The following is a 57,671-nucleotide window of genomic DNA, read 5'->3' on the forward strand; positions in this document are numbered from 1 at the left end:
AATAACAAGTGTGCCGCTTTTATCTTTGAACCTTTAGTGCAAGGCGCAGCTGGAATGGTAATGTATGAGCCGGAAACACTAGATGTTTTGTTGCAAATTTGTAATGAAAGCCAGGTTTTGACCATTGCTGATGAAGTCATGACTGGTTTTGGAAAAACAGGTAAAAACTTCGCGATGGATTATGTGGTAACAAAACCAGATATCATGTGCTTATCTAAGGCGCTGACTGGAGGTACTATTCCAATGGCAATAACAACTTTTACGCAAGATATCTTCGAAGCTTTTTATGATGATGATATTAATAAGGCATTGTTTCACGGACACACCTTTACAGCAAATCCTACGGGTTGTGCGGCTGCTCTAGCCAGTTTAGAGTTGTTGAATACTCCCGAGATGCAAGCTAATTTGGTTCGGGTGAATCAAAATCATTTGGATTTTCAAAGTAAAATCATGAGACACTCTAAGGTAACAACTACGCGAGTCTTGGGAACTATATTTGCTTTAGAAATCAAAACAGAGGGTGAAGCTAGTTACTACGGGTCACTGCGAAACAAACTCTATGATTTTTTTATCGAAAATGGTGTGATTTTAAGACCTGTTGGGAACATTGTTTATATTTTGCCTCCTTACATCATCAGTGATGAACAGTTGCAAAAAATTTATCAAGTAGTCCAAGAGGTCCTAGAAATAGTATAAGTTTTTGAATAATTTTTTTCGTAATTACAAATGAAGTCACAAAGCGTTGCGAAATTGTTATTTAGGCCAAAACCGTATCGAAGTTTGTATAAAACTTTGCGACCTTTGCAATCAAATCAATAGTACCTTGTTAAAAATTATATCCATTACAGCGCTGTCGTCCGTTTCCCCGTTAGGGAATAATCTTGAAATAGTATGGGAGAATTATCTAAAGGAGCAACATTGTTTTGTAAATAAAGTAATTGATAAAACACCAGCGTTTGTAGCGCCTTTGGATAGTGTTTCGGCTGCTAAGGTAGAACAATTGAAACAGTCTGATCCAAAATATAAATTCCTTGATAATTCAGTTTTATATGCCATTGAAGCTTCCCGAGCCGCAATACAGCAAGCGGGCTGGGGTGAAAATGATGTCTTCGGAATCAATATTGGTTCATCACGTGGTGCTACTGATTTATTTGAAAAACACCATCAAGAATACTTAGAAACAGGAAAAGCGCAAACACTAGCATCACCAACCACTACTTTGGGTAATATTTCTTCGTGGGTAGCACATGATTTACAAAGTTCAGGACCTGAAATTTCCCACTCCATAACTTGCTCTACGGCTTTGCACGCTGTTTTAAATGGTGTAGCATGGCTGAGATCAGGAATGGTTGATAAATTTTTGGTTGGAGGTAGTGAAGCACCATTGACTGATTTTACAATTGCCCAAATGAAAGCATTGAAGATTTATTCCAGATCTAATGACTTATACCCAAACCGTGCTTTAGATTTAGATAAAACACAAAACACCATGATTCTAGGCGAAGGTGCAGGAGTTTGTTGTCTGGAAATGGGTAAAAAAGAAAACGCATTAGCATACATTGAGGGTATTGGCTATGCTACTGAAATTTTAGAGCATAATATTTCCATTTCTGCTGAAGCTGTTTGCTTTCAAAAATCGATGGCTATGGCTTTAAAAGATACTGTATTATCAGATGTTGATGTAATTGTCATGCATGCACCAGGAACCATAAAAGGTGATTTGACAGAGTATAAAGCGATCCAAAAAGTCTTTGGCGAAAGCTTGCCATTAGTAACTACTAATAAATGGAAAATCGGTCACACGTTTGGTGCATCAGGAATTTTAAGCATGGAGTTTGCCATATTAATGATGCAGCACAATACGTTTGTTGGAGTTCCTTTTGCGAAAGCGCAGCAACAAAAAAGGCCCATACTAAAAGTTTTAGTGAATGCAGTAGGTTTTGGAGGTAATGCAGTAAGTGTTTTATTGAGCCTCTAATTCTTTTGCTTTTTCATAAATCAAGTTGCTTTCAAATCCTTTTCTGAGTAAATAATCACAGAATTTCTTTCTCTTTTTTTGAAGATTGGTTTCTTTGATGCTGTCCCAGTTTCGTGTGGCTATTTTTTCAAAAGTGTCTAAATATTCCTCATTTGATATTTCTTTTAGCGCGAGATTGATGTTGTACTGACCAATGTTCCGGAATTTGAGCTCATTTACAATTCTGTTTTTACCCCAAAATTTTATGCGGTGTTTTCCTCTAGCAAAACTGCAGGCAAACCGACTTTCGTTCAAGAAATTATCTTGAATGAGTTTTACTATAATGGTGTCTATTTCATCAGTATTCATTTTCATTGTTCGCAGTTTTTGAACTACTTCGTCGTGGCATCGTTCCTGATAAGCGCAATAATGCTCTATTTTTTTAATAGCTTCTTTTATAGAGAATACTTCTTTCATGATTGAGGTTAATTTGTAAACAAAAATGCAACAATAGTATCTAATAACCTAGTGTAACAGTTTTTGTAAAAAGTAACTTTATGGATAACCTTACAAATAAAACGATGTAATTAGAGTGTAAATTGTTTATTAACAAATTTTAATACAGTCATTTGAACCTAAATCCGATTGGTAAAATTATTCGTAAATAAGATTAAGTGTGAAACAATTTTCAAATCATCTTAAGGGTTGTTTAGTAGCATTTTTTTTGTTTCAAATTTTAAATATATTATTTAGATAACCTTAATTAAATGGCGGCTTTGATAAGGTATTACTAATGTTGAATTTAGAGCACTTCATCGTTAAAACAAGTAGTATGTCGATTAATTTGTTTGTAATTTAAAACGTGATTGTATATTTCGAAAATTTATATTTTATTAAATTTTAACCCCTAATATTAAACAAGATTAACCTCACATATCAATTCCACATGAATAAAAAAATACTTTTTTTAATAACCGGTTTAATATGTTTTTTGTCGAGTTATTCGCAATGTGCGTATACAGGATCACCGCTTACATCTGTAGGGACCTATACGTTTTGTATAGACAATGGTAACACGATAACAACTGCAACTGTAAAATCAGGTCAATATGCGTTAGTAAACGTAGTTCAAGGTTTTAGATATAGTTTTGCTGTAGGAAATGTTTTTACTGGAAATGAAAACTTAACAATATTGAATGCAGCTAATGACTTAAATGTAGGAGCTGCAGGTTTCGCTACTGGTGCTACTGGTGCAACAATAGCAAACTGGACGTCTACCCTATCTGGTCAAATAAAGGTACTTTTGTCAAGAGATACCTGCATAAATGATAATAGCACAGTTAGTGGTACTATTACAATGAATTTAATAGCGGTAGGTAATTCTTTAGATAGTCAGACTGCTTTTGGTATTAATCAATGGGTTGGACATGTTTACAATCATACAGATGGTCCGCCTCCTGGAGGTACAATTTCACCTACGTCACCTTCAACAACTACATCACCTTTTTTAGGTACTAATTATGTTGGATACTATAATTTTACTACAGAAACTATTAATGAAGTTTTTAATGGTAACACTGCATGTATTCCGGTATTATCTAACGGAGCTGTTAGAACTAATATTTATACAGAATTATTTAGTGTAAGATACCGAATGAGATCAACCAGAGCAGCTGGCTGTTACATTTTGAATGTAAATGGTGATGACGGTGTCCGAGTTTATGTAGACGGTGTTTTGGTTTTTAACAAATGGTTTCAACAAGGAAATACATCTTATTGTAATAACTTAATAACCTTAAATGGAAATAGCGATATTGTATTAGATTACTACGAGCATCAAGGAGGGAATGTTGTTGGTTTTAGTTTGACTCCTTTTGATGGATCAACGAATACAATATCGAGTTCAACAGATGTAAGAGTTTGCTCTAATACGGCATCAACTATAACAGCATCAGACCTAGGTTCTTGTTCGGGCGGAACAAACGGAGGGACAAGTTCTGTTTATCAATGGCAATCTGCATCACCTACCAATCCTACTTTCGTTGACATTTCAGGAGCAACAGGTGTAAATTATACTGTACCTGCAGTAACTGTTGGAGTAGCAGCTGCAAATAATGTTCGTTATTTTAGACGCTCGTTTAGACCAGCAGTAAGTAATGGTGCTGGGTGTGTATTTAATTCAAGTGTGGTTACTGTAACCACAAGTGGTGTGACTCCAGCAACCCCAGTGGCAGTAACAGGAAGTCAAAACCAATGTAGAACTTCATCAGGGACATTTAGCGTTACGCCAGTTACTAGTGCTGTAAGTTATAACTGGAGTACAACTGCAACAGGTTGGATAATAACCCCATCTGGTAACGGTTCTTCTGCTACGGTATCATTTAATGCTACAGCAACATCTGGAGATTTGAGGGTTTCTGCTACTAACGGTTGTGGAACGAGCACTAATTTTCTTTATAATATTCAGGTGCGAGATTTACCTACAAGTGCTACAATATCTGGAGCTACAACAGTATGCGTTGGAGCACCAGCTCCAGTTGTAACCATTTCAAACCCACAGGCATATAATGTGAATGTTACATACAATATCAATGGAGGGACTAATGTGGTTGTTCCAGTAGGGGCAAATGGATCACACAACATACCGATTTCAACTTCTGCAACAGGAAATTTTGTTTATAACCTTGTTAATGTGTCAAATCCAAGTTCTGCAAATTGCTCAACAAACTTAACGGGTAGTGCAACTGTTACAGTAGGGGCAGTGACTGGTGATCAGGTATCGTTTGGTAATAATTCCTGGATAGGGTATGTTTATCCAGGTGCAAACCCACAAAACAGTAATTTTAGTACAAACTTTGTAGGTAGCATTACTCAAACAGAAACATTCGACTTAAATCTTGATAATGCACCTCTTTCGGGTACAGGGATGTGTGGCTCATTTGCTGATAATTATGCTGTCCGTTTTAAAATGAATAGAAATTTACCTGCAGGATGTTATACTTTTACAGTGGGTGCTGATGATGGTTATCGTTTAAGTTTAGATGGGGGTGCTACATATGTTATAAATGACTGGACTACTCATGCATATCAAGAACAATCGTTTTCAATTTATCTTAGTGGGAATACTAATTTTGTTTTAGAGTATTTTGAAGCCGCGGGTCAAGCAAGAGTACGATTTTCGTCATCTTTTATACCTCTTGAAAGACCTACAGTAGCATCAAGAGTACAGCCAAACTGTATTACGCCTACAGGAAGCGTACGATTAACTGGTTTGCCTTCTGGATCATGGACATTAATAAGAACTGGTATGTCAGGTCTATCAATTAATGGTTCAGGTTCAGAAACAACAATATCCGGTTTAGCACCAGGAACCTATCAATTTGCGGTTACAAGTGGGAGCTGTACCACTACACCTACTGGAGATGTGGTAATTGATAACGTAATTACTACTACTTATACAGGATCTACATGGACAGTACCGCCTACTATTGATATGCGCGGTGTTATTAATTCAAATACTCCTATTAGTACTAATGTAGAACTTTGTAGTTGTATTGTAAACGCAACAAACGCCATAATTACATTGGGGACAACACTTAAATTAAGGGATCAACTGGTTGTAAATGGTAGTCTTACTTTTGAGAACAATGCTAGTTTGGTTCAAATTAATGATGTTGTAAATACGGGAAATATAAAATATCAAAGAGAAACAACCCCAATAAAAAGATTTGATTATACGTATTGGTCATCACCAGTTTCGAATCAAAAGTTATTTGATTTGTCTCCGTTAACTAATCCTGGAAAGTATTATTCTTTTAATTCCGTAACTGGAGCGTATTCACAAGAAAATCCTCAAAACTTTATGGGTAAAGGAGTAGGTTACATTATTAGAGCTCCTGAAAATACAGCAACTCCACCTTCACCACTAAGTCCTTATTTAGGAGTTTTTGAGGGAGTCCCACATAATGGCGCAGTAACTTTAAGTCCATTAGTGGCTTTTAAAGCGTATTTAATAGGAAATCCGTATCCATCTGCGCTAGATGCTGATGCGTTTATAGCTGCAAATGCTAATGTGCTTTATGGGACATTGTACTTTTGGACACACAATACGGCTCGTGGAGTAGGGGTGAACAATCCTGGAACAGGCTATTATGCCTATTCTGGAGATGATTATGCTACTTATAATACTACTGGAGGAGTTGCTGTGGCAGCCAGTGATCCTGATAAGTCCATTACAAATCCATACAGACCAACAGGTAAAATTGCAGCTGGACAAGCATTCTTTGCAAGTACTCTTGAGAACATGACTGGAACATCAATTGTTTTTAACAATGCCATGCGTATGGGTGCTGGTAACACCGTTTTAGATAATAGTCAGTTTTTCAAAACTACCGCAAGTAAATCTAAAACTGCTTCTACTATTGAAAAACACCGTGTATGGTTAAATCTAACGAATACGCAAGGTGCTTTTAAACAGATGTTAGTGGGTTATATTTCGGGAGCTACTAATAATTATGATAGCACTTATGATGGAGTTAGTTTTAACGGAAATGAATTTGTAGATTTCTATAGTGTTAATGATAATAAAACATTAACCATACAGGGTAGAGCGCTCCCATTTGAAGAGAATGATGAAATTCCGTTAGGATATAGGACTACTATCCAAGGCAGTTTCTCAATAAGTATAGATCAGGTAGATGGATTGTTGTCTTCTAGAAAAATCTACATAGAGGACAAAATTAAAAATACAACACATGATTTAAAACAAGGGCCTTATACTTTTGAAACAGTTAAAGGTGTGTTTAACGAAAGATTTGTATTGCGTTATACTGATAAAACGCTAGGAGTTGATGATATTGATGCCAAGTCAAATCAAGTAGTTGTTTCAGTAAATAATAAGGTAATCAGAGTAGATTCGGGAATTGAGTCTATTGATAAGATTTATGTGTTCACTATATCAGGAACTGCTATCTATGAAAAACAAAAAGTAGATGCCTTTACATTTTCTATATCAAGTTTGCCTGCAGCGCAACAAGTGTTGATTGTAAAAACAGTTCTAAAAAACGGTAATGTAGTCACTAATAAAATTATCTACTAAAAAATTACAATCACAATTGTTTATAAAAAAAACTCCATTTCTTTAAAAATGGAGTTTTTTTTATGGGTAAAAATAATATGTAATCTGTTATTTTTCTTTGCCAGAAGCTTCAAGATTTCTCTCAATTGTATGGCTTGGTCTTGACCATTTAGGTTTTTCTCCAAGAGGTACATATTGAGAATCTTCGGCCTCTACTGTTTGAGGTTGTGAAACTTTTGTAAAAGGTTTTTGGGGATTTAAGCCCAGCATTTCAAACATTTTCATATCCTCATTTACATCAGGATTAGGTGTTGTTAATAATTTGTCACCCGCAAAAATAGAATTGGCGCCCGCAAAAAAGCACATGGCTTGACCTTCACGGCTCATGTTCATTCTTCCTGCTGATAGTCTTACTTGAGTCTCAGGCATTATGATTCTGGTAGTCGCTACCATCCTAATCATTTCCCAAATTTCAACTGGTTTTTCTTCTTCCATCGGAGTTCCTTCAACGGCAACTAGTGCATTTATAGGTACTGATTCTGGTTGAGGATTCAATGTAGAAAGCGCTACAAGCATACCAGCTCTGTCTTCAATACTCTCGCCCATACCTATAATTCCACCGCTGCACACAGTAACGTTAGTTTTACGAACGTTTTCAATGGTTTGTATGCGGTCCTCAAATCCACGCGTTGATATTACTTCTTTATAGTATTCTTCACTAGTGTCAAGATTGTGATTGTATGCGTATAAACCGGCTTCGGCAAGACGTTGTGCTTGGTTTTCTGTGATCATTCCAAGTGTGCAACAAACCTCCATGTCAAGTTTATTGATGGTACGTACCATTTCAAGAACTTGGTCAAATTCCTGTCCGTCTTTTACATTTCTCCAAGCAGCACCCATACAAACTCTTGATGATCCACTTGATTTTGCACGTAATGCTTGTGCTTTTACTTGGCTTACAGACATTAAGTCATTACCTTCAATCTCAGTGTGGTAGCGGGCTGCTTGAGGGCAATAGCCACAATCCTCTGGGCAACCACCAGTTTTTATAGATAACAGTGTGGATACTTGAACTACATTTGGGTCATGTTGTTCTCTGTGAATTGTGGCAGCTTCATAAAGCAAATCCATTAAGGGCTTGTTATATATTGCGATTATTTCGTCTTTTGTCCAATTGTGTCTTTTAATTCTCATCGATACAGATTTTTGATGCATCAAAAGTAGTTAAATAGTTCTAAAGTAACAATGCTAACTACTCGAAAAGAGAAATGCAATTCCTTAACTAAAAATGTGTTTAAAGTTACATTCAATAAACTTAAAATACACTAATTTACCTTTCTAATCATTACTTTGCAGTATTAAAAAAAGGTAAATTATTACTAATGTTGTTTTAGTAAAGAAAGTTTTTAAGATTTAGCTCCATGTTTATCGCTAGAGTAGCGGGTGTCCCAATATAGTAACAGCATAAATGTTACTATTACAGCTGAACTGATCCCTTCAAATAAAAGTGAAATGGAGTAAGTCATAACCGTAGGTTCTCCACCAAATAGAAATGTTTTTGAAAGTGACCCAATGTATGTTTCACCGCCTTTTGCGTAGCTGTAGCCTATTAATGCGGCTATGCTAAGAATAACCCCTGTTAGTGCTGTTAAAAAGGCTGACGCAGCATTAGACACCAAAACTGTATTTCCTTCAGCGTAATTTTCTTTTAAAGTTTTATTGGTACCATAAAAAATAAAAAGTACATTAAAAACTCTCAATACAGGGCTGTCTGCAAAGCCTAGTAGTTCCATTGCTAAAAAATAAAGGCCAATTCCTAAAATAATAATCAATCCGTTTAATAATTCTTTTGGAAGTTTCATATTGCAAATTTTAGATTAATATATCAAGTTGAAAAACAAAGAGTAACACTCAAATTTAATTAAAAAATAGCTATAAATATGTTAATGAATTATTTATTAAAAAATTTTTTTGCAACTATTTTATCTTTTTGCAATTGTTCTTGTAGAAATTGTATGGAACTAAATTTTTCTTCGTCTCGAATGCGATGTAAAATTGAAATTTTTAGTTCTTGATCGTACAAATCATCTTTAAATTCTAAAAAATGAATTTCTATTGATTGTTCTTGCCCTCCTACTGTAGGGTTTGTACCTATGTTCATCATGCCATTGACAATTTGAGAATTGATGCTTGTTTGTACAAGATATACTCCGTTTTGTGGTATGAGCTTGTAGTTCTCTTCTATCTTTATATTTGCAGTTGGGAATCCTATGGTGCGCCCCAGTTTCTTTCCTTTTACGACAGTTCCCGTAATAAAATAAGAATAACCAAGATAGTCGTTAGCTAGTTGTATGTTCCCATTAAGAATTGCGTTGCGAATTTTTGTAGAACTAACTGATATTTCATTGAGTTCTTGAACTGATATTTGAGATACCTCAAAACCATATTCTTTTCCAAAATCTATCAAATTGTCAATATTAGCAGTTCTATTCCTTCCAAAACGATGATCATGCCCAATGATGATTTTTTGTATGTGAAATTTTTCTACTAGTACCGTTTTTACAAATTCTTCTGCGGTTAATTGTGAAAATGCTTCGTCAAAAGGGTGAATGACTAGGTTTTCTATTCCAATTTCTTCTAGTAATTCTTGTTTCTCCTTTATAGTATTTAGTAGTTTAATGTTGGAGTCTTCTTGTAAAACCATCCTCGGATGCGGGAAAAAAGTAAGAACTACGCTTTCATACTCTTCATTAGGCGTATTTTGTGTGAGCTTCTGCAAAATTTTTTTATGGCCTATATGTACACCGTCAAACGTACCAAGGGTTAAAATTGTTTTTTTTGTAATCAGGAAGTCGTTTATAGAATGAAAAATCTTCAAAGCAAGTGTTTTATGATGCTGCAAATTTACGGTATCCAATTGATATAATTAAAAAAGGATTGAAAACTTCAATCCTTTTTTAATTCTTGAAAACTCTTAAATCATTTTTTAAGAAACGAAATTGTCTTAGTTTCAATTTGATTTTTGGTGAGTTTTAAAAAGTACATTCCCTCTGGTAAACTTGCCACATTTATTTGAAGATTATCCTGTGTAGCTATTTTTTTTGATTTTAAAACTTGACCAAGTGTATTTATTATTGTGTAGCTATCTGGTCTATCGGTATCATTCTCTACAAAAAGATTTAAAAAATCAGCTGTAGGGTTTGGATAAAGTTTTATTCCATCAAAAGAAGCAATTTCAGGAGTTGACAATGATGTGAACCTGAAACTTTTTGAATCTGTATCAGGAAATTGACCACCTGAAATTACTGTTGTTCCTGTAGGTGTTTCTATTTTATAGGAACCTGCTCCATAGTCACAGCATATGCCATCCCCTTCTGAATCATCAATAGTGAAAGTGTAGCAATCATTGTTGGTAAGATTAAAGGTTGTTTGTATTGGAGTAGGTAGTCCAGAAGTTTTTGGTGTGTTATTGTAAGGGCCTCCAGCGTACAATATGGTTCCGTTTGAATTCGTTAGTTTCCAAGTAGTTTCTTTTCCAAAATAATCACATTGAAGTGTGAATGTCAATGCAGTCGGAGCAAAATTGTTTACAATGTCAAAATTATTACTATCACTATCGTTTACGGTATTTTCATCTGTTTTACTATTAGAGCTTATTATTGTTGAACTAAAGATGTGATTGCCTCCCGTGGTTGTCAAAGCATTCAAGGTAACGTCTTGTGATTGATTGGTAGCTAAGTTACCGGTCCAATTTAAAATTTGATTGGAGGTATTGTCAATTCCGTATCGTATTGACACAGCTGTCAAATTGTCAATTCCTTTATTCACAATATTTATAACTGGAGTAAATGTATTACCACAAGAAACTGTGTTTAAACTTAAGATACTTATGCCTGCATCAGTAGTGAATTTAGGATTTAAAGCATCAGATGTTTTTAAGGATTTTCTTCTAACAGAATTATTCATTACTGTTATCATTCTGGCTTTTTGATCGTTTGTAAATATGTTCATACATGCGTCATTGGTATAGTCCATGTAATTTTCGACCATGTCTACTCCTGGTGAGTCAGGGCAAGAATCAACGTTTGATGGACATCCTTGATTTTCACTGGCAGCATTTGGTGTGTCTGCACAATAATCGTCTACAGTACAACCATCTGTTCCTGTTCCTGCGTCACCCCAAATATGGCGTAACCCTAGCCAGTGTCCTACTTCATGAGTTGTAGTACGACCTTTGTCGTATCCAGCTCGATAGGTTCCATTTGCAAAATAGGTTGAAGAGCCAAAATATTTGTATCCAATAACAACTCCGTCTGTACTACTGCCTCCTTCATTGCTGCTTAATCCAGATAGGCTTGATGCGCTAGGTAGTTGAGCGTAACCTAATAAATTAGTGCGGGTTAAATTGACTACCCAAATATTGAAATACTTGTCTGGATTCCACTGTGTTTGTGGTTTTACTATAGCATCTATGTCTTCAGTAGACCAGCTTGCTGCACCTAGATTTACACGGGTAATGCCGTTTGTTGCGATTCCATTGGGATCTTTATTAGCTAATTCAAACTCAATTTCAACATCAGCACCTACAGGATTAGTATTGAAGCCTGGTGTGCCTGATTTTTTTCTAAAGTCTTCATTTAACACTCTTATTTGTGAAATCACTTGTTGGTCAAAAATATTTTCATTAACGCCCACGGCATCTCCATCATTAATAACATGTACAACAACAGGTATTGTGATTACTGCATTTGTTTTGAAGTTTTTTAAGGTCTTGTTTTTTGTGTTTTGTTCTAATTTTGGAAGAATCCATTGCTCAAATTCATCGGTTGATAATCTTTTAGGATCTTTTAATTTGAGATATTCTTCATATTCAGTAGTAGCACAACGTATTATGGTTCCTGGTTTTGAGGGTTTGTTTTTGCCAAAAATGGTGTTTTCTTCTTGGCTTTTAACTTGAGCAAAAGTCCAGCTAAAAGTGCAAAAAGTAGTTAATAGTATAAAAGTAATTTTTTTCATGGTTTTGGTTTTTGGGGCATAGGTTACGCTTTGATTTATATACTGGCGTATCATATAAAAAGTTTTCAGTATAATTTAATTTTATAAAAAGGTATATTTTCAATACAATGCGACCTTATAAAATTATAAAAAAATCCTTTTCGTTTTACATTAATCTTAGTTATTTCCCGTTAAAGGAAGTCATGGTGTTTTCTAATCCTGCAGTCCCAAAAGATTTTATAATCTCTGATCCTATTTCCAGTCGTTCCGGAAGCGCTGTTTTTTCAGTATCGTCCCAGTCGCCAAGGACATAATCAACTTGTTTACCTTTTTTGAATTCATCGCTTATGCCAAAACGGAATCTTGCGTAGTTTTGCGTGTTTAGCACTAAGTTAATATTCTTAAGTCCATTGTGTCCACCGTCACTTCCTTTTTGTCTAATGCGAATGGCTCCAAACGGCAGATTTAAATCATCTGTAATGACTAGAATATTTTCAAGCGGAATATTCTCCTTTTCCATCCAATATTGAACCGCTTTCCCGCTTAAATTCATATAAGTGTTGGGTTTCAAAAGTAAAAAGGTTCTTCCTTTAAATTTGTATTCAGCTAGTGCGCCAAGTTTTACGGTTTCGAAAGAAACTCCTTCTTTGTGGGCAAGAAAATCTACGATTTTAAACCCGATGTTATGTCTTGTGTTTACGTACTCAGCGCCAATGTTGCCAAGTCCTATTATTAAAAATTTTTTCATGCTGCTGCTATTGTGCTCTGGTTGTGAGGTTGCGAATAGATTTGAAACCCATTTAATCATATTGCAAAAGTAAGCTTAATTCAATAAAGTATCTATCCTCTAACCTATATTTTAAGGGTCTTTATGGGGATTATGGCTGAGATGCAAAATTAGTGTTTATTAGCCCCGATTAAAGTGAAAATCCTTTTTGCGCGCTTTTTTTGCGTCCAAAAAGATTGCAACGGAAAGCGGGACAAAATAGGTGTAGAAGTATTTTAGCTGCTTCTTAAAAATTTAAAAAAAACAAAGGCAAAAAAAAGCGCCAGTTGTGTAACTGACGCTTTCTTGAATTTTGATTGAAAAAAATTATTTTTTCTTTCCTTTTGCAGGAGCTTTTGCTGCTTTTGCTGCTTCTTGAGCTGCTTTCATAGCTGCACGAGAAATCTTCACTTGACAAATAACAGTGTTGTCTGGGTGCATTATTTTAAAGTTAGGCGTAGGAACTTTAGTAACATATAATTTGTTACCCATATCAAGTGGAGTAATGTCAGCTTCAACAAAATCTGGAAGATCTTTAGGAAGCGCTCTTACTTTTAATTTACGGTTGTTCATACGTAAATCACCACCTGCCATAACACCTTTTGATTTTCCAACAACTTTTACCGGAACTTCAATAGTAATTTCTTTGTCTTCAAAGATTTGAAAGAAGTCAATGTGTAAAATTTTGTCAGATACTGGGTGTACTTGAATGTCTTGAAGTACAGCGTTGTATGATTTTCCGTTTCCAAGATCGATCTCAACTGTGTGAGCGTTTGGAGTGTAAATCAAGTTTTTGAAAGCCATAACTTCTGCTGAGAAATGAACTGCTTGATTTCCTCCGTATAATACGCAAGGAACCAATCCAGCATTACGTAAGGCTTTAGTAGCTACTTTGCCCACGCTTTCTCTTTCTGATCCTTTAATTGTAATCGATTTCATTGTAAAAAAAATATAGTTATTAAATAATATTATTATTTATTTGGCGTCAAGCTTTTGGCTTTCAGCACTCGTCATAATATATGCCATTTGACTCAGCGTCTAGTACATTACATTATAAACTTCCCGCTAATGGAGTTGTTATGGTGTACCATGTGCATTACCTCAGCAAATAAAGGGGCACAACTCAATACGCGTATTTTATTTGACTCTTTCTTTAACGGAATAGAATCGGTAACTATTAATTCGCTCAACTTAGAGTTTTCAATTTTCTCGTAAGCATCGCCAGATAAAATGGCGTGTGTACATATAGCACGTACGCTCAAAGCACCTTTTTCAATCATTAAATCTGCGGCTTTTGCCAATGTTCCTCCGGTGTCAATCATGTCATCTACCAAAATCACATTGCGACCTTTAACTTCTCCTATTAATTCCATAGTGTCAATTACGTTAGCCGCTTTTCTTTGTTTGTAGCAAATTACTACATCTGACTCTAAAAACTTAGAGTAAGCATAAGCTCTTTTTGACCCCCCCATATCTGGTGAAGCAATAGTCAAGTTTTCTAATCCTAAGCTTTTTACATATGGTAAAAAGATAGTTGAGGCAAACAAGTGGTCTACTGGTTTTTCAAAAAATCCTTGAATTTGATCAGCGTGCAAATCCATGGTCATTACTCTTGTTGCACCTGCAGCATCTAGTAAGTTTGCTACAAGTTTAGCTCCTATCGGAACTCTTGGCTTGTCTTTTCTATCTTGTCTTGCCCATCCAAAATAAGGAATCACAGCTGTTATATGTCTAGCTGATGCACGCTTTGCAGCGTCAATCATTAACAGTAATTCCATCAAGTTATCAGCAGTAGGAAATGTTGAGCATACTATGAATACGCGCAATCCTCTTATAGATTCCTCATAAGAAGGCTGAAATTCCCCGTCACTATATTTTGACATAGTGATTTTACCTAGTGGTATTCCGTATTCTTTTGCAATTTTTTCAGCAAGATAAACACTTTGTGAACAAGCAAAAATTTTAGCTTCTGGCTCTAGGTTTGACATTATTGTGTGTTGTTTTTTATCCTTGGTAACTAGATAGTCTAATTTTAAGCTGTTGCTTTAAGTCTGTTAATTCTATTTGCCTAAGATGTAGTTAGTTGTGTGTTTCGTTTTTTAACGAGGTGCAAATTTATAAAATATATTTAACACTGAAAGGAAAAAATTAAGTATTTTTAGTTGAACATTTAATTAATTTTTTTACATTTGCACCGTGTTAAAGGAAAAGATAGTTAGATACCACTAAATATCTCTTTATTGCGTGAAGCGACTGTTGTCGTTTCTGTCTGCTAAGCCCGGATGGCGGAATTGGTAGACGCGCTGGTCTCAAACACCTGTGGGAAACCGTGCCGGTTCGACTCCGGCTCCGGGTACTTAAAAACCTCGTAATCGATTGATTACGAGGTTTTTTTTATTTTTATTTGGGACGAATAAAATGAGAATACGTTTTTTGTAATCTGATTTTAAATGTTTAATTCTAATCTTTCTTTTTTCAGAAAAAAATTATCGTTTTTTATTCAGCCTTTTTGGTTTTGCTGATTTAATGTTTACCGTTTGAAACAAATCTAATTGTATACTTTCAGACAAAACCCCATGAATCCAAGTGTCATACAATCTAACATATGCTCTTTTGTTTATTTTAAATGAACGATATGAACCCCTTCTTTAATAATGTCTAAAGAATTAAAATTATATTTTTAAAATAAACGTTGTCAAGTTTGTAATTATAAAATTATCATTTTTTTTGAGGCGTTAAAAAAACTTTCGGGGGGCTCTTCTAGATTCATTTGAATTTACCAATTTCTAAAAGGCACTATATATACTATGAATCCATAGTTTAATTGCCAATAAGAATACCTTTCAAAACAAAATCATGTATCGGTTTTGCTTAAATATGCTTACAGATTATTCGGCATAAACATTTTCTATAAACTTATCTGCTTCATTTAATAGAAAATTTTTTACGTTTTATGACTAAAGTTGAATTTGGTTTTTTTACAGAGTAAGCTAATTTATAAAAGGTAATTCTAATATAATTCTTGAAAATATTAATAATCAATGGATAAAAGGCATTTTAAGTGTGCAATTTTTTAAATTGCTATTGACAAAATATTCGAAAAAACTAAGACAGAAATATAATAATGGATAAATTTGTATAAGACATAACAACAAAAAATGATTAGTAAGACATGGCAACAATTTATCACGAAGCAGAAGAGCAGTTTAAAATTGAAAATGAAAGCAATAAACTTATAATAGAAGTTGAAACAGGTAATGGTCAAGGTGGCGGTATAATTGTTTTTTTTGATAATAATTTACTAAAGGAAGTCAATAATAAATTTGCGATTGTAAATGAAATTAAGGAAGATAAATGGATAACTGTTGTAGTAGTTATTAAGGATAAATTGACTCAAACGAATTGGACAAATGTATCAGTTAATGTTAAAGAAGAAGGTTTACAAAATCAAATTTATAAGTATTCACGAGAAGTGCCTAATCATCTTGACACAATTATCTATACAGTCAAAATAAAAATTCAAAAAAGCAACTAAAATATACCATTATGTTTATCCACTATAATTTTCATGAGTTTTTTATAAAAAGGCTTCAAATTGTTTCATTAGTAATTTTAGGACTTTTTACAAATGCTTTTTATGCACAAGATTTACAAGTGCCTCAAACACCAGCTTTTAGTATACTTGAATATGAGCCTAGTTCTGTTATGCGCCCTACTTCGGTTAAAAAATTATCGTCAGATATTTTAAACTCTTTTGACCCTGAAGGAAATCTCATTATGAACCTTGGTGTAGAGGTTAGCCCGTATTGGTTAAAAAGCAGACCAGAATTGAGTAGAGAAGCGTTTTTAAATCCTAAACCTATGCAAAATCTATGGCAAACATTTTCTATTTCGGCAGCTACAGTAAAAGATACACTTACAGGGAAAAATAACCTTGGACTCGGATTTCGAACTCAAATTGTGAGAGGGAAATTAAGTCCCGAATTTGAAAAATACGAGTTGAAATTAAAAAAATTGGAAGAGTCAATAGCTATTATTGCAGTTTCAAAATCATTTGTAGGAAGTACAATAAATTCTAGAGATGCGATAATTTCTTTTCTTGAAACTAATTTAAACGAGTCAAATAGCACTGAGGAATTCAAAAAAATGATTCTTAATAAGTCCAATATTTTAAGAGATAAGTTCACTGATGAAACACCATCATTACGCTTATATTGTGAATCTATAATTCATGAATTAGAAGAAAAAACAAATCAATTAGCAAATAAAGTAATTGATTTAGAAACTAAACGATATGGTTTTAGTTTAGAAGTTGCGGGTGCATCAAAATTTGTAAGTACAAATCAATCTGGACAATCTTTTAATAAACTAGGATTTTGGGTTAATGTTAATAATTTCTTCACACTTACAGATGCTTGGACCATAACGGCAAGGCACTTAAAACAAATAAACGAAAATAATAAAGCAAATAATACCGATATAGGTTTTGGCTATCTTAAAATGGGAGATAATTTTAATGCTTCGGTGGAAGGAATGCTACGATCGTATCGACAAGAAATTCCTGATGTAAGTCAAAATGGAGAAAACATTACCCGACTTGAAAAGGATTTTACCTATCGTATTGCTGGTCAAATATCGTATCAACTTTTTGAAAATATTAGTGCTAATTTTAGTTTTGGAAAAGATTTTGATGAACCAAAAGTTAACAGTAAAACTTTCTTTTCCATCTTTGGTCTACACTATTCCCTTTTTAACAAAAGAGAAGAATTGTATAAAATCGAAAACTAATTTTTGTGTAAATAAATTTTGAAGCATCATTTTTAATTTTAAAAATGATGCTTTTTTATATCGTGTAATAAGGGTGGTAATTTCATTATACGCCTTTTTTATTTTACTTGTTAAATTTGTGTTAATCATTAAATTTGGTTACTCCGCAATTCATTTTCTTTCAATAGTTTTGATAACCGCATAAAGTAATTGTCCAAACATTATTTGTCGGTTTTGTAATATGTTTATTTTAAATAATAATAGAAACTATATGGCTAATAATGCTTGTTTTTTTATCGAAGCAGGAACCTATGCTCAAACTGAGGTATTTGGACCTATTTCAGAAACACAGTTTAAATTAAAATCTAATGATTCTAATTTTTAATAATAAATGAAACATTTACTAAGTATAATATTCATTTTACTTTTTTCATTTGTTAGTGCTCAAAATATACCTGCTATAAAAGTATACCTTGAAGATGCAGAAACGGGTAAAAATGTTTCTGATGCAAAAGTAACTCTTGAAGGATTTGAAATACCACCGATTATAGGGAAATATAATAAGAAGGAAAGATATTATTATTTTAAAGAGGTTACTAAAGGATACACTACAATAATGAGTTATCATAAGAAGTATAATGAGAAAGGATTTCAAAATATAAATGGTTTGCCAGAAATATTAAGTTTTAAACTGTTTAATAAGTCATTCGTTGCTTATGATTTCTTGGAAACTCAATATAGTCAACGGGGAAATAATGGAGAAGAAGTTATAAAAAAATATCTGGATTACTATATAGAAGATCCATATAAGATTGAAATTAAGATTAATAATGGTATTGGCTATACTGAAAAAAAATTATTGCTTCAGGATATTGTCAATGAATTTGGGAATAAAATTGAATTAGTTAACCCGTTTTATGAGCGAGCACTTATAAATAAGGATGAATTTATGAGTCAAGAAGGAAAAGGTTATCCTGATTTAGATTCACAGAGAGAATTGATTTTATATGATAAAAAAAATAGGTACTATTATTTTCCTTTAAATTCAGGTTTATGTAGTATTGATTTAATTTTTAATGATAAATACTCTAAGAAAATAAGTGATATTGTATTTATTTTTAGAAAGACAGACGGAACAAAATTTAAAAGATTTAATGACCCTATTATTTCTAAATTAAAATCAAAAGGGTTGATGGTTTCTTCTATAATAATACCAAAAAACGGAGAGAATACGGGGAGTAGAGTATTATCTAAGAAGAAATATGCTTTAAGGGATAAATCAAACGCTTATTACAACAAAAAAAATAAAATTGACTCTTCGAAAATATTTTTCTTTACCAGTGATATTATTTCCAAAAAAATAAAATTGAAAAATTCATATCCTTTTACTAATGATGATTTGAATGATGCATCTCCAATTAAAAAATTTATTCTTATGGATAATAATAGAATTGAAATCCCTAGAATTTTATCTTTCGAGAAAAATTCTGATTTATCTGAGATTCTAACCATACCTAAACAGGATCAATCAATCGGATTAGGTATTTTGGATATGTATGAATACTATTATATAGAAAAAAAAGCTAAATAAATATTATGAGAAATTGGCATCATAAAGTAATAAAAATTGACCAGGCTAGGGCTTTAAATCAATTTGTAAATAATAGAGGTAATTCTGATATTTATATTGGAGTTATTGAAGGACAAATTGAATTTGAAAAAATAAATAATGTTCCATTTCCTTTAACTGTAAATGACTACGGATCACCTCACCCAAGTTTCGCTGATATTCAGAACGGGAAAAAGGTTTTTTGGAGAAGTAAAATTGATAGAACCAATACCTTTGACCAAAATATCAGGGGTCAATTTAAACCAAGTATGCATACTACCTGTGTTGCAGGGATTATATCTGGAAATAGTGACGATATAAATAATATTGAAGGAATTTGTCCAAATATAAGAATAATTAATGGAGATAATTTTGATGATGCACTATTCTTGTCTTTAGTTAATAGTTATTCTAATCAAAATATTAGAGCTCCCTTTTTTCAAACAGCATACGATTCAAATTTCATAAGTAATAGTATTGTAAATCCTATAGATATCTATGTTAATAGATTTGCAAGTATTATTAGTTGTAGTTTTAATATTAAGGATATTGCCAATACACATCCAATTAGGTCTTTTACATCCACGCATGTTGATTTTATATTCAAAGAATTATTTGCTTACGGAAGAAATGGAAGAGGTGTTTTGGTAATTGTAAGTGCAGGTAATAATAGTGTTAACATTAATGATAATACCAATTCATTAGGATTTAGAAGTACTGTTTACAGTAAAAAAACATTAATTGTTGCGGCATCAAAAGTACAATTAGATGCATTTAATTTGAATACTTATAATAACGTACCCCCTGTTTTTAAGGAAGGAAAATCAAACTACTCAAATTATGGCAAAAGAATCGATTTGTGTGCACCTAGTGGTCCAGATGCTTCTGCATCAAAAGATGATATAAATATTTATTCACCTACAATTACAAATGGTGGAGATATTGGTACGGTTGATCAAGTTTTTGATGTAAACATAATAGAATCAAACAACTCAGATAAATTAGTATTGGCAAATGTTAAAGGAGTTTTTAAAGGACAATCTATCGAACTTGGTTTGCGAAATACATTTACTCATGAATTAAGATACATAAAAAATGTTGAGGAAATACCCAATACAACAAATGTTAAGATTACTTTAGATACTTCCTTAAAATATACAAAGAATAATACATTAACAAGCAACTATAATCTTATAAATACAACTGCTAAGCTTTTAGTTTTAAAAAAAATAGCTACTCGATATTTTGATGCTTATGGAGTTTTATCAAATAACAGACTAAACTTAAATAATTTAAAAGGCATTAAAGCATCCAGCACAACTCCTCAAAAAGTTTATATTTATGAAATAAATTCTCCGAATAACGGAATTTACACTGAAATAAAAACTATTTTAAATTATAATACTGGAGCTATAGAATTGACAAATAGTTTGAATAATTTCAACCAAAATGACGTTCTCAGATTAATACCAGATCAAATTAAAGCATCTATTGTCTGTACAGCTACATCACCACCAGGTACAATCTATAGAGCCTCAAATAATCATGAACTAGATGGTTTTTTCGATGGTCAAGAAGTTTTGCTTAAAAGTTCAAATGAAAGTAGGATAACCTTCATAACTGGTTTACAAAATTTTAATGTAGAATTCACACATGCTCCTGGACAAAACGGAGATATTTATACAATTGAGTCTCTAGCCTATGGTGATTTCACTTCTAGATTTACTGGTACATCAGCCGCCACCCCAATAGTCTCTGGACTAGCTGGGTTAGTATTATCTGCAAATCAGAATTTGAATGCTGCTGAGATTAAACATATCTTAAAATCAACAACTGACCAAATAGGAAGTGTAACTTATAGTCCAGTATCTAATCAAAATGATTATAATTATGGTTATGAAATCGATAGTTATTTTGGAACAGGTCGAGTAAACGCTGAAAATGCCGTAAAATTAGCTTTAAACTGGCATTGTCCAGATTTAGGTCAACAATTAATTTATCCCGAAATTCCAGTAGAGAAACCCAACCTACAAATAGCGGATAAATTAAATGGTACAGCCATTGCTACTCTTCTTGATAATGAACCAGTGGACAGCCCTGATATTTGGGTAAAACCTTTAGTTAATCCAGGGCCTAATCCTTTAAATACGCTTAATACATCAGATGCTCAAAAAATTTATATAAAAGTTAGAAACACGGGAAGCAGACAGAGCTTTAAAGAGTGCGATTTACGAGTATTTATAGCTTTTACCGATGAAGCTACTCCTGCTTTTCCTTTTCCTACAAGTTGGTACGATCAACCTACTGTCAAATTATTAGCAGTCAAAGAAATTCCTGTTATTCCAGCCAGAAGTGAAGCAACAGTTGAAATTGAATGGAAAAATATTGCAACGTTTTGGGATATTAACAACCCACTTCCTAGAGACCCAAGTGGAAATTTACTACCTAATGGCTTAAGAAAAAGAGCATATATTTTAGCACATATTGCTCCTTTTGATGGCTTACCAAATGATGTGAGAACAGATAATATAAGACAGAACAAACAGCTAACCTGTAAAGAAATTATTGTTACACATAACGGTGTAAATGACCGTACAGCTTATATTCCAACTAATAATTTAAATATTACAGTAGGTTCCGAAATTGTCATAAAAAGTTTTGATCTCACTATGGAAAATGTTTTAGCTTCGGATTTAAATGGACTTAAAATCCAAGCAACCAAAAAGAATATAAATAATCAAACTACTGAGACAGTAATTTACAAAAAGTCAGGTTCTAGTTGGGCACTAGAAAGCGGAGCTCCCGAATGGATAGAATTTCAAACACCTAGTGAAATAGCTTCAAATTATTACAATCGAAGTAATATGATCTTTCCTCATACACTAAAAGTAAACGAACAAATAGAAGAAGTAAAACTAGAAATAATCGCATAACTATGTCAACAATATTCGATTTTACCTATAAAATAAATAGTGAAACTGTTCAAAATCAAATTTTGAGTAATGTCCTTGCTGCTTCTGCAAAAAAGGAATACCAGCCTATATCTCATTTTTTTGTTGACGAAACCAAGTTGGCAGCTATACTTCCAGCTAATTATACTTCAGATGCGTTTGGCCCAGTAACAGGTAGTGAAACAACAAAATACAGAACGACTTCAAAGGTTAAGGCTATTGATGCTAATCCTGTTAAAGTTTTTGCTATTTGTGATGGACAGTTATTATTACAACCACATTATGACTCAATTGGTACATTAGATACTACTAAAATTAATATTATAATAAAACCATCTTCCTCATACAATCCTTTAAAAATAAAATATTTTATTTATCGAGGAGTCAGAAAAGAAGATTTGATTGATAATGACAACAATTTAAAAGTTGAAAGCACCGATGTAAATCAGCCATGGTTATTGCAAAAATTATGGTTTCAATTTCAAAGTTTTTATACTGATGCAGATAACACAGCTCCAACAGTTTTTCCGGCTTCATTAATAGGATATGATGCTACTGTTTCAGATACAACATTAATTGAACATGTTTTTTCAAAAAAAGGAATTGATAATTCTATTTATCAATTACCTACCTGTGCTATGGGAGATCATATTGCTAATTTTTCAACAGATATTGGACTTGATATTGTTCTCGATTATGGTGATTATCAATTACAAAATCAGGAAGAGCTATTTAAATTTGATTTAAAATTCGCTCGCGCAAAAGAAAATGTTTTTAATACTGCATCGCAAACTAATGCGATTAAAATAAAACGTTTAAAAGAACACATTCTTCAATTTGTAGATGCCGCAGCTTTTTGGGGCTCTCATATTGAATGTGGCACGATTAAAACGGTTGAAACCCCAGCAGGTATAAAAAGTAATAATGATAATTTTACTAAAATTCTTAGTAAGTATCAAACCCAAAACAAAATATACATTTACATTCAAGGTGAAAATGTAAGAAGTTACAATTATTATGATGCTGCAAGAAAAGTATATGGGTTTGCTACTGCTGGTAAACTAAATGATACATCAGGTTGGCCAATAACCATTGAAGAAATAGCTTTAAGTACTGCTACAACAACCAATAAGGAAGGAAAAAGTATTCAGTTAGAATACAATGTTGCTTCTGCAATACCAGAAATTGAAAGACATGTAGCTATAGATATTATTGTGCCTAATAATAGTACATCTAATTATCCTTTAGTAATCAAACCCAAAAATCCTACTGGTACACCCCCAGTAGTTTTAATTGATAAAACACCAGCGACAACGATTAAATTTCCCGTCAACGGAACAAAATCGTGTGCTACGTTTTTATTTTTATATGGAAATTTGAAGCAAGAGACACCTTTAAAAAAATATTATAACGATCTATTTCCTGTAAATCTCAATACAAATTTTCAACTTCCCACAACAGGAGTAGAAAATAGAAGTTACTGGACTACGTATGATAAAAGTAGATTGGTGAATTTAGACGATGTCATTGATGCAGGAGCTGTCATACAAAATAAAGTAGTTTTTGATAATGGTAAAGGACAAGCGGTTTCTGGAGTAGTACCCAGAAAATCACGCAGGTTGTATATGGCGATTTTAAAAAGAAACTCGATTCATAATCAAGAGTATGACAATTTAAATATTGATACCGTTACGGCTGGTATAGCTAAAGAAACAAAAACACATGAAGATTATGTTTTAAATCACTATAAAGATAAGGATTTTTCAGTTTATAAAGGGACTTTTACTAATGGTACAACTATAAATGCTTTAACACTTTTCCATCAAAAAAGTCTGACTAGAAAAAACAGCTTTTTTCATTTAGGTATTACAGAGGAGGAATATAACAAGTTGGTTTATGGACAAGCTACAGTTCCTGTAGTAACACCACCTGCACCTGTACCACAAATTTTACCTCTTGATGCTGATAATGTGTTTTTTCACTTAGAAGAAGATACTGTCTTTTTAAATCAAAATGTTACAAGGTATAAACTTGGTTTTAGATTTGAAGACAATACTGGAAACTTAGTGACACTTTTTCCATCTTTACCTGCCAATGAAGTTTTAGTTTATACTATTGATGGTGCTTACTTTTTCTCAAAAGAGTATTCACAATTCCAAGAATTTTATGATGAATTTGCAAAGGCTAAAGTTGAATTTAGAACTGTACCTATAGCAATTCCTGCTAGTGGAACAATTCCTGCTGTACCAGTTTATAATGGAGAATTTGGTTTTGATTGGTTAAGGATTGGGGATAATGGAGAACCCAGTTATGAAAGCATAATTTTAGGCGGATATGAAAGACCAACAGCTACAGATACGAACACAGAATACGAATATAGTGGTGTTTCAGGAGTGTTTAATGATGCTGCAAAAGCGCTAAAAAGAGAATATAAGTCAATTCCAACTCAAATCCTAGGTGAACAATATTTTATACCTTATTTAAACTTGTTTTCTAAAACATTTAGTGATTCTTTACCAGCGACAGTTTCTCCAAAACCGCCTTATGAAGCTACACTGAGAGTACTTGTACAAATCGATGCTGCGGTTGGTAAACTTGAATTTGATTATGATAGTAGTTTGTTTACAATAAATAAACCTATTTTATCGGACAGGGCAGTTACTACTGGAAAAGTAGAATCAATTGATAAAACTATAACAATTACATGCTTAAAGGATTTTAGTGAAGCACAGATTATTAAAGTTTTAGCATACCCATTTGGAGTTACTGATAAAAAATCAGCAAAATTGGCAGGAATGATCGTTTTAGGCAGGAATGATTTATCAATTAGAAACAATTTAAATTTTGTTTTTGTCTATGTTAAAACTAATGTTGATGGAACAGGAAATAGAACTGGAGTATCTATATCAAATGAAAAATCAAATTTAATTAATTCGTTAGCGCACTCAAATATTATTGCAAAAATTGAAGATTGTCCAAATATTTTAGATTTATCTGCAAATACTGATTATAAAATAGGAGGACAATATATACATACTAATACCAGGTTATGGGAAGATGCACCTAATTTTTTTACAAACTTAAAAACTTTATTTTTTGCAGCAACTGATGCGACAGGATTATTAATTAATAGTAAATACAATACAGGTTTTTATACAGTTTTTGTTTTTGATACCCCTCCTTATGATACAGCAGTTGGACAAATAGAAAAGTTAGGTGTTCAAAATTTAATTCTTTTGCCAGGGCGAAATGATAGGACACTTTCTCATGAAGGAATGCATGGTTTAGGGTTGTTACATTCTCATAAAGATGGGGGAATTACTTCGCCTAATCAAAAATATGTGTTTGCTAACGGCAATGTAAATTTGGCAAATGCAACGGACAATTATATGAGTTATTCAGGTGCTTTAAGAAAATCTACTTGGAAATGGCAATGGGAAATTATAAGACAAAATCTATGAAAATAAAAGTAATAGTCCTTGTAATGGTATTTATGCTTAGTAATTGTAAATCCCAAGAAAAAATTAAAACTAATTATAATAAAAAACAAGCTATGGAAATTTTTGATATAAATAAATATAAAGGTTTGAAGAAAAATCCAGATTTACATTTTACTGAAAATGACAAATCTTATATTGATAAGAATAAAATTATTAGAATTATTGATGATACAAAAACTATTCAAGTTGATGTAACCGATAAGGATACATCAAATAAATCAACCAAAGTTTATTTTAAAGATAGTAATAAGTTATATAGTCATATAAATAGATTTTATTCAATTGCCATTGGATTATCAGAGGAATATAACGAGCAAGGAAAATTAATAAAACAAATTAATTGGGATAAAGATTATCCTTTTTCAATAGATGATTTAATATCAAAGATGAATTTAGAATATAAAATGAGCATAAATAATGTTCACAAGACATTTGACGTAAATCGATATATTATTAAAACAAAGCCTTTTTATGAAGTTTATTACAAGGATGATAAAAACAATCAAATGTTACACTGTTTCTTAATTGATGGGAAAAATGGACATATTTTATTCAATTCAATTTGGTATGTTGATCAAAAAAATGGAAGCTTATATGATCAATATTTAAATTCATTAAAATAAAAAATAAATTTCACATAATAATATGCCAGATACGCCAACACAAAATAAATATTATCCAGCCCTTTCAGATATCATGAAGGCAGATGACTTACCTGATTTTTTAAGCTTTATAAAAGAAGGTATACAAAACATTTTTAATAAGATTTACTATAAAGATTATCAGGTTTCAAAAAGTACTTCGGGTAGTAGTGCTTTTTATAGTCTAGATGTGGTGAGTAGAACAAAATTAGCTTTTGAACTGCCAGGGACAGGGATAAACTTTGTTTTAAATCCAGATTATGAAGATAATACGATATCTTCATTCCCAATAACGGTTTTCTGGCAATGGGAAATAATGCGTTATGTTAGGTATTTTAACCTTAATGGCTTTTCATTTTCATTAGAAGATTTCTATGATCTGACATTAGAAATTCTGGGTATTAGTGAAGAACAAGCTTTTCAATTAGTTATTGATACTTTCGTTGTTGCATCAGATTCAAATATTTCAAAGTTTGATCAATTAGTTGAAGACATTAACCTATTATATGGCACATCAATAGCAATTGATGCTAACGCTCAAAATAGAATTCAGGAGCTTATTGTTCAGGTTGAACTGATCAACAAAAAAGTATTTCCTACGGTTTTTACATTGTATATTTTGGATAATAATTTAGAAACGGCAAAATCGAAATTAAATACCTTTTTCTCTTCGTTTATTCCTAGCGACATTGAAAGCTACATTAAAAACTTAATTACACCAAAAGCACGTGTAACTTTAGAGTTGTCTGCAGCAATTGAATTCCCAAGAAAAGTATTGGTACCTTGGAATGACGAGGGCACAGCACCACATCCTGATGAAAATATGTTAGCGAGGTTCCAGTTTGCTAATGCTTTATTGTACGCTGATACACAAGCTGGAGTAGGATATAATTTAGAATTTGCGGGTACTTTATATCCTCGTTTTTGCAGTATTGGTAAAACAGGGTTGTTAATTCAAATCGAAAATTTAAAACTTGACCTAAGCAAAAAAACAAATATCCCCGAGGCAGATGCTGATGGACGCCCGAGTGATTTTACGGGAGTATATGCAAGAGCAGTTTCTGTTACTTTGCCATCAAAATGGTTCCATAGTGATAATGAACCGCCTTCAAATACGAGTACAACATTGCGCTTGGGAGCATATGATTTATTGGTCGGAACAGGAGGTATATCGGGCACAATTATGTTGGAAACGGTGTCTGTGAAAACAGATCCATCTCTACCGTTTGAATATTTTAATGATAAGTTTGCATTCAATTATCCAGTTGCCTTATTTGAAAAAAGTACGGATGATGTAGTAGTTGAAAGAGTATTTCAAGATTATGCTAGTTTAAAGACTTATTTACAAACTTTATATACCGCGGGTAAGCAATTTCCGTTTCAATTTCCTTTGAGCTTGACTACAGTAGCAAACTTACCTGCTAATACTGCAAACGGAATTCTTCCATCAAAAAACTATACATTTAATTCATCCAAAGATTACCAATTGTTTTTAGCTAACTTCCAAGGTGTGAATGATGCCTTGTATGTAAAAATTGGGGGAGATAATGGCTTCAAAATAGGTTTCAAAAAATTTGACTTAACTTTTAAGCAAAACAAAGTTGTTGAATCTAATATTAGTGGAATTCTAGAAATTAAAAAATTCACACATGAAGACGGTACTCCGGTAAAAATAGGACTTGATGGTCACATACAAGACAATGGGGATTTCAATTTAACCGCATCTTCATTAAATCAACCTTATGCTTTAAAATTAGGAAATATATTTACCTACCACCTTCGTACAATAGAACTAGGGAAAGAGCTTAAAGGAGATGATGCAGAGTTCTATTTAGGTACTTCAGGTAAATTAGAATTTGGAGATGTGCCTGTCTTGGGTAATCTAGAATCTATTGACATCAACAGACTTAGAATTTATACAGATGGTAGTATCGAATTTGATGGGGGTTCTATTGCTTTGGCAAAACCGTTTGTTTTACCATTAGGACCTGTAGGAATTACTGTAACGGCAATACATTACGGTTCTATTCAAAAAGAAGTGAACGGTGTGATGCGTAAGTTCAATTATTTTGGATTTGATGGTGGTGTGAGTATAGACCCATTAGGAATTGAAGTACGTGGTGACGGTGTTAAATTATACTATTGTGTTGACGATTTACAACCTAAATTGAATGCCTATTTACATATACAAACTTTATATGTTGATTTAACCATACCAGCGAGTACACCAACGGTGATTATTAACGGTTGGTTGTCTATTCCTGAGCCAGGTAAATCACCAGAATATGCTGGAGGAATTAAATTAAAACTGCCTAAAGCAAAACTAGCAGGGGGTGCCGATATGAAATTGGCTCCTAAAGACCCCGCATTTATTATTGATGCCGAGATTGAGTTACCAGTTCCTATTCCATTAGGTAGTTTTGCTATTTATGGATTTAGAGGTTTAATTGGCTACCGATACGTAGCTGAGAAAGAAGCTGTAGGGTTAAAATCAGGAGTGAATACTTGGTATGAATACTATAAGGCACCGCCTATGGGTATTCATGTTAAAAAGTTTAGAAGACCATCTGAAACGGCCAAACATAAAAATCCTATATCAATAGGAGCAGGTGCTACCTTAGGAACTTCGTATGATGATGGGTACACTTTGAGTATAAAAGCGATGATTTTGCTTTCTATTCCATCGTTGTTTATGATCGATGGAAAAGCAAATGTTTTGTCCAAACGGTTGAGTTTAGATAATGCTGGCGATCCTCCATTCTTCGCATTCATTGCATTAGGGGATAATTCGCTCGAATTTGGTTTCGGTGCCGATTATAAACTTCCTAAAACTAATGGTAGCATTTTTAGTTTATATGCAAATGTTGAAGCAGGCTTTTTCTTTAATGATAGTTCTAAATGGTATGTAAATTTTGGAACAAAAGAAAAACCAATTGAAGCTCGAGTGCTTACACTAATTACGCTTAAGAGTTTCCTAATGCTTTCAGCAAAAGGAATTGAAGCTGGAGCAAGAGGAGAATTTATATTTAATAAGTCTTATGGTCCCGTTAAAGTTGCGGCTTGGGCTTATGTGGAAGTGGGTGGAAAAATAAGTTTTGAACGACCACAATTTGGGGCTTACATAGCAGCAGGTGTAGGTGCCGAAATTAATATTAGAATTTTACACCTTTATGTAAGTCTAGATATTTTATTTGGTGCCGAAGCAACTAAACCATTCTTAATTTACGGTAAATTTAGACTTTGTGTTAAAGTTAAAATATTATTCATTAAAATTAAGTTCTGTGGTAATGTTGAAATAGTATGGAATTTTGATAAGACTATTGATAGAACTCCTATAAATCCTATGATTGGAGAGTCAGCATCAGCTAATAAACTCAATGAGACTGTTAAGGGGGTTAACATGCTTACTAATGATACTTTTGATCTGGTTTATCTAGGAGAATCAATACCTAGTGGTTTAGATAGTCGTATTAAGGATACCATAATCCCAATGGACACCTATATCGATATCAAATCGGAAAAAGGATTGTTGCCAGCCGCTATAGGAAATAAAATTGGTGGAGTGAATAATCCTCCAACGAAGTATGTCGATTTGATTCCGCCTCAAGCAACATTAAAAGGAAAAACATTCCGACAGGTAAAGCATCAATATGTAATTGACGACATTCAAATCAAAGCTTGGGATGGTGTTAAATGGGTAGATTATCATCCATATAAAGCATTGTATCCGGATGATAATTCTGGGATATTTAATAATTTAAAAATTGGACAATGGCAAAAAGTAGATGGTCAATACAATACCATCCGACTTTTAGCAACCACACCGTTTTCATATACAGAGCAAGGAGAACCTGGCTGGTTTACGCCAGAGCAGTACGGAATCACTTCGGGAAGTTTATTCTGTGAAGGACAAGAAATTGAAAAGCATTGTGCTAATTTTCTAGATAAACCGCTTGGACATAAATACTTCTGCTACGATAGTAATAATCATTTCTTCTATTCGAATGCTGCTGCTTTTATGTTATTAAATTCGGCTGATGATGAGTATGCTGAAGTTGTAGATCAAACAAATGTTTTTGAATACGATCAGTCGTTGGCTTTTGAAAATTCAAATACCTTGCAAATTATTTTGCCAGCACCTTCATATGAAGTCGAGCTGAAATTGACTAATTCGTATCAGGGTGTTCGAGTGAAATACTATTCGGCAATTATTGATGATTCTAAATTTGAAGTGCAGTTTGGTCACCCAAACAGAAGTTTGTCACTTACACAGAGGATACAGCCTCATATTGAAACATATACTGTGGCAGACTTACAACAACCTATTAAGTTTTCTTTAAAAGAAAAAGTAGGTTGGGATGCCATATCAAGAGTTGAAGTAGAACCTTATTTTTCGGAGGCCACACAATCACAAATAGATTTAATTAGAGATCAAATTGCTCAAATTGAAGCCTATAATTGGGAAGCGATGATGAATGGTGGTGAACCACGATCAACAGAACATCTAGAAGCGCAGTTGAAGGAGTTAACTTCGGGAACTATTGTGTTTAAAGAAACATATAGATATCAAAATGAAAGTGGTTATTATGTTAAGATTGAAAATGGTCAAGAAGCATCGCCATGGTATCCTTCTTGGTTAGAAGATCCAGAAAATTTAAGCCAATTCGATATAAGTTTTGATTATGAAAACAAATTAGTTATTATTCAGAGTCTGGATAAGTTGTTAGATGTAAAGCTTTTAAAGATACAAGGTTATGATGATACATTAATAGGGATATATACTATCAATAAGATTACTGATTATAAAATTGAGGTTGGTATAGATGAATTATTAGTGAAAGGAGGAAGGGATTTTGATTTTGAAATCACTTATCAAAAACAAGGCAACTGCTGTCATGAACAAAAAGAAGTGAGTACTTTCTTTAATTCTTACGTAGCTGGCACACATTATTATAAAGATATACTACAAGCACGGGAGTTTATTTATTCAGTAGGGAGTATAACAATTTCTGAGAAAGGCTCTTTAGATGTCCCAGTTATTAATGGATTAATTACAAAAACTGATTTAAAAGGAAATGTAATATGGAATCAGAGTTATAGCGGATGTCAAGGATTTGATACTATTGTTGAATGTGGAGATAATAATTTTATTTTACTTGTAAATACTCAGTCATTATTATATAAAATTAATGGTGAAGGTAATATAGTATGGAAAAAAGGTTATTTAAAATCATATGGCTCATCAGACTCATCAACTCTAATTAGTTTAATTAACAATGAGTTTTTAATAGTAATTAATAGTACTTTAAATGGAAGTTCTACTCCAAATGAAAATGGAGGAAACATTTTTTATTTTACGACTTTACTTAAAATAAACAGTGAAGGAAAAATTCTTCATAAAAAAAGTATAAATGGAAATTATTTTGTGACAGCTAATAACAACAAAGTTGCTCTACTTAAGGATAATCAATATTATATTTTAGATTTTAATTTTAACTTTATAAGTAGCTCTAAACTAGAATTAAGTAATTCAAATGAATATGATACTTACAATATTGAAAATGCAGTTATAAATAATCATCAACTTTATTTGTGTGGATCCATGAAGAGATTTGATGCTAATCAACATATTGAAGGTAAGGGAGACAGAGGTTTCAATACCTTTATAGCTAAAATAGATATTTCTAATAATTACCCTAAAACTGGCGTCCAAAAAATAAAGGTAATCAGTCCAAAATCATCTTTTGGCATTTCTAAATTAATTGTAAACTCTAAAGCAGTTTATATTCAAAAAACAGATGAAACAGTTATAAAATTTGATTCAGACCTTAATCCAGTTTGGACTAAAAAAATACAAATAGGAACGAAAGGATTGGATGTGAGTAATTCTAACATGTTGAATGTAAATGAGAATAATTTACTTGTCGTTTCAAATTTTATAGCTCATCGCTCTCAATTAAACATATCATACATAGGATTTTTGAATCTTGATATGGACTCCTGTAGAACAGTTACATTGTTTGATAATTATTTTACTGAGGATCAAGTCACCTTTGAAAAGAGTGATGGTATTTATATTGAAGAATCTCAAATTGAGCTTGAAAACCTTAAGATTAGCAAAAAAGAACGACTTACAGTTGCAGTTAATAAACGTGAGTTGTGTCCTAAACCTGTAAATAATACGAAAGATATATGTGTACTTAGAGATACTATTTTAATTGAGTTCGAGCTAGCATATTCTATTACTCAAGGAGATGAAAATTTCTATGAACAATATTATTATCACTATATACAAGGATTGTTAGAAAAACTGAAAGGCTTCTTCTCAGATTCGAACGAGCAAATTAATAGTTATGTAAACAGTATAAAACTTATTCTACCAACATTTAAATATGAAAGCGATCGAGAAAGATTTGTTAATGAGGTAGCTCCTGTTATAGAAGAAATTATAGATTATCTTAATGAATTAGGGCAATGTGAATGTAGTTGTGATGAAACAAATAACAAAACCATTCTACATTCCGTTTGTTGGTTAACGAGAGAAGAATATGAGTATAATGTAAATATTCCTAGTCAAGGCGCCATTAGTCAAGATGCTTTTACAACAGTGGCAGGTATTAATCAATACATTCAGCCTATCTGGCGTCCTGATACAAGTTATTTGGTGCATTTTAAGATGAAAGATATTGTAGATAATAGCCAAGTTACACCATATAGTTTCACTTATGGATTCAGTACGGCAGGTCCTGTGGGATTCTATCATAATCATCCAAAAGCAAATTATGTTAAATTGAACGACTCGGTCGATAAATACCCGCTAACATCATTACGTCAGTATATCGATTACCAACGTTCTTATCCTAATGCTGATGGTAACTTGCTAAGTGCTAAGCCATTGTTTTATGATGATGGTTTAAATACTCGTGTTTCATTGTATTTTTCTAAAGCTTATGCAACGCATTTTTTCCAAGATTGGAAGGAATATAAACCAGGTATAGGGGAAATAAAAGGCCAAATGAAAATCATAATTAAAGATCCAAGAGAGGATGCTTCTGTAACGAACCCACCTTCTTTAGATCAAATTATTGATACTGTTAGTATTCCTCAAACAATTGAAGAATGGACAGAAGACAACAATCCACAAGTGCCGTTTGTGATGAGTCAGTGGATTAATATGTTTTTACATCAAGGCAATTGTATTTTTAGCGATAAGCCAGAAGTAATAGTACCGGCCTCTAAATATTTGAATGTAACGCTTAAAAAACTGAAGCCACAAAAATTATATACAGCAATTGTAAATAATATTTATGATTTGAATAAAGATGGGCTTTTAGGGTCAGCTACAGTTGATCTTGGTAATTTAAAGGTAAATGAGACTCAAGAAGTACACAAGTTTGTTTTTCAAACTTCAAGGTATAAAAACTTTGAAGAACAAGTAAATAGCTATTTCTTAACAGATGGTGAGGGAGAAGAAAGAGTAGCTAGAAATGCTGTTTTTGATATTCAAACGACGCTAACAGATACGCAACTTCAACTGCTTCTGAAAACAGCCAAGCAAGAATCGATTGTGGGAATTTTAAACGACGAACAAACAAAGGCTTTACAGATCAATTATTCACATCGATTTGATAGAATTATTGAAGGGATCTTTAAGCTTACCCCTGTAAATCAGGCTATTTCAACCGAAGTTAATTTGGTTACAAATAGTGCAACAGGTAAAGTAATAGCTGTTTTAGTCAGAAATCCTGAACCGTTCAATAATCCTAAAATGGCTTTAGAAGAAGTGCTAGATACAGTTCAAGTTTTACGAAACGGACAAGTAGATACTGATTTTATCACAGTGCATTCAAAAGACTATTCGCAAGTGTTGCTTGTTTCACAAAATCAAGAGGTGTATGTACCGTTTGATATGCAGTTTAAATATAAAGTATGGGATGGGTCTAAATATCAAGTAACCCTAGACAATACAATAGTAATTGAAAATATTTCTAATAATCAAGAAAATTAAGTAAGATGTCATTTATATATAAATACGATAAAGGGAATTATAATTATACAGGTTCTCTAAAATCTGGCAATTTCATTTATGCGATAGGAAGATTTTCTAATCAAAATTATGTTATTCAAGGAATAATTACAAAGACGGACTTGGCGGGTTCAGTAATTTGGGAAAAAAAATACAGTTCAGAAGATAATAAAAATATTGAATTTAAATCTGTTATAGAATCTGAAAATGGTGATTTATTAATTTCGGGAACAAAACAAATAGCTTCTGGTAGGTATAAAGAATTTATAATTCGTTTTAATAGAAATGGAGATTTTTTATGGAACAAATTTTATACTCCTGTATTTCAGGTTAATTCCAGTTATCATGATTTAAGGACTAAAATTGCTAAGCTTGAAGGAGATAATTATGTGTTGTATTTTAAACATTCTTTTATTGATTTAAATACAAATTATGGAAAAAATCATCATTATATTGTAAAAATTGATGGATCAGGAAATATTATTGGACTTAAAAATATTTCTTCAATAAACGTAGCAACTTTTGAACTAAGTGATGAACTTGAATTAGTTATTTATCGCAGTAAGATTGTTCTTGCCGGTGATACCCAGAATAAAATTATTTTTCTATTATTTGATTTAAATTTAAATTTAGTAAGTAAATTTGGTTTTTCACTCGCAACTAATTTAGGAATATCAAGCTTTTCTCTTAATAGTGTTAACGTTAAGGGTGATAAAATTATTTTTGGAGGTTATTTAGCTAAAAATACTCCTAGAATTGCTTTTATTTCAGAATTTAATCCTAATTACATAAGTAATAATTTATTAGTTAAGACTTTCGAAGGGATTAATTACTTTCAGGTATTCCAAAATTCAGATAATTACTACCTTTCACATGTCATAAATACAAATAACACTCAAATAAGACATATACTTAAAGTTGACAATAATTTTAATCAGATTTGGTATAAATCGATGGATATAGTTGGAGGAACAGCTTTAAGTTATGTTGATGATTCTCATTTGATTTTTAATGGTAATCATATTGGATATTTAAATCTAAATATGGATAGTTGCAAAACTTATGATAAAACTTTATTGCCTCAATTTAGCGAAGTTTTTAATCTTTATGAAAATTTTGCTTACACTTTAATTGATGGAAGTATAAATATAGAAAATAATGTTTTGCTAATTTCGGAAGTAACTTCTTTGGTAACCGAAATATGTCCACCTGTTTTTGAAAATTTAATTATTGACGCCGTTAACGACCAAGCATCATTAACAGTTAACAGTCATACGGGAGCAATAGGATTTTTAAATGTATTAAATAACGATACTTTAAACAATGTTCCAGTAAGTCCATCAACTGTAACAGTCACACCAGTTACTTCGGGACCTTTAAAGATTAATGCAAACGGGACTTTAGATGTAGCACCTAATACACCAGCTGGAACGTATAGTATTTCCTATACGATTTGCGAAATAGCTAATCCAACAAATTGCGACACGGCAACTGTAACCGTAACAGTAGTTGCACCACAAATTATTGCAAATGATGAGTATGTTTATGTAGCAGATGGAAATATTGGAGGAACTAACTTAATAAATGTTTTAAGCAACGATACGATAAATGGAAATTTAGTTAACCTAACCAATGTTTTAATAACGTTAAGTCCTATAGGACCTATAACGATCACCCCTGATGGGAGTTTAAATGTGGCTCCTAATACATCTGAAGGATTTTATTATATAAATTATACTATAGGAGATATAATAAATCCAAATAACTTTGATACCGCAACGGTTACGGTACAAGTGATAGTTCCAGATCCTACTTGTATCGACAAAGTTTCTTTTATAAACAGATATTCAAAACCAGATTTATTTAATTATTTACATGCTAATGAATTTGTAGAAGGTAATTTATCATTTGTATATGCCGTAGGAAAAACAGCTGGTCAAGCTTTGATTACTAAGGTAGATTCTATGGGAGAATTAGTATGGGAAAAGAATTTTTCAACTAGTTTTGATAATAATACGTTAGTTGAGTTTAAAAAAATAATTCAGTTAAATTACAATTATACAAATGGAGAAAGAACCAGATTATCAAGTAACAAGATCATATATGTAGCATACGGAGAGATAGGAACACATCATCAATTAGTGTGTTTTAATTCTAAAGGAGATCAAATTTGGTCAAGAGCATATAACTGGTTTGATAAAAATTCAAAAGTATTTTTAGTTGCCAGTCATGATAAACAGTCCTTTTATTTAATTGAAACCGATAAGAATCAACTTGATACTTCAGGACATCCTTTTGTGGGACAGTTTGATTTAAATGGAGAATTAATAAATGGAAAATCGGTAAATATTACCAATAAACATTTTATCGTTTCTGATGTGACAATTCATGCCTCAGGTATTGTACTCTCTGGACGATGTACAAATAGTCTAGGTGGTGATTCTCAAGGGTTGATTGTTGAATTGAACCAACAATTAGAATTAAAAACTACTTTAGAATCAGCCAATACAAATTTAGCTTTTCATAATGCAATTGCAGTAGGTAAAGGTAAATACTTAGTTTCAGGTTATAATACCAAGAATGCTCAAGTTTTTGTTGGGCAATTTCAAGAAGGAAGCTGTAAAATGGTAAATATTACGGGTTCAAAAGGGAATGGAACACAAATTAGACTAAATAATGAAGGCTTTTATCTTCTTTTAAATACTGAAAAGAATCATTCAATTCACAAATTAGATTGGAATTTTAAGTTTTATTGGAGTAAACAATTTGCAGTTCAAGGGCAACTAACAGCGCTTAGAGATTTTAGTTTTAATATTGTAACAGAAAGATTTATAACTAGTCCATATACTGTTGTTGGAGGTTCTACAATTGTATATTTAAATAAGAATATTGAGAGTTGTTCAACAGTTATTCAAGCATCACCTCCAACAACGCAAAAAGAGATTACTCTCCAAAAGAATAGTGTTGTTTTAGTAGATAATAAGCCGGTTACATATGATAATTGGACAGAAATTAGAGTAGTAGAGTCTCAAATAAATACAATTTGTCCAACTAAAATTGATGTTCAGTGTGTTGAGGTTTGTTCTTTTGTGAATAAATATCCCAAACCAGATTTATTCAATTATCTATATTCTAAAGAATTTTTTGAAGATGATAGCTCCTTTATTTACTCTGTAGGAAAAACTGAAGGGAAAGGCCTAGTTACAAAATTGAAACCAAATGGGGATATACTTTGGGAAAAAACATATACCATTTCAACTACATCTAGTCCGTTAAAAATCAATAAAATTGTCGGGTTGAGCGGAGTCTTGGGAAGTATAGAAAAAATATCTACTGGTTTAGAAAAAATCTATGTTTTGCTTGCTAAATCTGAATTAGGGGAGCATTTTTTAATAGGTATTGATGCATCAGGAAATCCATATTGGAGTAAAAAAATAATTACAGGAGATGATGATTGCTTAATTCACATAGAAAGTAATCCTCAATCATTAGTAGCCAGTATTGTTATTTCAGATGTAAATGAAATAGATACAAACTCATACCCTCTTTATATTCAAATTGATAGTTATGGAAATGCGATCAAATCAATAAGATTAAATACAAATTTAGAGAAAGCTTTTTTAGTTAATAACATTTCAATTTCTAATGAAGGAAATACAATTGTCTCTGGAAGAACATTCGATATAAAAACGGGTGATTCTAATGGGGCTGTTGTAGTTATTGATAAGAATCATATCATCAAAAAAGCATTTAAAATAAGTTCGCCAAAAGTTTCTATTCACGATGCGGTTCAACTAGCTACAGGAGATTACGTAGTTTCGGGTTATGATATAATGAAGAACTCGCTTTTTGTTTCAAAATTTAAAGAAAAAGGAGAACAATTACGAGTCTTATTAAACGACACAAAAAATTTAAATTCAAAATTAGAACTTAATAATGAGGGTGTTTACTTAATCACTAATAATGAGTATAAAGGGGAGGTTCATAAACTTGATGAATATCTTAATTTTTATTGGAGAAAAACCTTTGTCCTAAGTAAAGAGGATAATGGGTTAAGAGATTTGACTTTTAATTCGATAACTGAGCATGCTTTACTAAATCTTTTTAATCAAAAAGAAGGTTCTATAATAGCCTATTTAAACAAAGATTTAGAGAGTTGTTTAACAGAAAAACTTAGGATTAAGTATTTTAATGAAACTAAATACCTTGTTGAATTATTAGTTGTAAATGTAAAAAAGGAGAATTTAAATATTCAAATAGTTGCAAATGCATCAAAAGAGATAACTTCAAATAAAGTTGAACTTTGTGAATGTAAATGCAGCGACGGAGGTGAAGAGGAATTAGAGATAACAGAATCTGTAAAAATCCAATCACCTCATATATATCTTCAGGCTGTTGGTTCAACTGGAACTGACAGTACAAGAGGTTATCATTTAAGATGGGCGCTCAAAGGTGCTATTGAAAAGCATATTCCAAAAGGAGATTATGGAATACAAAATAATCTTTTCAATAAACCAGATGATTACGTTAAAATTTATAAAGTTCCTTATGTTAAAATCGAAATGGTTTTAGATTTTAATCAAAGCCCAAGTTTAGTTTTTGATGATAAAAAATTGTGGATTTATAATATTAATGGTAAAAATTTTAATGTTTGGTTTAAGAATTCCATCAAATACAGTTCGGTAAGAACAACAATTAACCCATTAGAAACACCAATCTTATTTATTCAAAATTATGGTTCTGAATTAATTGAAATAGCTTGTCATGAAGAATTAGCTTTTGCCATTACAACTAACTTTAATAAAACTAATCCAGCGGGTAATGTAAAACTTGAATTACTTTCTGTTGAAGAAAATAGACCATCTGCCGAAAGAAATGTTTCTTTTAGAAAAATTTTATCGAGCAGTGAATGTAATGATCAGTTCATAGCAGAAAATACTAAAACTATTCGATTTCTTTCCACTTTAGGAACAATTAACACCATAAGTTTTGAGTTTTATTCTTCCTTTATTAATGAAAATGTTGGTGGTGAAAACACCTTATATATAGGTAAATATGCTCTTACCAAAGATTCACAAAAAGCATTTAAACAATTAGAACCTGAAGTAAATACGGTTCACGGAAAATGGCTTAGATATAACGATCAAGCTTTTGTAAATATTGAGAATTATAAGGAAAAATGGAATGGGACGACTATCGTATCTTCTGAAGAAACAATTCTAAAAACAGTCGAAAAATATCTAGAATTAAGTAATGACCCTCAAAATCCGTTAGCAAATGAAACTATAACTTTTAACGATTCATTGGATCAAGAAAATTATGAGCCAGCTGATGATTATAACCCAAACGAAAATGCAACTTATGAAATTTCTAATTTCAATTTATTGCAAATTGGGGCTTTAGATTTTCACGTGGCAAGAATGATAGGGTTGGGTACTATAGACTTAAAAGCGGATTCATTTAGTCAAAAATACATTTACATTGCTGAGTATTATACAGCATGTGATTTAGGTGATGGTAGAGGTGAAACAACAACTCAACATTTATATTGTAGTTTACCTACATCAATAGAAGATGAAAGATTGCCGTTACCTATACAACTCAAAGAACCTGTTTTTGGTATTACCTATGAGCAAGATACTGAAGCTCCAAAATTATTGACAGATGCTGAAGGGTATTCACAAGATGGTAGAGCGCGTTTTATTAGTTTATTCCACGAAGAGCTGCCTCAAGAAATCACTGAAGATTCATTTTTTAATTCAAGTAGACAATTTGATTCCTCGATGTTTACAGAACCAGTTTATGCTGGAATAGAACATACAATTAAAAACAATGGAGTGCCTACTGCTTGGGATAAACCTGAACTACCGTTCGATGCAAGATTTAAAAACATAGATAATTCAATACCAGTTGATAAAAACTTTGAAACTATCTCAATTTTAATTCCTGAACCACAAAATCCTTTGTTTATTCACCGTCAAAAACAAGATGGAAAACATCATTATTGTTCTTATGGTATTAACTGGTTTAGTAGAGCAAATCCAAGCGCGATAATTAAGCATGTTAATACTAAATTTAAGGTAATAAACTCATTGTTGCCGCCTAACAATATTAATGCTTTGTTGGTTAGAAAAGAGTCACCTTTAATGCTTACAACAGCATTAGAGCAAGAAAAACTTGATGATATAACTAATGCAGATAAAACTTTAGTAAGATTGTTATTTGACTATAACCATACACAAGAATTGAAAAGTTATCACAAAGAGATAGACGGGAATCTTGTAAATGGATATGTTGAGGTTAATGATACAGAGGAACTTTTTGCCGATGAGATTGAAATTTTCTTTAGACATTTTGTGCCAAATTCAATTTCTGGGAATGTTTACCAAGTACTTGATGATCCTTCAAATGAACTATTAGCTATTGTTAAAACTTCGCCATACACGCTTATTAGCGCAGGAGCAAATAACAACCAAATTCTTCCAAGTTTTGCTAATGATCCTCAAAATTATGTGGGAAGTATAATGCTTATTAAGGACAAAGAGTACATTATTCAAGAATCCTACCTAGGCTCAAATAATTATCCAGAGTTTAAAGTCTTTAAACATAAAGATGAAGAGGTTGAATCTCCACAAGAAAATGAAATTTTCTTAATTGTCGAGAATATGCAAAATCTTCCTGCTTGGAATACTCTAAATCCTATGAGTTTTAGAATGGCTATTGATTCTCAAATGGATGACGTCCATCGAGAAGAAATTAAAATTGTATCTCAAGACGGACAATCTATTGAGACTCACTTGCAAAAATTTAGAGGAGTATACAAACAAGCAAAAATTGAGAAATTTAATGAGCAAGTTGAGGTTTACGAAGATGAAAATGATGAGAACCCAACAATTGAGATTAAGCATCTTGGTATTTATAAAATTATTTTCGAAAATCATAACCTATTACCACACCAACAGTTTAATTTAAATGGAAATTCTGTTGAATGGTACAATGGAGTAGTAAGATTGCATACTCACGAAGGTGTTGATTTATCAAGACGAGAATATAAAGTAATAAGAACAGAAAACATTGGAGTTTCAGGACAAGATTTAATATTATATATTTTTGATCCTAATTTTGATGTTGAAAATCCTGATCAGATAAAACCAAGCTCTATTGAAATAGGAGAGCAATTAATAAACTATTATCCTGGATATAAAGTTTATTTGTATGCCAATCAGCCGATTGGTTTAACCAGCCAAAATACGTTGCCTTCTCCAGAAGAAGATGAGCATTATTCAGTATTTGGTTTACGAAGTCATTCTCAAGATCCTAATTTAGCTTCAAAAATTTCTGTGCCTTGTTTAATGTTTGCTCAAAACTTGAGAGAACCTAAACAACCAGAAAAACCTATTGGAGGTTTGTATGCTACTCGACCAGATTTTTATGGTAAATCAACATATACTTTTACAGTAAGTTTTCCAGAAAAGCCTTATTCTGTTCAGTTTAATAGAACAAGTGATATTCAAATTTTATCCTTATTGTATGCTGATGCTACTGTAAGTGATTTACAGAAAAATATTTTTAAAGAAGGTAAAGATCAATTTTATTCAAATAGATGGGAAAATTTATTAGGATTTAATTATCAGGCTACTAATGGTTTGTTTAAAGAGTATGAATTAGATGGAAATAATGTTAGGTTGCCACTGCCTAATAGAGATGAATTTATTAAGGCCATAAATAGCTTCATTAAAGAGCACAATAAATATTACAATAATTTACCCTCTCAAGTAGCCGAAATTACAAGTGTAAATAATTTACATCAGGAAGTAATTCCTGAAGTAACAGGTCGAAATTTAAAATTAGAAGTAGTTGATTTTGTGAAAGATCTTATTCATAATTGTTTTGTTCCTCTAACAGAAATTCCTGCTATCTTCAAGTACATAAAAAAAGAAGATGATGGGTATTATCCATTACCTAGAAAACAAGTAATCAGAGATAGAAATGGTAATTTGTTAAAACCAGAAGATCCTGATTTTGATATGGCGCCAATGATGACGGTTAAGAAAGCTCAAGTGGGGGGTGCTCCTAATGAAATTTTATTTACTGATTTCGGACTTGATGGAGCATCAAATGCAAAATATTTTTACGTAGCAAGAGAGTTTAATTTACAAATGCAAAAAGGAGATTATAGTGAAATAATAGGGCCAATTAATTTGGTAAATGCAGCTCCCCCAACAGCTCCAGAGATTGTAAAAGTAGTCCCAATTCTAGAAAATAGAATTTTAGATATTAAGCCTAAAATTCAATTTGAAATTAACTCTTACATAGAAAGTCAGAAAGTGTCAAAAGTAGTTGTCTATCGTGCGTTTAATGGTGCAGATGCTCTTTCGATAAGATCCATGAAAGAAGTTATAACTATTGATTTATCAGATTCTCTTGCAGAAGAAAGATGGATGTTTTATGATAAATTTGAAGATTTAGGATTTATACCTTATGGAGATCCTTTATTTTATCGAATTGTTGTTTTGAGAAAAATTGAATATATGGATATAAATGGACAAGTAGTGATTGATTATGCACCTTCAGAAGCGTCTAAACTTGTCATAACTAATATAATGGAAAATTATTCGCCAGAAGCTCCAATACTCAAATATTATTCTGATCCAATGAGTAATCAAAATGGGGAATTAAATTATGTAGTTTTAAATTGTTCAAAAACAGCATACAAAGGCAAATATTATTTGTATAAAATGAATAAAGATGGAAATTGGTTCAAAATCCATGAAATTGAAACTAATGATGAACAAATTTATTTTTCTTTATTCGAGTCAGATTTGAAATCTTATATGTTGGATACTAAAAATCAAGAAGGAGAAACAATATATCATCATTTTAAAGTAGTTGTTGAAAATACAGCTGGTATGTTAAGCCTAAAAGAGAATATATTAACCATACCTAATTTAGATAGTTGGATTGATATTGCTGGTATTGATGATATGATAATCCAAGGTACACTTATTGTTCGACCTGATTAATTAGTATTATTTAAAAGATAAAATAAACATAATTGAAATATAGAAAATGAAAGATAAAGTAACATTAAAAGAATATTTTAAGTCTGGAGACAAACCTACTCAGACTCAATTTGAAGATTTGATTGTGAGTAGTTTAAACGGTATTGATGACAAAGCTACCATTCAAGATATTGAAAACGCTCAAAACGATCAAAAATATACAACACCTAAAATGGTTGCTCATGCCATTAATAATTTGGTACTGACAGCTTCTACAACAAGAAAAGGTATTGCTGAAATAGCTACTTTAGCTGAAGTAGCGACTGGTACTGATACTGAAAGATATGTTACTCCTCAAGGAGCTAAAAGATCTGTTGAAGTTTTTGCACCTGTTAAAAGCGTAAATGGTCAAACAGGCGATATAACAGTTCCTGATTCAACTTATGATTCAGGTTGGGTTAGTGTACTTCTGCAAAATGGTATTCAAAATTTCGCTAATGGATATGTAGAAGCTCGATACAGAAACCTTAATGGAGTCATTTATATTGAAGGCACCATAAGGGGAGGGGTTTCACAAACAAATGGAGTTAATTATATTATTTTTCAATTGCCAGAAGGTTTTAGACCTTCAAAAAAATTAATTTTTTCAACTTTTAAAAATGGAGGAGCTTCTGGAAGGATTGATATTGACACTATGGGAAATGTTTACGGTGTGGTTTATGATAAAAATTTAACAAGCTTATCGGGAGTGATGTTTCCGTTATAAAAATAAAAAAAAATGATAGAAGAGTCTTATAATTGGTTATTAAATGAACCAGGACCATTAATGATTAAAAGAGCTTTAGAGTTATATAATGTAATTGAATTGTCAGGATCAAAAAACAATCCTATTATTATAAATTGGGCTAAAGAAGTCGGTGGGAAAGTTGAAGATGTGTATAAAGCCGATGAAATTCCTTGGTGTGGTTTGTTTATGGCTGTTGTAGCTAAAAGAGCGGCCAAACTTGTGGTCAAAGACCCATTATGGGCATTAAATTGGTCAACATTTGGAAAACAAGTTGATATACCAATGTTAGGTGACGTTCTAGTCTTTGTTAGAAATACCCCATCAGGAAGAAAAGCAGGTCATGTTGGATTGTATGTTGGAGAAGATAATACACATTATCATGTGCTTGGAGGAAATCAAAGTGATAAAGTTTGCATAGTTAGAATTGATAAAAAAAGGTTGTATGTAGCTAGACGTGCTAATTATAGAAAACAACCCAATAATATTAGAATCATTAAATTGGCAAATAAAGGAAAAGTTTCTAATAATGAGTCTTAGTATATATATTAAACATGAATAAAAGACAAGCGGTTATAGTTATTCACGGTATTGGTAATCAATACCCCATGGACACAACTAGAGAACTAGCAGAGAATCTAAAGGATAGCGAAGATATTATTTACAGTGGTCCAGATAAAGAAGGAGATTTTTTTGAAACAAGAAGATTAAGAAACAGTAAAAAAAACACTGATTTTTATGAATTTTACTGGGCAAACCTTGTTCAAGAGCCAAAATCATTAGATTTGTATGATTGGCTTGTAAGATTATTATTTAAAAAGAAACCATCACAAAGAGTTTTTAAAATGGTTTATTTTTTTAGAATCAACGTTTTAATGTCAATTGTTGCTTTATTATTTGCTTTTTATAAAGACATCAATTTTAGTATTAATAACGAAATAGTTTACATAGGAAATATAGGTTTATTTTCAATTGTAGCTTATGTATTTTTAAAAATTATAGTCCCATCAGTTAATATTAAGGCGGCGCTTACAATAGGTGATGCAGTGAAATATTTATCTCCTTCGCCTCAAAATATTGAGTCAAGATATAAAATTAGACAAAAGGGAGTGAAACTTTTAAAAAAATTGCATGATAAAAAAAATGAAAATGGAGAGCAATTTTATTCAAGAATTATAATAGTTGGTCATAGTTTAGGGAGTGTTATAGGGTATGATTTGATAACTCATTTTTGGTATGATTATATTTATAATTACAATCCTAAAAATAAAACTATTTTGCAACCATATCTTACTAAGATGTCAAATTTGCTTAGTGAGAAACATAAAAACAAACAAGATCCAAATTATATTTTTCCTTTTGAAGAATATTTAAATTTGCAAAGAAATTTATTCGACGAAATTAAAGAAAATGGAAATGATTGGTTAGTTTCTGACTTTTTAACTATTGGTAGTCCCTTGTGCCATGGTCATTATGTTTTAGCTAAAAATAAAGAAGAATTTGAAAGAAAAACAAACTACAGAGAATTTCCTCTTTGTCCCCCAAAAATTGATGTTAAGGTTGTTGGCAATGAAATAGTAAAGGATTATGATAATTCAATTTCTTATCAAGTAAGTATGAATTCTTCAAATTTAGATGGTTCTAACGAAAAAATGAGAGTAATAAATCATTCATCTCAATTTTCATTTATTAAATGGACTAATATGTATTTTAAAAATGATTATGTTGGTGGAAGTTTAGATGAGGATTTTGGGGATGGAATCAGAAATATTCCATTAAAAGTAAAAGGAAATTGGTTTAGAAAAAATCTACCTTTTTATTCACACACTAATTATTGGGATAAAGAACAAGAAGAAGCTTTAAATGAAATTAAAAAGATCATTTTTTGACGCAAAATGTTAGTTTTATAAGTATTGAAAATAATTCATCATATAAACAAAGGATATAGTACGTAATACAAGCAAAAGCTACTTTTAAAGCGCAAGAATATTCATCAATGTAAAAAAATCTCAATAAATCTAAAAACAGATTTGTCATAAAAGTATAGTTTCTAAATATAATGGTTTAGATTTTGAACATTTTCAGGAGTTTATAATTGAACAATTTTACATGAATTTGTATTTGTCTATTATAATTTAAATTATTTGAAATTAAATTTAAACAAGCTAATTAGATGACATTTATTCCTTGAAAGAATGTATAGTAATTTAAATAAAGAGTTCTGTAATATGATCGATTCCTTCTAAAGTTGCAAAAACCGTTTCTAATGAAGCGGTTTTTTTGTTTTACATTACAACGAATTCCTGATTATCAAATCACTTTTATTTTCTATTTGCTCTTTTTTGCCTTTTAAAATCATTTGTGCTAGCAACTTTCCCATCATTTCAAAATGGGTTGAAATGGTTGTTATTCCATTTTCTACCACTTTTTTTAGTGGAGTTTCATTATAGGATATAATACCGTAGTCATTGCCTAATTGTAAATTTTGAACTTTTGCTGTTTCAATAACACTAACTAAGTCACGGTCACTAGGTATAATGTATACATCTCCAAATTTTATCTCACGGTTTTTAAATTCGGTTATAATTTCATAGTCAAAACTAAAGTCTTTGCAAAAATTCTCAAAACCTATTTTCATACCTAGTGGTTCACGGAAGCCGGGAAAAATCATTACGAGTTTTTTGTATTTATTCAACTTTGATTTTCCTTTTAATAAGCCCTCATAAATATCTTTTATAAAGTTTTGATACACTGCTGGATAGTTAATTAGGTCGGGATTGGTCTGGTCAAGTATATAAACTTCATTAACTGGTAGGGTTTTTATCACTGCAGCAGCCTCAGCTAAATTGGTTGGCATAATGATATATTTAGTATAATTACCATTGCTATCATGAATTAGTTTTTTAAAAACGGGGGCGTTAAAATGATGAAAAAATATGTCTACTTGAGCTGTAGATCCCATGTTTTCTAGAAATGAATTATATAGGTCTTCTTTAAAAATATTTAATTCGTCAAAAAGTAAAAAAATCTTTTGTTTGATGTTAATTTCTATGCTGTTTACATAATATCCTTTGCCAGGTATAGCAAATACAATACCTCGCTTCTTTAAATCATCATAGGCTTGAAGTACGGTGTCTCGTGATAATTCGTGTGCTAAACACACTTTGTTTACCGAAGGCAGTTGATCGCCTTTGACTAATTTTTCAGATTCTATGGCTTTCTCAATCGATTGAATTATTTGTTTGTATTTGGGTACGCCTTGGTTATTTTGAACAATGATATATTTCATGAGGACTATTTTTTTTGCAATATACAAAAAACTGGTAGGTACTGGTATGTAAAATCAAAAGCTTCGTATAATTTTGAATTTTAATATTTCATAAAAAAAACAGAATAATAAAACGTTTTTGTAGTAAATAGTAAAAAAAAATAGGATTATCATTTTTTAGCAACCAAAATCATGATAAACTAATTTTTATTTCAGAAACAGTTCAGTTGCTCTTTTGGGGATATTTAAAAAATAATAACTAACAAAATCAATTTAATGAAAACAAAAAGTTTGAAAACAATTCATTTCAGATTGTTCTTTTTACTGCTCCTTGTTCCGTTTTTTGTTCAGGCACAAAATAAATTGTCTGGAACGGTAGTTGATAGTGCAACCAAGCAACCCATTCCTGGAGCCAATCTAGTTGTTAAGGGTTCTAAAGTGAGCACCTCTACTGATTTTTCTGGGGCTTTTCAACTGTCTAGTGTGAGTAAAGGAGATCAAATCGTAGTATCGTTTGTAGGTTTTAAAGAGCAAACCGTAATTTATTCTGGACAACGTTCGCTTACTATTTTAATGCAAGAACAAGGCAATGAGCTTAACGAAGTCGTAGTTCAAGTAGGATACGGCTCTGTGAAAAAGAAAGATGCAACTGGTTCAGTAACTACATTGAGTACCAAAGATTTTAACAAAGGAGTGAACGTTTCTACCGAGAACATGCTTACAGGTAGAGTAGCGGGTTTGACTATCAATTCTTCGGGAGCACCTGGTTCTTTATCCGAAATTAGAATTAGAGGGGGAAGTTCATTATTTGCGAGTAATGACCCCTTGATTGTTATTGATGGTTTACCTCTTGAAAATACGACCAATACTGGTTCAGCTTCGTTTTTGGCTTCTTTGAATCCAAGTACAGTTGAGTCGATGACAGTTTTGAAAGATGCTTCGGCAACCGCTATTTATGGTTCACGTGCGTCCAACGGTGTAATTATCATTACGACCAAAAAGGGAAGTAAAATCCTTTCAGTAGACTACAATGTGCAGTTTGGAGCGGGTAAGTTGGTTAATACGGTTGATGTATTGAGCCCAACAGCTTTTAGAAATACCATTGTTCAAATGCGTCCACAGGATGTAGATAAATTAGGCACAGCCAATACCAACTGGCAAGAGGCAATTTACCGTAATACAGGTTTAGTAGATCAAAATTTAGCGGTTAGAGGTAGTCTTTTTGGTGTGATTCCAACAAGTTTAACTTTAGGAAATACGGATCAACAAGGATTGCGTATTACCAATGAGTTCAAAAGAAATACGGTAGGTTTGGTTATGAATCCGTCTTTTTTCGAAAACCATTTGAAGGTAAAACTTTCTGCTAATTATGCCAATGAAAGAAACCGTTTTACAGATGCTGTTGAAGGTACTGCTATAGGTTTTGATCCAACACAACCCATTCGTGTTGAGGGTGCTCCTTATGGAGGATTTTTTGAGTATACTTCAGGTGTAGATGCCAACGGGAGTTATCCGTTAATCGCTGTTGCGGCAAGAAACCCAGTGGCTCACTTGCTACAAACCAATGACCGTGGGCAGAGTGATAGGCTTTTTGGAAATTTTGAAATCGATTATAAATTTCACTTTTTGCCTTCTTTGAGAGCTGTAGTGAATCTTGGTTTTGATGAATCGAATGGAGAAAGACGTCGTTTGGTAGGTGCCAATGCTGGTTCGGCTCCATCTAACAATAATATTCCTTACGGAACAGATGAGTACTCTGAATCCACAAGAAGAAATAAGTTGATTGATGCCTATTTAGTGTATAACAAGACTTTTAATGATTTTAATGTTGAACTAACAAGCGGACATTCGTATCAAAAATTCGAATCCAATCGATTCGATACAGGTAACATCTTAAACCCAGATCTACCCTCGACTTTTCCTGAAACTACTTTGAATACGGATGTTGTACTGTTAGGATTTTTTGCTAGATCTAACATTAATTTCAAAAACAAGTATTTGTTGACCTTATCCTATCGTAAGGATGGTTCTTCTCGATTTGAAAAAGAAAGCCGTTGGGGGAATTTTCCTTCTGCCGCTTTTGCTTGGAAAGTAAAAGAAGATTTCTTTAAAAACAGTACGGTAGTTTCGGATTTGAAATTGCGTTTGAGCTATGGTATTACTGGACAACAAGATATTCCTGATCCAAATGGTTATTTGGAGAAATACGATTTAGGAGGAGGTAACTCACAATACCAATTTGGTAATGCTTATTTTCCAATTGCCTTGCCAAGCAAACGTACCAAAAACTTGAAATGGGAAGAAACCGTTTCTTATAACGCGGGTCTTGATTTTGGAGTATTCAACAATGTAATCACAGGTGCGGTAGACGTATTTTATAAAGAAGCTAAAGATTTATTGGTAAATGCGGCTATCTCTGACGGAAGTAATTTCTCTAACCGTGTGTACCAAAATGTAGGTTCTTTTACGACCAAAGGAATTGAGCTTACATTGAATGCTAATCCAATTAAAACAGAAAATTTCAATTGGAATGTCAATTTTAATGCGACTAAATTCGAGCGAAGAATCAAAGATTTAGTGTATGGAACAGATATTTATGTAGGCGATAACATTGCTGGAACCGGAACGCCAGGTCAGATTTTTAGAGAAGGATATACACCTTATTCGTTTTATGTGTACAAACAATTGTATGATACCAACGGAAAAGCTATTGAAGGTGCTTTTGCAGATTTGAATGGAGATAACATCAAAAATGATTCAGACCGCTACATCTATAACAATCCAGATCCAGATGTAACTTTAGGCTTTGCTTCTACAATGAATTTCAAAGATATTGATTTCTCTTTTAACTTAAGAGCGAGCATTGGTAACCGAATTTTTAATGCAGTTGACGCTTCTAGAGCGCAATATGAGGCGATGGAAAATGGAGGGATTTTAAGCAATGCTCCTTCCTCTATTTTAGATACTAATTTTCAAACCACTTCAAATGTGTTGTTGTCTGATATTTATATCGAAAATGCTTCGTACCTGAAAATGGATAACGTAACCTTGGGCTATACTTTTAGAAAAATAATTAATGAAAATACTAGTTTAAGAATGTTTACAGGAGTTCAAAATGTTTTTGTCTTGACAAAATACAGTGGTTTAGATCCTGAAATTACTAATAATGGTGTCGATAAAACTATCTATCCTAGACAGCGTACTATTTTATTTGGTCTTAATTTTAAATTTTAATAAACGATGAAGAAATATATAATTATATCCTTTTTAGCTTTGGCTACTTTATTTCAATCGTGTACCGATGATTTGAATGTAGTGTCAGAAGATGACGATGTATTGGCTTCAGATGCAGTCTATAAAGATGCAGCAGGATACAAAAATGCCTTAGCAGGTGTTTACGGAAATTTATCGCTTACGAGTACTTGGGGGCCAGATGCTTCTTCGCTTGAAGGAGTAGATGCAGGAACAAGTCAGTTTAGTAGATGTTTGTTGTATTTACAAGAGCTTACTACCGATGAGTTAGTTTGGAGTTATGAAAATGATGGTGGAACGGCAGAGTTGCAACGCAATATTTGGACACCAGCAAATCCAATTCTTTTGGGAATGTACTCACGAACTATGGCTTCTGTGGCTTATGCTAATGAATTTTTACGTCAAAGTACTCCTGAAAAATTGAAATCACACAACATTACTAGTGCCCAAGATTTGGCAGCAATAGAGTTGTACCGAAATGAAGTGAAGGTTTTGCGTGCGTATGCCTACTACAATATGATGGATTTATTTGGGAAAGCAGCTATGAAAACAGAAGCAGACCCTATCAACTTCAAAGGTCCTGAGTTTACAAGAAAACAATTGTTTGATTTTGTGGAGACAGAATTAAAAGCTGCGCTTCCTAACTTGAAAGCCGCAAGAGCCAATGAATACGGACGCGTTGATCAAGGAATGGCAAAAATGATTTTGGCAAAAATTTATTTGAATGCAGAAGTGTATACCAAAACAAAGCGTTACGGAGATTGTATTACTATGTGTAATGACCTTATCGCTGCCGGTTATTCTTTGAAAACGAATTATTTGGATAATTTCAAAGCTGATAATCATACTTCGCCTGAAATGATTTTCACCATTCAATCTGATGGAGCCAAAACTCAAAACTGGGGAGCCACTACAGTATTGACCAATGGACAAATTGGAGTATGGGAAAATAACGGAGCTGATTTTGGAATTGGAGGATGGAGTGGAGCCTTGAGAATTAGAAAAGGATTTGCTCAAAAATTTGATGGTACCAAATTCAACCAAGATACTCGTAAAACAATAGGAACTGGCGTGGCTGGAAGTGCTTCTAAACAAAGAACGATTGATATTGCAGATATTGGAGTTAAAACCCAAGGGTACATTTTGTCTAAATTTTCTAACAAAACATCTACGGGACAAAATGGAACAAGTTCAACTTTTGCCGATACTGATTTTCCATTATTCCGTTTGGCCGATGTATACCTGATGTATGCCGAAGCAACTTTACGAGCAGGAGCAGGAGGAGATGTTACCAAAGCATTAGACTATGTGAATGCACTTAGAAGAAGAGCCAATAGCAATACCACTGCTGGTAATATTGTACCTGCTGATTTGACTCTTGATTTTGTTTTAGACGAAAGAGCACGTGAGCTACACTGGGAAGCACACCGCAGACAAGACTTAATCCGTTTTGGGAAATTCTCTGGCGGTACTTACAATTGGGCATGGAAAGGCAATGCTTCTACTGGAGTTTCTATTCCAGCTTTTATGGATTTGTTTCCAATTCCTGCGGGTTCTTTGGGATCAAATAACAACCTAACTCAAAACCTTGGATACTAAAAAAATAACCACCTTACACTACAAGAAATGAAAAATACATATAAATTATTAGTTGCTTTTGTAGCTATTTTAGGATTTTGGTCCTGCGATAACGAAACTGATTTGATGATTCTTAAACCACAAGAAGCTGATTTTGCAATTATTACTCCAGATGCGGGTTCGAAAGTAATTTTGAATAAAGCCACACCGGATAATACAGCACTTACTTTAACTTGGGAAAAAGTATCTTATGGTACTCCAGCGGTTGTGACCTATACGGTTGAGTTTGCCAAAAGCGGAACTGATTTTGCCACACCAGTCGGAATCAATTCAACATCAAATTCTTTTGCTACTATCAAAGTGTCGGAGCTAAACACCAAAGCGTTAGATTTTGGATTAACTCCAGAGGTAGAGGGAACTATTGATATTCGTATCAAATCTACTGTGGGTACTACAGGCTCTCAACCTAAATATTCTAAGGTAATTAGTATTGTGGTAACACCTTACAGAGGCGTTTTTCTTAAAGTGGATTTGTATCAAGTAGGGCCAGCAACAATCGCGGGTTGGGATGTCAATAAAGGGAACATGCCTATTTTTAGAGATACAAAAGACAATGCTAAGTTTTATTACACTGGATACTTTAATGCAGGTGGATTCAAATTGATAGAGCAATTGGGTTTTTGGGCTCCTATGTATGGTGTTGACGGAAGTAAAGTAAAATACAGAGCTAATGACAGCGCACCAGATCCTGGACTTTTCCCTACAGACAAAGCAGGATACTATTATTTTGAATTGAATTTAGAATCATTAACTTATACTTTGACGCCTTATACTGGACCAACAACAACTTATGCAACGGTTGGATTAGTTGGAGATGCTTTAGCTTCTGGATGGGATGTGAGTGTGCCGATGGTACAATCTACTTTTGATGCGCACATGTGGAAAGTTACTCAAACACTAAAAGATGGTAAAATGAAATTCAGAGCCAACAACAGTTGGGATGTGAATTGGGGTGATAATGGTGGAGATATTATTGTAACAGCAGGTAAATACGATATCTGGTTCAATGATTTAGATGGGCGTTACACGTTCATTGTAGCACAGTAATAAATTTTAGCTTTTATATTCAATCCTCGGTAGTATTTGCTATCGGGGGTTGTTTTTTTTACTCATAAAATAGATCAATTTTTATACGTTGATTTTATTATTTTAACTGTTTTATTGATGTTTAAAAAACTGGTAGGTACTGGTATGTTTTTATTCTTTTTTTTGCATACTTTTGAATTTTACATTTGATAAAAAATTAGCCTAAATAAAATAAATTTCTCAAATTATGATACTCTCCATCAACAAATCATTTGGTATTTTGCCTAACGGTGAAGAAGTCCAAGAGATTCAACTAACTAATAAAAACGGCATGCAAGTCCATGTGATAAGTTATGGGGCTACAGTAACGTCTGTAAAAATACCTTTGGCAAACCACAAAGAAGTGGATGTGGTTTTGGGATTCGAAACCTTAGAGGATTATATTCAATCCTTTGAGTTACCCAGTCCTCCTTATTTCGGAGCAATAATTGGTCGATATGCTGGTAGAATTAAGGATAGTAGCTTTGATTTGAATGGACAGACCATTAAGTTAAATCCCAATCATGGCGAGGATCTCTTACATGGTGGAGCCACAGGTTTTCATCAAAAAAATTGGAAAATTGAGAACGCAAAGAAAAGCATCAACTCGGCAGTTACCTTGTCGTATACAAGTGCCGCTGGCGAAGAAAATTTCCCAGGCGAGTTAAGCGTATCGGTTACTTATAGTTTGACAGAGTCGAATGAATTGTTAGTAGAGTACCACGCAACTACCACAGAGGATACTGTATTGAACTTGACCCATCACAGTTATTTTAACCTTGATGGTCATCAACATGCGGTAACGCAGCAAGAGTTATTAGTCAATGCCGATAAAGTGATAGAGAAAAATCATCAAAATATACCAACTGGTAGGGTTTTGGCTGTGACCGAAAGTGCCTTCGATTTTTTAGAAGCTAAAAACTGTCCAACGTCTATTGATGATACTTTCGTTTTAAGAGGTCAAGAAGAAATGGCGGCTTCGCTTTACAGTTCTAAAAATAACTTGCAATTGTCGGTTTATACTAATCAACCTGGAGTTCATGTGTATGTGGGAGGCAATTGTTTTGATACCATTGTAGGGAAAGAAGGTGTGAAGTACCATCCGTTGAGCGGTATTTGTTTTGAAACACAAAATTTTCCAGATGCGCCTAATCACGATCATTTTCCTTCGGCGGTCTTAAAAAAAGACGAAAATTATTATCATAAAACTATCTATAAATTTCAATCCAAATCAAATTAGTTACTTTAATTATGAAAAAAACCTTCTTAAGTATAATTATTTTTCTAAGTGTTTTGTTGCAAGCAGCATGTTCTAGCGAAAGCGAAAAAAATGATGGTGGAACGGTTACACCACCTGTAATAACAAGCGATTTTATCAAAGCCGCCGATATTTCGTATTTGCCAGAAATAGAAGCTGCGGGAGTAGTTTTTACTAACAACGGAAAAACCGAAGACATGTTGACTACTCTAAAAAGTGCTGGTTGTAATACCATTCGAATTCGTTTGTGGATAGATCCAGCAAATGGACATTCTGGTTTAACCGAGGTAAAAGCCCTATCACAACGAGTAAAACAAGCAGGCTTAAAAGTTTGGTTAACTGTGCACTATTCTGATACTTGGGCAGATCCAGCGGTGCAAACCATGCCTGCTGCTTGGAAAAACTTATCTTTTACCGATTTAAAAGCTGCGGTAGTCACTTACACTACAACTGTTTTGACCGAAATTAATCCAGATATTATTCAAATCGGGAACGAAATCAATACCGGATTGCTTTGGCCTCAAGGGCATTTAATCAATCAAGAATCACAATGTGTAGATTTGTTAAAAACAGCGAGTGCTACCATTCGAAGCAAAGCGCCAAGTGCCAAAATTATGATTCACTATGCAGGCGTTTCGGCTACAGATACTAATTGGTTTTTTAATAAAGTAAAAAGTATCGATTATGATTATATTGGTTTGTCATATTATCCTATTTGGCACGGGAAAGATTTGGCTACAGTAAAAACCACTATCGATGCCTTAGGAAAAAACTTTTCTAAAAAAGTATTGATTGCAGAAACTGCTTATCCATTTACTTTAGGATTCAATGACTGGACGAATAATATCATGGGTTTAGAATCACAATTAGTTGCTGGTTATCCAGCTACAGCAGAAGGGCAAAAAAACTTTGTTTTGGCGATTAAAGATTTGGTAAAATCATCTACTTACGGACAAGGTTTTGCTTATTGGGGAGGCGAATGGGTTTCTTTCAAAGGAAGTCAAGCCTCCAATGGTTCTACTTTTGAAAACCAAGCATTCTATGATTTTTCAAATAAAGCATTGCCCGTTTTACAAGCCTTTACCAATTAGTCATGATTACAACAGATAGAGTTTTTCAAAGAATAGTGCTAATGCTTCTTTTTGTAAGTAGTACCACTATTGCTTTGGCACAAAAGAAAAACAACTCGGCTTTAGCCAAAGGGGCCGACGTGAGTTGGTTGCCGCAAATGGAGGCTACTGGGTATCGTTTTTATGATACTGACGGAAAGGAAAAAGATTGTTTGCTATTGCTAAAAGAACGCGGGATGAATACCATTCGTTTGCGTGTATTTGTCAATCCAAGTCAAGACAAAGCCAGTGGTCATTGCAGTGCTGCCGAAACGGTTGTTATGGCTTTGCGTGCTCAAAAAGCCAAAATGCGCATTATGATTGATTTTCATTATAGTGATACTTGGGCAGATCCCGCCAAACAAGCCAAACCTGCTGCTTGGGCGAACTTATCGATCGATGCGTTACAAAATAAAGTCTATGAACATACATTTGATGTGTTGACCGCTTTAAAAAAAGCAGGTGTTACGCCCGAATGGGTTCAGGTGGGGAATGAAATTCCAGGCGGAATGCTTTGGCCTGATGGGAGCACGAACAATTGGGCGCAACTAGCGCAATTGTTGAATAAAGGATACGAAGCGACCAAAGCTGTGAACGCCAAAATCAAAGTAATTGTGCACGTAGATGAAGGGAACAACAACGAAAAATTTCGTTGGTTTTTCGATAAAGCCACAGAGCATCAAGTAAAATATGACGTTATTGGTCTGTCTTACTATCCATTTTGGATTAAAAAAGACTATTCAGAAACCATAGCCGATTTACAAAAAAACCTAAACGATATGGCTTCTCGTTATCAGAAAGAGGTAATGGTTGTTGAAGTTGGCGGTGTTGATGAACAAGTACAAAACACCAAAGAACTCCTAGCTGCTACAATCAAAGCCGTAAAAGCCGTTCCAGATCATAAAGGCTTGGGCGTTTTGTATTGGGAGCCGCAAGGAGCCAAATCTTGGAGTGGCTATGGCTTGAGTGCTTGGCAACCAGACGGAAAACCTTCACCAGCATTGGATGCTTTTAAAGAATAATTATAGCTATTTACAAATGAAGAAATTGACGCTTTTTTTGCTGGTTTTTACAGCTTTCACTACAACGACTTTCTCTCAAGCACGAGTGGTTAAGGTATTAGATACCCATTGGAAATTTCAAAAGGGAAATTTTGAAGATGCATTCAAAACAAACTTCAACGACTCGAAATGGGAATCGGTTACTGTTCCACATGATTGGGCAATTTATGGTCCTTTTGATAAAAATGTAGACATTCAGAAAGTTGCCATCGTTCAAAATGGAGAAAATGTAGCTACCGAAAAAACAGGAAGAACTGGAGCCTTACCACATATTGGTACTGCGTGGTATCGCAATACATTTAGTTTGCCTAAAGATACCAAAGGCAAAAAAATACTATTGCTTTTTGAAGGCGCTATGAGCGAACCTCAAATGTATTTGAATGGGAAAAAAGTGGGAGAATGGGCGTATGGCTATAGTTATTTTTATTTTGATGTTTCTCAATTCATTCAAGAAGGAGACAATACATTAGCCGTAAAATTATCCAATAAAGAATTTGCCTCCCGTTGGTATCCCGGAGCTGGTTTGTACCGAAAAGTGAGTGTTATTATTAAGAACAATGAAAGCATTGACCAATGGGGGCAATTTATAACGACACCTTTTATTAGTGATGCTGTGGCCAAAGTCAATATTAAGACTAAAGTTTCTGGCGAAAATACGCGTTTGGTGACCACTGTTTTTGATGCCGAAGATCAAAAAGTAAGTGCAGAGGAATCTTCATTACGCTTTGGAAAAGAGTTTGATCAAAATTTAAAAGTAGAGAATCCAAAATTGTGGAGTCCCGAAACGCCTTATTTGTACAAAGCGGTCGCTCAATTGTATGTTGGCAATGAATTGAAAGACGAGTTTACCACCCGTTTTGGAATCCGAGAAATAAAGTATGAAGCCAATAAAGGATTTAGTCTTAATGGGAAAGTGACCAAATTCAAAGGCGTTTGTTTGCATCA

The 57,671-nt window shown here is 32.9% G+C and carries 30 protein-coding genes, 1 tRNA gene and 1 pseudogene (2 of these 32 running past the window's edge); 22 read left to right on the top strand and 10 right to left on the bottom strand.

Going from position 1 to position 57,671, the window contains the following annotated elements; genetic code table 11:
* Together bioA and AC061E_RS04635 are read left to right on the top strand one after the other, a co-directional pair.
* On the top strand, positions 1-696 hold the 3' portion of the coding sequence (gene bioA, locus AC061E_RS04630) for an adenosylmethionine--8-amino-7-oxononanoate transaminase (protein ID WP_478285223.1). Its footprint begins 576 nt before the window's first position; 696 of the gene's 1,272 nt are visible here — the last part of the coding sequence; the start codon falls outside the window, past its left edge; its stop codon occupies positions 694-696.
* 127 nt (positions 697-823) lie between these two features.
* The gene (locus AC061E_RS04635; RefSeq protein WP_478285224.1) at positions 824-1,978 is read left to right on the top strand and encodes a beta-ketoacyl synthase N-terminal-like domain-containing protein; all 1,155 of its coding nucleotides are present in this window, start codon (positions 824-826) and stop codon (positions 1,976-1,978) included.
* On the opposite strand, the gene AC061E_RS04640 is transcribed toward AC061E_RS04635, so the two are convergent.
* Positions 1,964-2,434, bottom strand: a complete 471-nt coding sequence (locus AC061E_RS04640) for a regulatory protein RecX (protein ID WP_478285225.1) — start codon at positions 2,432-2,434, stop codon at positions 1,964-1,966. The genes AC061E_RS04635 and AC061E_RS04640 overlap by 15 nt on opposite strands.
* A gap of 469 nt (positions 2,435-2,903) precedes the next feature.
* Here AC061E_RS04640 and AC061E_RS04645 point away from each other — a divergent pair, with 469 nt between their 5' ends.
* Positions 2,904-7,055: a RemA C-terminal-like gliding motility protein gene (locus AC061E_RS04645; protein ID WP_478285226.1), complete on the top strand. Its 4,152-nt coding sequence runs from the start codon at positions 2,904-2,906 to the stop codon at positions 7,053-7,055.
* Positions 7,056-7,142: 87 nt separating this feature from the next.
* Here the strand turns inward: AC061E_RS04645 and bioB are convergent, their stop codons facing one another.
* From bioB to AC061E_RS04680, 7 genes are all read right to left on the bottom strand, one after another.
* Positions 7,143-8,228 (bottom strand): biotin synthase BioB, encoded by a 1,086-nt coding sequence (gene bioB, locus AC061E_RS04650; RefSeq protein WP_478285227.1) that lies wholly within the window; start codon positions 8,226-8,228, stop codon positions 7,143-7,145.
* A 212-nt stretch (positions 8,229-8,440) separates the two neighbouring features.
* Positions 8,441-8,896: a hypothetical protein gene (locus AC061E_RS04655; protein ID WP_478285228.1), complete on the bottom strand. Its 456-nt coding sequence runs from the start codon at positions 8,894-8,896 to the stop codon at positions 8,441-8,443.
* Positions 8,897-8,985: 89 nt separating this feature from the next.
* The gene (locus AC061E_RS04660; protein WP_478285270.1) at positions 8,986-9,912 is read right to left on the bottom strand and encodes a bifunctional riboflavin kinase/FAD synthetase; all 927 of its coding nucleotides are present in this window, start codon (positions 9,910-9,912) and stop codon (positions 8,986-8,988) included.
* A gap of 101 nt (positions 9,913-10,013) precedes the next feature.
* Complete coding sequence (locus tag AC061E_RS04665) at positions 10,014-12,050, bottom strand: M43 family zinc metalloprotease (protein ID WP_478285229.1); 2,037 nt, start codon at positions 12,048-12,050, stop codon at positions 10,014-10,016.
* A gap of 160 nt (positions 12,051-12,210) precedes the next feature.
* Entirely contained in the window at positions 12,211-12,837 is a 627-nt protein-coding gene (gene pth, locus AC061E_RS04670; RefSeq protein ID WP_478285230.1) for an aminoacyl-tRNA hydrolase, read from the bottom strand.
* A gap of 285 nt (positions 12,838-13,122) precedes the next feature.
* A complete protein-coding gene (locus AC061E_RS04675) occupies positions 13,123-13,734 on the bottom strand; it encodes a 50S ribosomal protein L25/general stress protein Ctc (RefSeq protein WP_478285231.1) in 612 nt (203 codons plus the stop codon).
* Positions 13,735-13,841: 107 nt separating this feature from the next.
* Positions 13,842-14,783: a ribose-phosphate pyrophosphokinase gene (locus AC061E_RS04680; protein WP_478285232.1), complete on the bottom strand. Its 942-nt coding sequence runs from the start codon at positions 14,781-14,783 to the stop codon at positions 13,842-13,844.
* A gap of 288 nt (positions 14,784-15,071) precedes the next feature.
* Here AC061E_RS04680 and AC061E_RS04685 point away from each other — a divergent pair.
* A tRNA-Leu gene (locus tag AC061E_RS04685) sits at positions 15,072-15,151 on the top strand.
* 139 nt (positions 15,152-15,290) lie between these two features.
* Here the strand turns inward: AC061E_RS04685 and AC061E_RS04690 are convergent.
* A pseudogene (locus AC061E_RS04690) lies at positions 15,291-15,466 on the bottom strand (IS982 family transposase); the annotation flags it as partial.
* A gap of 501 nt (positions 15,467-15,967) precedes the next feature.
* Between AC061E_RS04690 and AC061E_RS04695 the strand changes: the two are divergent.
* The 11 genes from AC061E_RS04695 to AC061E_RS04745 all read left to right on the top strand — a co-directional run bounded on the left by AC061E_RS04695 (position 15,968) and on the right by AC061E_RS04745 (position 45,964).
* On the top strand, positions 15,968-16,330 hold the full coding sequence (locus AC061E_RS04695) for a hypothetical protein (RefSeq protein ID WP_478285233.1): 363 nt from the start codon (positions 15,968-15,970) through the stop codon (positions 16,328-16,330).
* 11 nt (positions 16,331-16,341) lie between these two features.
* Positions 16,342-17,583: a hypothetical protein gene (locus AC061E_RS04700; RefSeq protein WP_478285234.1), complete on the top strand. Its 1,242-nt coding sequence runs from the start codon at positions 16,342-16,344 to the stop codon at positions 17,581-17,583.
* Between the two features lie 370 nt (positions 17,584-17,953).
* Complete coding sequence (locus AC061E_RS04705; RefSeq protein WP_478285235.1) at positions 17,954-19,153, top strand: hypothetical protein; 1,200 nt, start codon at positions 17,954-17,956, stop codon at positions 19,151-19,153.
* Positions 19,154-19,158: 5 nt separating this feature from the next.
* A complete protein-coding gene (locus AC061E_RS04710) occupies positions 19,159-22,104 on the top strand; it encodes a S8 family serine peptidase (RefSeq protein ID WP_478285236.1) in 2,946 nt (981 codons plus the stop codon).
* Positions 22,105-22,106: 2 nt separating this feature from the next.
* Positions 22,107-25,583, top strand: coding sequence for a hypothetical protein (locus AC061E_RS04715; protein ID WP_478285237.1), 3,477 nt, complete (start codon positions 22,107-22,109; stop codon positions 25,581-25,583).
* Entirely contained in the window at positions 25,580-26,245 is a 666-nt protein-coding gene (locus AC061E_RS04720) for a hypothetical protein (RefSeq protein ID WP_478285238.1), read from the top strand. The genes AC061E_RS04715 and AC061E_RS04720 overlap by 4 nt, the downstream gene beginning before the upstream one ends.
* Before the next feature lie 22 nt (positions 26,246-26,267).
* Positions 26,268-34,271 carry a hypothetical protein gene (locus AC061E_RS04725; protein WP_478285239.1) on the top strand — a complete coding sequence of 2,668 codons (8,004 nt, stop codon included), beginning with the start codon at positions 26,268-26,270 and terminating at the stop codon, positions 34,269-34,271.
* Between the two features lie 5 nt (positions 34,272-34,276).
* Positions 34,277-43,312 (top strand): DUF4402 domain-containing protein, encoded by a 9,036-nt coding sequence (locus AC061E_RS04730; RefSeq protein ID WP_478285240.1) that lies wholly within the window; start codon positions 34,277-34,279, stop codon positions 43,310-43,312.
* A gap of 46 nt (positions 43,313-43,358) precedes the next feature.
* Complete coding sequence (locus tag AC061E_RS04735) at positions 43,359-44,057, top strand: hypothetical protein (RefSeq protein ID WP_478285241.1); 699 nt, start codon at positions 43,359-43,361, stop codon at positions 44,055-44,057.
* A 12-nt stretch (positions 44,058-44,069) separates the two neighbouring features.
* On the top strand, positions 44,070-44,615 hold the full coding sequence (locus AC061E_RS04740) for a TIGR02594 family protein (protein WP_478285242.1): 546 nt from the start codon (positions 44,070-44,072) through the stop codon (positions 44,613-44,615).
* Positions 44,616-44,629: 14 nt separating this feature from the next.
* Positions 44,630-45,964 (top strand): hypothetical protein, encoded by a 1,335-nt coding sequence (locus AC061E_RS04745; protein WP_478285243.1) that lies wholly within the window; start codon positions 44,630-44,632, stop codon positions 45,962-45,964.
* Between the two features lie 401 nt (positions 45,965-46,365).
* Here AC061E_RS04745 and AC061E_RS04750 read toward each other — a convergent pair whose 3' ends face one another.
* A complete protein-coding gene (locus AC061E_RS04750; RefSeq protein WP_478285244.1) occupies positions 46,366-47,364 on the bottom strand; it encodes a GntR family transcriptional regulator in 999 nt (332 codons plus the stop codon).
* Positions 47,365-47,619: 255 nt separating this feature from the next.
* Here AC061E_RS04750 and AC061E_RS04755 point away from each other — a divergent pair, with 255 nt between their 5' ends.
* From AC061E_RS04755 to AC061E_RS04785, 7 genes are all read left to right on the top strand, one after another.
* A complete protein-coding gene (locus AC061E_RS04755) occupies positions 47,620-50,577 on the top strand; it encodes a SusC/RagA family TonB-linked outer membrane protein (protein WP_478285245.1) in 2,958 nt (985 codons plus the stop codon).
* A 6-nt stretch (positions 50,578-50,583) separates the two neighbouring features.
* Positions 50,584-52,194 carry a RagB/SusD family nutrient uptake outer membrane protein gene (locus AC061E_RS04760; RefSeq protein WP_478285246.1) on the top strand — a complete coding sequence of 537 codons (1,611 nt, stop codon included), beginning with the start codon at positions 50,584-50,586 and terminating at the stop codon, positions 52,192-52,194.
* A 27-nt stretch (positions 52,195-52,221) separates the two neighbouring features.
* Positions 52,222-53,280 carry a SusE domain-containing protein gene (locus AC061E_RS04765; RefSeq protein WP_478285247.1) on the top strand — a complete coding sequence of 353 codons (1,059 nt, stop codon included), beginning with the start codon at positions 52,222-52,224 and terminating at the stop codon, positions 53,278-53,280.
* A 226-nt stretch (positions 53,281-53,506) separates the two neighbouring features.
* Positions 53,507-54,538: an aldose epimerase family protein gene (locus AC061E_RS04770; RefSeq protein ID WP_478285248.1), complete on the top strand. Its 1,032-nt coding sequence runs from the start codon at positions 53,507-53,509 to the stop codon at positions 54,536-54,538.
* 11 nt (positions 54,539-54,549) lie between these two features.
* Positions 54,550-55,647, top strand: a complete 1,098-nt coding sequence (locus AC061E_RS04775) for a glycoside hydrolase family 53 protein (RefSeq protein ID WP_478285249.1) — start codon at positions 54,550-54,552, stop codon at positions 55,645-55,647.
* A gap of 2 nt (positions 55,648-55,649) precedes the next feature.
* A complete protein-coding gene (locus AC061E_RS04780) occupies positions 55,650-56,687 on the top strand; it encodes a glycoside hydrolase family 53 protein (RefSeq protein ID WP_478285250.1) in 1,038 nt (345 codons plus the stop codon).
* 16 nt (positions 56,688-56,703) lie between these two features.
* On the top strand, positions 56,704-57,671 hold the 5' portion of the coding sequence (locus tag AC061E_RS04785) for a glycoside hydrolase family 2 TIM barrel-domain containing protein (RefSeq protein WP_478285251.1). It continues 1,459 nt past the right edge of the window; only the first 968 of its 2,427 coding nucleotides appear in the window; the start codon lies at positions 56,704-56,706; the stop codon falls past the right edge of the window.

Source organism: Flavobacterium sp. GNP011 (assembly GCF_056428925.1).

Excerpts from the sequence above, each read along its gene's own strand:
- AC061E_RS04640 (WP_478285225.1), bottom strand. The coding sequence starts at position 2,434 with ATGAAAGAAGTATTCTCTATAAAAGAAGCTATTAAAAAAATAGAGCAT.
- AC061E_RS04645 (WP_478285226.1), top strand. The coding sequence starts at position 2,904 with ATGAATAAAAAAATACTTTTTTTAATAACCGGTTTAATATGTTTTTTG.
- bioB (WP_478285227.1), bottom strand. The coding sequence starts at position 8,228 with ATGAGAATTAAAAGACACAATTGGACAAAAGACGAAATAATCGCAATA.
- AC061E_RS04655 (WP_478285228.1), bottom strand. The coding sequence starts at position 8,896 with ATGAAACTTCCAAAAGAATTATTAAACGGATTGATTATTATTTTAGGA.
- AC061E_RS04665 (WP_478285229.1), bottom strand. The coding sequence starts at position 12,050 with ATGAAAAAAATTACTTTTATACTATTAACTACTTTTTGCACTTTTAGC.
- pth (WP_478285230.1), bottom strand. The coding sequence starts at position 12,837 with ATGATTAAATGGGTTTCAAATCTATTCGCAACCTCACAACCAGAGCAC.
- AC061E_RS04675 (WP_478285231.1), bottom strand. The coding sequence starts at position 13,734 with ATGAAATCGATTACAATTAAAGGATCAGAAAGAGAAAGCGTGGGCAAA.
- AC061E_RS04680 (WP_478285232.1), bottom strand. The coding sequence starts at position 14,783 with ATGTCAAACCTAGAGCCAGAAGCTAAAATTTTTGCTTGTTCACAAAGT.
- AC061E_RS04695 (WP_478285233.1), top strand. The coding sequence starts at position 15,968 with ATGGCAACAATTTATCACGAAGCAGAAGAGCAGTTTAAAATTGAAAAT.
- AC061E_RS04700 (WP_478285234.1), top strand. The coding sequence starts at position 16,342 with ATGTTTATCCACTATAATTTTCATGAGTTTTTTATAAAAAGGCTTCAA.
- AC061E_RS04705 (WP_478285235.1), top strand. The coding sequence starts at position 17,954 with ATGAAACATTTACTAAGTATAATATTCATTTTACTTTTTTCATTTGTT.
- AC061E_RS04710 (WP_478285236.1), top strand. The coding sequence starts at position 19,159 with ATGAGAAATTGGCATCATAAAGTAATAAAAATTGACCAGGCTAGGGCT.
- AC061E_RS04715 (WP_478285237.1), top strand. The coding sequence starts at position 22,107 with ATGTCAACAATATTCGATTTTACCTATAAAATAAATAGTGAAACTGTT.
- AC061E_RS04720 (WP_478285238.1), top strand. The coding sequence starts at position 25,580 with ATGAAAATAAAAGTAATAGTCCTTGTAATGGTATTTATGCTTAGTAAT.
- AC061E_RS04725 (WP_478285239.1), top strand. The coding sequence starts at position 26,268 with ATGCCAGATACGCCAACACAAAATAAATATTATCCAGCCCTTTCAGAT.
- AC061E_RS04730 (WP_478285240.1), top strand. The coding sequence starts at position 34,277 with ATGTCATTTATATATAAATACGATAAAGGGAATTATAATTATACAGGT.
- AC061E_RS04735 (WP_478285241.1), top strand. The coding sequence starts at position 43,359 with ATGAAAGATAAAGTAACATTAAAAGAATATTTTAAGTCTGGAGACAAA.
- AC061E_RS04740 (WP_478285242.1), top strand. The coding sequence starts at position 44,070 with ATGATAGAAGAGTCTTATAATTGGTTATTAAATGAACCAGGACCATTA.
- AC061E_RS04745 (WP_478285243.1), top strand. The coding sequence starts at position 44,630 with ATGAATAAAAGACAAGCGGTTATAGTTATTCACGGTATTGGTAATCAA.
- AC061E_RS04750 (WP_478285244.1), bottom strand. The coding sequence starts at position 47,364 with ATGAAATATATCATTGTTCAAAATAACCAAGGCGTACCCAAATACAAA.
- AC061E_RS04755 (WP_478285245.1), top strand. The coding sequence starts at position 47,620 with ATGAAAACAAAAAGTTTGAAAACAATTCATTTCAGATTGTTCTTTTTA.
- AC061E_RS04760 (WP_478285246.1), top strand. The coding sequence starts at position 50,584 with ATGAAGAAATATATAATTATATCCTTTTTAGCTTTGGCTACTTTATTT.
- AC061E_RS04765 (WP_478285247.1), top strand. The coding sequence starts at position 52,222 with ATGAAAAATACATATAAATTATTAGTTGCTTTTGTAGCTATTTTAGGA.
- AC061E_RS04770 (WP_478285248.1), top strand. The coding sequence starts at position 53,507 with ATGATACTCTCCATCAACAAATCATTTGGTATTTTGCCTAACGGTGAA.
- AC061E_RS04775 (WP_478285249.1), top strand. The coding sequence starts at position 54,550 with ATGAAAAAAACCTTCTTAAGTATAATTATTTTTCTAAGTGTTTTGTTG.
- AC061E_RS04780 (WP_478285250.1), top strand. The coding sequence starts at position 55,650 with ATGATTACAACAGATAGAGTTTTTCAAAGAATAGTGCTAATGCTTCTT.